53 protein-coding genes and 1 tRNA gene are annotated in these 56,896 nt (G+C 67.6%); 24 read left to right on the top strand and 30 right to left on the bottom strand.

The genetic code is table 11. The features are described from left to right. From E3T33_RS01715 to E3T33_RS01725, 3 genes are all read right to left on the bottom strand, one after another. Positions 1–383 (bottom strand): biotin/lipoyl-containing protein (locus E3T33_RS01715; protein ID WP_347233189.1); only part of this gene is annotated, 383 nt, incomplete at its 3' end. Positions 384–444: 61 nt separating this feature from the next. Further along, positions 445–1,815: a dihydrolipoyl dehydrogenase gene (gene lpdA / locus E3T33_RS01720; protein WP_134574596.1), complete on the bottom strand. Its 1,371-nt coding sequence runs from the start codon at positions 1,813–1,815 to the stop codon at positions 445–447. 108 nt (positions 1,816–1,923) lie between these two features. Next, a complete protein-coding gene (locus tag E3T33_RS01725; protein ID WP_134574597.1) occupies positions 1,924–3,408 on the bottom strand; it encodes a leucyl aminopeptidase in 1,485 nt (494 codons plus the stop codon). Positions 3,409–3,506: 98 nt separating this feature from the next. On the opposite strand from E3T33_RS01725, the gene E3T33_RS01730 reads away from it, so the two are divergent. The 5 genes from E3T33_RS01730 to E3T33_RS01750 all read left to right on the top strand — a co-directional run bounded on the left by E3T33_RS01730 (position 3,507) and on the right by E3T33_RS01750 (position 9,388). Continuing rightward, positions 3,507–4,430 (top strand): PAC2 family protein, encoded by a 924-nt coding sequence (locus E3T33_RS01730; protein WP_092321831.1) that lies wholly within the window; start codon positions 3,507–3,509, stop codon positions 4,428–4,430. Positions 4,431–4,450: 20 nt separating this feature from the next. Continuing rightward, the gene (locus E3T33_RS01735; protein WP_134574598.1) at positions 4,451–5,785 is read left to right on the top strand and encodes an MFS transporter; all 1,335 of its coding nucleotides are present in this window, start codon (positions 4,451–4,453) and stop codon (positions 5,783–5,785) included. A 243-nt stretch (positions 5,786–6,028) separates the two neighbouring features. Beyond that, complete coding sequence (locus E3T33_RS01740) at positions 6,029–7,375, top strand: RNA polymerase sigma factor (protein ID WP_134574599.1); 1,347 nt, start codon at positions 6,029–6,031, stop codon at positions 7,373–7,375. Between the two features lie 46 nt (positions 7,376–7,421). Continuing rightward, positions 7,422–8,648, top strand: a complete 1,227-nt coding sequence (locus tag E3T33_RS01745; protein WP_134574600.1) for a MurT ligase domain-containing protein — start codon at positions 7,422–7,424, stop codon at positions 8,646–8,648. Next, positions 8,645–9,388, top strand: coding sequence for a cobyric acid synthase (locus E3T33_RS01750; protein WP_134574601.1), 744 nt, complete (start codon positions 8,645–8,647; stop codon positions 9,386–9,388). The genes E3T33_RS01745 and E3T33_RS01750 overlap by 4 nt, the downstream gene beginning before the upstream one ends. Positions 9,389–9,417: 29 nt before the next feature. Here E3T33_RS01750 and E3T33_RS01755 read toward each other — a convergent pair whose 3' ends face one another. Continuing rightward, positions 9,418–9,654, bottom strand: a complete 237-nt coding sequence (locus tag E3T33_RS01755) for a hypothetical protein (protein WP_092321837.1) — start codon at positions 9,652–9,654, stop codon at positions 9,418–9,420. A 161-nt stretch (positions 9,655–9,815) separates the two neighbouring features. Here E3T33_RS01755 and E3T33_RS01760 point away from each other — a divergent pair, with 161 nt between their 5' ends. Next, a complete protein-coding gene (locus E3T33_RS01760) occupies positions 9,816–11,894 on the top strand; it encodes a DNA topoisomerase IV subunit B (protein WP_134574602.1) in 2,079 nt (692 codons plus the stop codon). Positions 11,895–11,963: 69 nt separating this feature from the next. Here the strand turns inward: E3T33_RS01760 and E3T33_RS01765 are convergent, their stop codons facing one another. Both E3T33_RS01765 and E3T33_RS01770 read right to left on the bottom strand, forming a co-directional pair. Next, positions 11,964–12,662, bottom strand: coding sequence for an SDR family NAD(P)-dependent oxidoreductase (locus E3T33_RS01765; RefSeq protein WP_134574603.1), 699 nt, complete (start codon positions 12,660–12,662; stop codon positions 11,964–11,966). Between the two features lie 61 nt (positions 12,663–12,723). Then, positions 12,724–15,207, bottom strand: coding sequence for a DNA topoisomerase IV subunit A (locus tag E3T33_RS01770; RefSeq protein WP_134574604.1), 2,484 nt, complete (start codon positions 15,205–15,207; stop codon positions 12,724–12,726). A 91-nt stretch (positions 15,208–15,298) separates the two neighbouring features. Here E3T33_RS01770 and E3T33_RS01775 point away from each other — a divergent pair, with 91 nt between their 5' ends. Continuing rightward, positions 15,299–16,444, top strand: a complete 1,146-nt coding sequence (locus E3T33_RS01775) for a nucleotide pyrophosphatase/phosphodiesterase family protein (protein WP_174843264.1) — start codon at positions 15,299–15,301, stop codon at positions 16,442–16,444. Here the strand turns inward: E3T33_RS01775 and E3T33_RS01780 are convergent. Further along, the gene (locus tag E3T33_RS01780; protein ID WP_241977063.1) at positions 16,441–17,040 is read right to left on the bottom strand and encodes a DUF3043 domain-containing protein; all 600 of its coding nucleotides are present in this window, start codon (positions 17,038–17,040) and stop codon (positions 16,441–16,443) included. The two genes, E3T33_RS01775 and E3T33_RS01780, sit on opposite strands and share 4 nt — an antisense overlap. A 37-nt stretch (positions 17,041–17,077) precedes the next feature. Between E3T33_RS01780 and E3T33_RS01785 the strand changes: the two genes are divergently transcribed. From E3T33_RS01785 to E3T33_RS01805, 5 genes are all read left to right on the top strand, one after another. Beyond that, positions 17,078–18,493 (top strand): dipeptidase, encoded by a 1,416-nt coding sequence (locus tag E3T33_RS01785; RefSeq protein WP_134574606.1) that lies wholly within the window; start codon positions 17,078–17,080, stop codon positions 18,491–18,493. A gap of 103 nt (positions 18,494–18,596) precedes the next feature. After that, the gene (gene erpA, locus E3T33_RS01790) at positions 18,597–18,953 is read left to right on the top strand and encodes an iron-sulfur cluster insertion protein ErpA (RefSeq protein WP_134574607.1); all 357 of its coding nucleotides are present in this window, start codon (positions 18,597–18,599) and stop codon (positions 18,951–18,953) included. A gap of 237 nt (positions 18,954–19,190) precedes the next feature. Next, positions 19,191–20,075, top strand: a complete 885-nt coding sequence (gene coxB, locus E3T33_RS01795; protein ID WP_092321848.1) for a cytochrome c oxidase subunit II — start codon at positions 19,191–19,193, stop codon at positions 20,073–20,075. A 3-nt stretch (positions 20,076–20,078) separates the two neighbouring features. Continuing rightward, on the top strand, positions 20,079–21,806 hold the full coding sequence (gene ctaD / locus E3T33_RS01800; protein WP_092321849.1) for a cytochrome c oxidase subunit I: 1,728 nt from the start codon (positions 20,079–20,081) through the stop codon (positions 21,804–21,806). Continuing rightward, entirely contained in the window at positions 21,807–22,229 is a 423-nt protein-coding gene (locus tag E3T33_RS01805; protein WP_134574608.1) for a cytochrome c oxidase subunit 4, read from the top strand. 103 nt (positions 22,230–22,332) lie between these two features. Here the strand turns inward: E3T33_RS01805 and E3T33_RS01810 are convergent, their stop codons facing one another. Genes E3T33_RS01810 through E3T33_RS01830 form a run of 5 tightly spaced genes read right to left on the bottom strand, consistent with a single transcriptional unit; the run spans position 22,333 to position 27,383 of the window. Further along, complete coding sequence (locus E3T33_RS01810; protein ID WP_134574609.1) at positions 22,333–23,178, bottom strand: methyltransferase domain-containing protein; 846 nt, start codon at positions 23,176–23,178, stop codon at positions 22,333–22,335. 25 nt (positions 23,179–23,203) lie between these two features. After that, a complete protein-coding gene (locus tag E3T33_RS01815) occupies positions 23,204–24,796 on the bottom strand; it encodes a cytochrome bc complex cytochrome b subunit (protein WP_241982792.1) in 1,593 nt (530 codons plus the stop codon). A 35-nt stretch (positions 24,797–24,831) separates the two neighbouring features. Continuing rightward, a complete protein-coding gene (locus tag E3T33_RS01820; protein WP_092321855.1) occupies positions 24,832–25,899 on the bottom strand; it encodes a Rieske 2Fe-2S domain-containing protein in 1,068 nt (355 codons plus the stop codon). Positions 25,900–25,937: 38 nt separating this feature from the next. Continuing rightward, the gene (locus tag E3T33_RS01825; protein WP_134574611.1) at positions 25,938–26,750 is read right to left on the bottom strand and encodes a cytochrome c; all 813 of its coding nucleotides are present in this window, start codon (positions 26,748–26,750) and stop codon (positions 25,938–25,940) included. Positions 26,751–26,768: 18 nt separating this feature from the next. After that, entirely contained in the window at positions 26,769–27,383 is a 615-nt protein-coding gene (locus tag E3T33_RS01830; protein WP_241977067.1) for a heme-copper oxidase subunit III, read from the bottom strand. Between the two features lie 157 nt (positions 27,384–27,540). On the opposite strand from E3T33_RS01830, the gene trpD reads away from it, so the two are divergent. Next, a complete protein-coding gene (gene trpD, locus E3T33_RS01835) occupies positions 27,541–28,593 on the top strand; it encodes an anthranilate phosphoribosyltransferase (protein WP_134574612.1) in 1,053 nt (350 codons plus the stop codon). A gap of 12 nt (positions 28,594–28,605) precedes the next feature. On the opposite strand, the gene E3T33_RS01840 is transcribed toward trpD, so the two are convergent. Beyond that, positions 28,606–29,370 carry an MIP/aquaporin family protein gene (locus tag E3T33_RS01840; protein WP_134574613.1) on the bottom strand — a complete coding sequence of 255 codons (765 nt, stop codon included), beginning with the start codon at positions 29,368–29,370 and terminating at the stop codon, positions 28,606–28,608. A 268-nt stretch (positions 29,371–29,638) separates the two neighbouring features. On the opposite strand from E3T33_RS01840, the gene dhaK reads away from it, so the two are divergent. Genes dhaK through E3T33_RS01860 form a run of 4 tightly spaced genes read left to right on the top strand, consistent with a single transcriptional unit; the run spans position 29,639 to position 32,338 of the window. After that, a complete protein-coding gene (gene dhaK, locus E3T33_RS01845) occupies positions 29,639–30,640 on the top strand; it encodes a dihydroxyacetone kinase subunit DhaK (protein ID WP_134574614.1) in 1,002 nt (333 codons plus the stop codon). 7 nt (positions 30,641–30,647) lie between these two features. Further along, a complete protein-coding gene (dhaL, locus tag E3T33_RS01850) occupies positions 30,648–31,286 on the top strand; it encodes a dihydroxyacetone kinase subunit DhaL (protein WP_134574615.1) in 639 nt (212 codons plus the stop codon). Between the two features lies 1 nt (position 31,287). Beyond that, entirely contained in the window at positions 31,288–31,983 is a 696-nt protein-coding gene (dhaM, locus tag E3T33_RS01855; RefSeq protein WP_241982791.1) for a dihydroxyacetone kinase phosphoryl donor subunit DhaM, read from the top strand. 49 nt (positions 31,984–32,032) lie between these two features. Further along, positions 32,033–32,338, top strand: a complete 306-nt coding sequence (locus E3T33_RS01860; protein ID WP_092321866.1) for a hypothetical protein — start codon at positions 32,033–32,035, stop codon at positions 32,336–32,338. 49 nt (positions 32,339–32,387) lie between these two features. On the opposite strand, the gene E3T33_RS15120 is transcribed toward E3T33_RS01860, so the two are convergent. Next, positions 32,388–32,534, bottom strand: a complete 147-nt coding sequence (locus E3T33_RS15120; protein WP_166784365.1) for a hypothetical protein — start codon at positions 32,532–32,534, stop codon at positions 32,388–32,390. Positions 32,535–33,174: 640 nt separating this feature from the next. Beyond that, entirely contained in the window at positions 33,175–35,562 is a 2,388-nt protein-coding gene (locus tag E3T33_RS01865) for an excinuclease ABC subunit UvrA (RefSeq protein WP_134574616.1), read from the bottom strand. 165 nt (positions 35,563–35,727) lie between these two features. Between E3T33_RS01865 and E3T33_RS15125 the strand changes: the two genes are divergently transcribed. Next, positions 35,728–36,072, top strand: coding sequence for a DUF308 domain-containing protein (locus E3T33_RS15125; RefSeq protein ID WP_166784366.1), 345 nt, complete (start codon positions 35,728–35,730; stop codon positions 36,070–36,072). Positions 36,073–36,094: 22 nt separating this feature from the next. Here the strand turns inward: E3T33_RS15125 and E3T33_RS01875 are convergent, their stop codons facing one another. Both E3T33_RS01875 and E3T33_RS01880 read right to left on the bottom strand, forming a co-directional pair. Continuing rightward, positions 36,095–38,137 carry a S9 family peptidase gene (locus E3T33_RS01875; protein ID WP_134574618.1) on the bottom strand — a complete coding sequence of 681 codons (2,043 nt, stop codon included), beginning with the start codon at positions 38,135–38,137 and terminating at the stop codon, positions 36,095–36,097. A 12-nt stretch (positions 38,138–38,149) separates the two neighbouring features. Further along, positions 38,150–38,947: an SDR family oxidoreductase gene (locus E3T33_RS01880; protein ID WP_134574619.1), complete on the bottom strand. Its 798-nt coding sequence runs from the start codon at positions 38,945–38,947 to the stop codon at positions 38,150–38,152. Between the two features lie 62 nt (positions 38,948–39,009). Here E3T33_RS01880 and E3T33_RS01885 point away from each other — a divergent pair, with 62 nt between their 5' ends. The 4 genes from E3T33_RS01885 (at position 39,010) to E3T33_RS01900 (ending at position 41,650) form a co-directional block, all read left to right on the top strand. After that, on the top strand, positions 39,010–39,483 hold the full coding sequence (locus tag E3T33_RS01885; RefSeq protein ID WP_092321874.1) for an NfeD family protein: 474 nt from the start codon (positions 39,010–39,012) through the stop codon (positions 39,481–39,483). After that, complete coding sequence (locus E3T33_RS01890) at positions 39,483–40,421, top strand: SPFH domain-containing protein (RefSeq protein WP_134574620.1); 939 nt, start codon at positions 39,483–39,485, stop codon at positions 40,419–40,421. Before E3T33_RS01885 ends, E3T33_RS01890 begins: the two co-directional genes overlap by 1 nt. Positions 40,422–40,430: 9 nt before the next feature. Then, positions 40,431–41,198, top strand: a complete 768-nt coding sequence (locus E3T33_RS01895) for a glycerophosphodiester phosphodiesterase (protein ID WP_092321877.1) — start codon at positions 40,431–40,433, stop codon at positions 41,196–41,198. A gap of 86 nt (positions 41,199–41,284) precedes the next feature. Next, positions 41,285–41,650: an RNA polymerase-binding protein RbpA gene (locus tag E3T33_RS01900; protein ID WP_092321878.1), complete on the top strand. Its 366-nt coding sequence runs from the start codon at positions 41,285–41,287 to the stop codon at positions 41,648–41,650. On the opposite strand, the gene lnt is transcribed toward E3T33_RS01900, so the two are convergent. From lnt to E3T33_RS01950, 10 genes are all read right to left on the bottom strand, one after another. Next, positions 41,647–43,227, bottom strand: a complete 1,581-nt coding sequence (gene lnt / locus E3T33_RS01905) for an apolipoprotein N-acyltransferase (protein WP_134574630.1) — start codon at positions 43,225–43,227, stop codon at positions 41,647–41,649. The genes E3T33_RS01900 and lnt overlap by 4 nt on opposite strands. Before the next feature lie 12 nt (positions 43,228–43,239). After that, positions 43,240–45,684 carry a DEAD/DEAH box helicase gene (locus E3T33_RS01910; protein WP_092321881.1) on the bottom strand — a complete coding sequence of 815 codons (2,445 nt, stop codon included), beginning with the start codon at positions 45,682–45,684 and terminating at the stop codon, positions 43,240–43,242. Positions 45,685–45,693: 9 nt separating this feature from the next. Beyond that, positions 45,694–46,446 (bottom strand): twin-arginine translocase subunit TatC, encoded by a 753-nt coding sequence (tatC, locus tag E3T33_RS01915; RefSeq protein ID WP_092321883.1) that lies wholly within the window; start codon positions 46,444–46,446, stop codon positions 45,694–45,696. Between the two features lie 45 nt (positions 46,447–46,491). Continuing rightward, entirely contained in the window at positions 46,492–46,713 is a 222-nt protein-coding gene (tatA, locus tag E3T33_RS01920; RefSeq protein ID WP_092321885.1) for a Sec-independent protein translocase subunit TatA, read from the bottom strand. Continuing rightward, on the bottom strand, positions 46,706–47,047 hold the full coding sequence (locus tag E3T33_RS01925; RefSeq protein WP_134574621.1) for a hypothetical protein: 342 nt from the start codon (positions 47,045–47,047) through the stop codon (positions 46,706–46,708). The genes tatA and E3T33_RS01925 overlap by 8 nt, the downstream gene beginning before the upstream one ends. 3 nt (positions 47,048–47,050) lie before the next feature. Then, a complete protein-coding gene (locus E3T33_RS01930) occupies positions 47,051–48,043 on the bottom strand; it encodes a WYL domain-containing protein (protein ID WP_092321889.1) in 993 nt (330 codons plus the stop codon). Beyond that, positions 48,040–49,110 (bottom strand): WYL domain-containing protein, encoded by a 1,071-nt coding sequence (locus E3T33_RS01935; protein WP_134574622.1) that lies wholly within the window; start codon positions 49,108–49,110, stop codon positions 48,040–48,042. Before E3T33_RS01935 ends, E3T33_RS01930 begins: the two co-directional genes overlap by 4 nt. Before the next feature lie 107 nt (positions 49,111–49,217). Continuing rightward, the gene (locus tag E3T33_RS01940) at positions 49,218–50,183 is read right to left on the bottom strand and encodes an FKBP-type peptidyl-prolyl cis-trans isomerase (RefSeq protein ID WP_166784367.1); all 966 of its coding nucleotides are present in this window, start codon (positions 50,181–50,183) and stop codon (positions 49,218–49,220) included. Positions 50,184–50,285: 102 nt separating this feature from the next. Next, positions 50,286–51,287, bottom strand: coding sequence for a tRNA (adenine-N1)-methyltransferase (locus tag E3T33_RS01945; RefSeq protein WP_092321895.1), 1,002 nt, complete (start codon positions 51,285–51,287; stop codon positions 50,286–50,288). Next, the gene (locus tag E3T33_RS01950) at positions 51,284–52,027 is read right to left on the bottom strand and encodes an HAD family phosphatase (RefSeq protein WP_277870617.1); all 744 of its coding nucleotides are present in this window, start codon (positions 52,025–52,027) and stop codon (positions 51,284–51,286) included. Before E3T33_RS01950 ends, E3T33_RS01945 begins: the two co-directional genes overlap by 4 nt. Positions 52,028–52,115: 88 nt before the next feature. Here E3T33_RS01950 and E3T33_RS01955 point away from each other — a divergent pair, with 88 nt between their 5' ends. Then, the gene (locus E3T33_RS01955; protein ID WP_092321897.1) at positions 52,116–53,057 is read left to right on the top strand and encodes a PAC2 family protein; all 942 of its coding nucleotides are present in this window, start codon (positions 52,116–52,118) and stop codon (positions 53,055–53,057) included. A 91-nt stretch (positions 53,058–53,148) separates the two neighbouring features. On the opposite strand, the gene mshC is transcribed toward E3T33_RS01955, so the two are convergent. Genes mshC through E3T33_RS01970 form a run of 3 tightly spaced genes read right to left on the bottom strand, consistent with a single transcriptional unit; the run spans position 53,149 to position 56,627 of the window. Further along, positions 53,149–54,414, bottom strand: a complete 1,266-nt coding sequence (gene mshC / locus E3T33_RS01960; RefSeq protein ID WP_092321899.1) for a cysteine--1-D-myo-inosityl 2-amino-2-deoxy-alpha-D-glucopyranoside ligase — start codon at positions 54,412–54,414, stop codon at positions 53,149–53,151. A 14-nt stretch (positions 54,415–54,428) separates the two neighbouring features. Then, positions 54,429–55,283, bottom strand: coding sequence for an undecaprenyl-diphosphate phosphatase (locus E3T33_RS01965; protein ID WP_092321901.1), 855 nt, complete (start codon positions 55,281–55,283; stop codon positions 54,429–54,431). A gap of 18 nt (positions 55,284–55,301) precedes the next feature. Next, a complete protein-coding gene (locus tag E3T33_RS01970) occupies positions 55,302–56,627 on the bottom strand; it encodes a M20/M25/M40 family metallo-hydrolase (protein WP_092321903.1) in 1,326 nt (441 codons plus the stop codon). A 108-nt stretch (positions 56,628–56,735) separates the two neighbouring features. Between E3T33_RS01970 and E3T33_RS01975 the strand changes: the two genes are divergently transcribed. Continuing rightward, positions 56,736–56,819 (top strand) — tRNA-Leu (locus E3T33_RS01975). Positions 56,820–56,896: the final 77 nt, after the last annotated feature.

Genomic DNA, 56,896 nt, shown 5'->3' on the forward strand with positions numbered 1-56,896 from the left:
GGAACCTCTGCGGCCGGGGCCGCTGCCTCGGCGGGCGCCTCGGCCGCAGGTGCCTCGGCCGGGGCGGGCGCCTCGGTGGAGGGAACCTCTGCGGCCGGAGCCGCTGCCTCGGCGGGCGCCTCGGCGGCGGGTGCCGCAGCGCCGGAACCGTCACCGATGGTGACCAGCGGGGTGCCGACCTCGACGGTCTCGTCTTCCTGCACCAGGATGGCTTCGATCACACCGGCGATCGGCGACGGGATCTCGGTGTCCACCTTGTCAGTGGAAACCTCGAGTAGGGGCTCGTCGACCTCGACGCGGTCTCCCACGTTCTTCAGCCAGCGGGTTACCGTACCCTCTGTGACACTCTCCCCGAGTGCCGGGAGGTTAACGGATTCGCTCATGCGCTTGTCTCCTTCAAAACCATTTGTCTGAAAATTTCTGAACCGAAAATCTGTGTGCCGCTTAGCCGTGCAGGGGCTTGCCGGCCAGGGCCAGGAAGGCCTCGCCCAGGGCCTCGTTCTGCGTGGGGTGAGCGTGCAGAAGCGGTGCGATGTCCTCCGGGTAGGCCTCCCAGTTCACGATCAACTGGCCCTCCCCGATCAGTTCGCCGACGCGCGCGCCGATCATGTGCACGCCGACGACGGGGCCGTCCTTGACACGCACGACCTTGATCGAACCTGCCGTGCCGAGGATGGAACTCTTGCCGTTGCCGGCGAGGTTGTACTCGTAGCTGGAAACCTGGTCCGCACCGAACTTCTCGGCGGCCTTCGCCTCGGAGTAGCCGACCGATGCGACTTCGGGGTCACAGTAGGTGACCTTGGGGATGTTGATGTCCTCGACGACGATCGGGTTCAGGCCCGCGATCTCCTCGGCGACGAAGATGCCCTGCTGGAAGCCGCGGTGTGCGAGCTGCAGGCCGGGGACGATGTCGCCGACCGCGTAGAGGTTCGGGATGTTGGTGGCGAGGCGCTCGTTCGTGATGACGAAGCCGCGGTCCATGGTGACGCCGACCTCCTCGAAACCGAATCCGGCCGTGAAGGCGCCGCGGCCGACGGCGACGAGGAGGATCTCGGCCTCGATCGTGTCGCCGTTCTCGAGCGTGACAACAACGCCGTTCTCGTCCTGGGTGACGCTCTGGAAGCGGATGCCGAGCTTGTAGGCGATTCCGCGCTTGCGGAAGGCGCGCTCGAGCGACTTGGAGATCGACTCTTCCTCGTTGGGCACGAGGTGCGGGAGCGCCTCGATGATGGTGACGTCGGCGCCGAAGGACTTCCAGACGCTGGCGAATTCGACGCCGATCACGCCGCCGCCGAGCACGGCGACCTTCTTGGGAACGTAGTCGAGCGCGAGCGCCTGCTCGCTGGTGATGACGCGGCCGCCGATTTCGAGGCCAGGAAGCGAGCGGGAGTAAGACCCGGTGGCGAGGATGACGTTGGTGCCGACGATCGTGTCTTCGCCGACCTGCACGGTCGTGGGAGAGACCAGGCGGCCTTCACCCTCGATGACCGTGATGCCCTTGGCGCGGATCATTCCGTCGAGGCCCTTGTACTTCTTGGCCACGATGCCCTCACGGAAAGCGGTGACCGCCGCCATGTCGATGCCGCTGAACGTGGTCGTGACGCCGTACTTGGCCGCCTCGCGGCTGACGTCGGCAACCTCGGCGGAGTGCAGGAGCGCCTTGGTCGGGATGCAACCGGTGTGGAGACAGGTCCCCCCGAGCTTGCCCTTCTCGATCAGACCGACGGTGAGGCCCAGCTGGATTGCGCGCAAGGCCGCCGCGTATCCACCGCTTCCTCCACCGAGAACGACAAGGTCAAATTTCTGCTCCGACACCCAGTTACTCCCTCGTGCATCACAAACTCTCGTGCGTTCCGCCCGGCGGAATGGTGATGGGCCGGGGCAGCCGCAGGACGGCAAGTTTTCTCGCCGTCTACGACTGTACTACGGGCGTGAAAAGTCCTCGGCCAGCCGGAGCAGCGCCCGCACGGAAACTCCGGTCGGTCCGGCGCCCGTGAACCCCCACGCGGACGCGTTCTCGGACGGCCCGGCGATGTCGAGGTGGGCCCAGGGGATGGTCACCGCGTCCTCCCCGGCGCCGCGCTTGCCGACGAATTCGCGCAGGAACACGCCGGCGAGGATCATCCCGCCGGCCGTGTTGCCGATCTTGGCGTTGGCGATGTCGGCAACGTCGGAGTTGAGGAGGCTGCGCAGGTCATCGGGCAGGGGCATCGGCCAGCCGGTTTCGCCGGTGGCCTTGCTCGCGTCGAGCACCTGCCGCACGAGGTCGTCGTCGCCCATGGCGGCGAAGTACCGGTGGCCGAGGGCGACGACCTGGGCCCCGGTGAGGGTGGCGACGTCGATGATCGCGTCGGGCCCTTCCTCGCCGGCGGCCACGATGCCGTCGGCAAGTACGAGGCGACCCTCCGCATCCGTGTTCAGCACCTCGACCGTGCGGCCGCCGCGCATGTGCAGCACGTCGTTCGGGCGGATCGCCGTGCCGGATGGCATGTTCTCGGCGATGCACAGCCACGCGGTGATGCGTAACGGCAGGGCGAGCCGGGCTGCGGCCAGGGTGACGGCCAGCACCGTGGCGGCACCGGTCATGTCGTATTTCATGCCCACCATGGATGCCGGCAGCTTGAGCGAGAGTCCGCCGGTGTCGAACGTGATGCCCTTGCCGACCAGGGCGAGGTGCCGGGTTGCTCCCTCAGGGGAGTAGCTGACCTTGACCAGGCGCGGCGGTCGGCTGGATCCCTGCCCGACGCCGGCGATGCCGCCGAAGCCGTCGGCGACGAGTTCCGTCTCGTCCCAGACCCTGACTGTCACGGGCAGGCCGGCGGCCGCCGCGACGGACTTGTCGGCCAGGGACTTCGGGTACAGGTGGGACGGGGGAGTGTTGACGAGGTCCTTGACGAGGCTGACCGCCTCGGCCACGATGCCAACGCGCTCGAGGGCGTCGCCGGCAGCCAGCGCCGTGTGCACGGTGATCCGGCCGGCCGGGAGCTTCGTGCTGGCGAGCGAGTTCTTGCGATACTCGGTGAAGGAGTAGGCGCCGAGGGCCGCGCCCTCGAGAACGGCGTGCACCTCGTCCTCGGTGGTCAGCGGGAACGCGAAGGCCACGGAGTCGACACCGGTGAGCTGGCGGACGGCGGACCCGGCCGCGTCGCGCAGCCCGTCGACGGTGATCTCCTTGCCGAGGCCGACGACGGCGATGCCGCGGGCGGCGCCGACCGTCGGCGCGAGGCGCACGACCTGGTCCCGGGCGCCGGTAACGCCGACGGAGGCGAGGAGCTCCGTCAGGCCGGAGAAGGCGGGGTCGGCGTAGAGCACCGGCGCGGCATCCGTTAGGCGGGCTCCGACGATGAGAACGTCCACGTTCGAATCGAGGGCAGGCTGTGCGGACAGGGACAGGGTGGGAACGGTCATTCCTTGATGCTATCGACGAGCCGCCGTGTTCGCTCTGGGCATGAAGGCGCCCGGCACATTCCAGCGGCGTGGCCGACGGGGCGGATTAGAGTGTGAATATGCGCGATCCTGGTGACCTCTACGAGCTGACCGCGGACGCCGACAGCGTCCCGGAGGGTTTGCATCTGGTCGCGGGCCTGACCGGGTTCGCGGATGCCGGTGGCGCGGTTTCGCAGTTCACCGAGTACCTCCTCGGCACGCTCGACCAGAGGGTCGTCGCGAACTTCGACGCCGACCTGCTCCTCGACTACCGGGCCCGGCGCCCGATCATCTACTTCGACCAGGACCACCTGACCGACTATCAGCCGCCCGCGCTGCGCCTCTATCTGGCCCACGACGAACTGGGCCAGCCCTTCCTGCTCCTGGCCGGGTTCGAACCCGATTTCCGCTGGGAGCAGTTCACCGCGGCGGTGCTGGCGCTCGTGCACCGGTTCAAGGTGGCGTCGACGACCTGGGTGCACGCGATCCCGATGCCTGTGCCGCACACGAGGCCGATCGGCGTGACCGTCAGCGGCAACCGGTCCGACCTCATCGAGAGCATGTCCGTCTGGCGCCCGCACACCCAGGTTCCCGCCAACGCCCTGCACCTGGTTGAGTTCCGGCTCCAGGAGAGTGGGGCGTCGACGGTGGGTTATGTCCTGCTCATTCCCCACTACCTGGCCGACACCGAGTTCCCGTCCGCGGCGCTGTCCGCGCTGGAAAGCACGAGCGCTTCGACGGGGCTGATCTTCCCCACCGATCGCCTCCGCGAACAGAACCGCGAATTCGTCGCGAAAATCGACGAGCAGGTCGGTGACAACCCCGAACTGGCCAAGCTCGTCGGCACGCTGGAGCAGCGATACGACACCTACATGGAGGGCAACACGCTGCGTTCGCCGCTGACCGACGAAGACGGCGAACTGCCGACCGCGGACGAGATAGCGGCGGAGCTGGAGAAGTTCCTCGCCATCCGCCGCAACAAGGATGACGGGCCGTCCAACTAGTTCCCGGTAAGTTGGGAGGGGTGAACTCCCGTCGATCCTGGTTGATCTTCTCCCTTGGATCGTTCGCCTACCTTTCCGCCGTCCTGCAGCGCACCTCGCTCGGAGTCGCGGGCGTAGCCGCCACGGAACGATTCGGCGGATCGGCCGCCGTGCTCTCGAGCCTGGCCGTCGTGCAGCTCCTCGTCTATGCCTCCGCGCAGATCCCGGTGGGAATCCTGATCGACCGCTACGGCCCCCGGATCCTCATGCTCAGCGGCACGGCGCTGATGGTCTGCGGCCAGCTCACCCTCGCGTTCGCCCCGACGATCTCGGTCGCCGTGCTGGGCCGAATCCTGGTGGGCGCCGGGGACGCGACGATCTTCATCTCCGTCATCCGCCTGATCAGCTCGTGGTTCACCGGCAGGATCGTCCCGCAGCTGTCCCAATACATGGGCAACATCGGCCAACTCGGCCAGGTGCTGTCCGCTGTGCCGCTGGCCTGGGTGCTGCATGTCTGGGGCTGGACGCCTGCGTTCCTGTCGGCGGCATCCGTGGCGCTTGTGTCCCTGATCGTCATTTGGCTGGCGATCAAGGACCGTCCGGATCGGCTGGGCGACCACGCGCTGGCGCACACGTGGGGGAGCGCCCTCACCCAGCTTCGGCACAGCTTCCGACGTCCCGGCACCCAACTCGGATTCTGGTCGCATTACGTGACCCAGTCCTCGGGAACCGTGTTCAGCCTGCTCTGGGGTTTCCCCTTCATGGTTTACGCCCTCGGCTACGAACCGTCCTTCGCGGCCGGGATGCTCACGATCCTCGTCGGCGCAGGCCTGGTCTTCGGCCCGATCCTCGGCCTGCTGACGGCGCGGTATCCCCTGCGCCGCAGCAACATCGTGCTCGGGATCGTCGCGGCCATGGGCGCGGCCTGGGCGGTCGTGCTGCTCTGGCCGGCGCAGCCGCCGGTGTGGCTGATCGCCGTACTGATCGTGGTGATCGGAATCGGCGGGCCCGGTTCGTTGATCGGTTTTGATTTCGCCCGCACGTTCAATCCGCAGCGGGCGCTCGGCTCGGCCAACGGCGTCGTGAATGTCGGCGGCTTCACCGCGAGCTTCGTGACCATGTTCCTGATCGGCGTGCTCCTGGACGTGCAGGACACCTGGCGGGTCGCCGGGGGAGCGGAGAGCGACCTGTACGCGCTCGACTCGTTCCGCGTCGCCTTCGCGGTGCAATTCATCGTGGTCGGCGTCGGCGTGATGTTCCTCGTGCACGCCAGGCGGCGCACCCGGCGGCAGCTCTCCCGCGACGAGGGAATAGAAGTGGCTCCCTTGTGGGTTGCACTCTCACGTACATGGCGGCGGCGACGCGGGCGAGACTAGCCCCTCGGTGGATTGATGTCCATGCAAACCGTGTCATAATTATCTCTAGGACCCGTTCTGGTCCTGGGAGTGCCGGTAGCAATGCCGCGCACACGCTGGTTCGTTGCAGCCCCGGGACTTGACATGGGTCCAAATACTGCCCAAATCCACAGCTGTCCTGGTTCAACCGGGTCAGATTCAACTCGGCCACGAGTGGTTTGGGAGCGCCGCACGCGCGCAAACCATGGCATGAGAGGTGTTCGAATGGCAACCCGCCCAAAGACCGAGGCATCCGCCACGTCCGCCGCGAACGAGGCAGAGGCGACCACGCCGGCCCCGGCCGCGAAGACGACGGCCGCCAAGAGCCCGGCCGCCAAGGCTCCCACGAAGGCCGCCCTGGCGAAGGCGGCGAAGGCCGCGGCCGCTGCTGCCGCCGAGGCCGCCGCCCCGGCGACCGAGGCGCCCGCCGCGACGAAGCCCGTACGCAAGCGCGCCGCCGCCAAACCCAAGGTGAAGGCCGGCGATGCTGCCGCCGAGGCCGCCACCGGCGCTCACGACGACGCGGATCACGACGATGACGACGAAGAGGGTGCCAAGCGTCCGGCTCCGACCGTCCCGCTCCCGAGTGGCGCGCTCGTGCTCTCCCTGGTCGACGACGAGGACGAGGTGCCCGTCTACTCGAGCGCCATCACCGGCGCGACCGCCGACCCGGTCAAGGACTACCTGAAACAGATCGGCAAGGTCGCCCTGCTGAACGCGGCCGAAGAGGTCGAACTGGCCATGCGCATTGAGGCCGGCCTGTTCGCTGAGGACCAGCTCGCCCAGATGACCGACGCGGAGAAGAAGACCGCGCTCGGCCGCGAACTCCAGTGGGTCGCCAAGGACGGTGCCCGCGCGAAGAGCCACCTCCTCGGCGCCAACCTGCGCCTGGTCGTGTCGCTGGCCAAGCGCTACACCGGCCGCGGGATGCAGTTCCTGGACCTGATCCAGGAAGGCAACCTGGGCCTGATTCGTGCCGTCGAGAAGTTCGACTACACCAAGGGCTTCAAGTTCTCGACCTACGCCACCTGGTGGATCCGCCAGGCGATCACTCGCGCGATGGCCGACCAGGCCCGCACGATCCGCATTCCGGTGCACATGGTCGAGGTCATCAACAAGCTCGCGCGCGTACAGCGCCAGATGCTCCAGGACCTGGGCCGCGAGCCCACGCCCGAAGAGCTCAGCCGCGAACTCGACATGACGCCCGAGAAGGTCGTCGAGGTGCAGAAGTATGGCCGCGAACCCATCTCCCTGCACACCCCCCTGGGTGAAGACGGCGACAGCGAGTTCGGCGACCTGATCGAGGACACCGAGGCCGTCGTCCCCGCGGACGCGGTCGGGTTCACGATGCTGCAGAAGCAGCTGGAAAGCCTGCTGGACTCTCTCTCCGAGCGCGAAGCCGGCGTCATCCGGATGCGTTTCGGCCTTGGCGACGGCATGCCGAAGACCCTGGACCAGATCGGCGACACGTTCGGTGTGACCCGCGAGCGCATCCGCCAGATCGAATCGAAGACGATGGCGAAGCTCCGCCACCCGTCGCGGTCGCAGTCGCTGCGCGACTACCTCGAGTAAACCGGTGCGCTATGCCCCCGCGATCCTCATCGGACGGATCGTTCGGATGCTTGCACGATGGAGGAAGCCGGGCGGCGGTTCGGCCGTCCCCGGCCTCGTAGTCAATAAGATCGCCCCCGGCTTTCTGGCGCGCACGCTGAACGGATTCCCCGAGGGTCTCGTCATCGTCACCGGGTCGAGCGGCAAGTCGACGATCACCAAGATGCTCGTTGCCGTGCTGCGAGCCCATGGAAAGACGGTGTTCACGAACCCGTCGACGGCCAACATCAGCCAGGGCCTCACCTCGGCGCTGCTGGAGCAAGCCAGTCTGACCGGGCACGTCGATGGCGACATCGCCGTGCTCGAAATGGATGAAGGCCACGGGGCCTACATCGCCGGGTCGCTCACCCCCCGCGTGGTCACGCTCACTAACGTCATGGTCGACCAGATCGACCGGTTCCACGACTCCGAGATGGTCCAGGCCATGCTCGCGAAGGTCGCGGCACGCGCGACCGAGGCCGTGGTGCTGAACGCCGACGACCAGTACCTGCAGGACCTGGCAGGCGGTGTCCCGTCGCCGGTGCGGGTGGACCGGTTCGGAGTCACGGCCGAGGTCCTCGAGGCCAACCCCCGAGGACTCGGCTATGCCCAGACGGCGGCGGACAGGCTGCCGAGGGGCGAGGGCATCCTGGTCACGCGCGTCAGCGGACGGCAAGCCGAGATCTCCCTGCCGGAAGGCGACTACACGGTCGGCCTGCCGGCACGCGGCACACACTATGCGGTGGATGCCGCTACGGCGCTCAGCGCCGCGCGGGCTGCGCTCGGCGAAGCCTTCCGGCCCGACCTGGCGGTCGCCGCGGTGTCCACCATCCCCGCCGTCTTCGGGCGGGGCGAGGTCGTGAGCGTGCGAGGCCGGCAGGTTGAATTCGTGCTGGTGCAGAACCCGGCCAGCTTCCAGCTCAACGTGGACAGCATCGAGCCGAGCACCGACCAGATCCTGATTGCGATCGGTTCGGACGTGCGCGACCCGTCGTACTTCTGGCCCGTCACCACGTCCGGCCTCGGCCGGGTGCTGATCGCCTCCGGTTCCAAGGCCCACGAGATCGCGCTCCAGCTCGCCTACGACGACGTCGAGGTCGACCGCGTCGAACCCGATCTCGGCCGGGCCCTGGACGACTTCCTGGCCCTTCCCGAGCCGGCCGTCGGCCTCAAGACGATCATCTTTTCGGCCGACGGGATGCGGCGAACGCGCGCGCACCTCGGGCTGGCAACCAACAGCGAGGAGCAGGCATGACGGCGCAGGGCGACCCACGACCGCTCGCCATCGTCTGCCTGCTGCCCGAGACGCTCGGAGGTAACGGCGACGCCGCGAACGCCCGCGTCCTCGTGCAGCGGGCGCGGTGGGCTGGCATGCAGGCCGACATCATCCCGGTCCGGACCCGGGCCGACCTTCCGCCGCAAGTCGACGCCGTCATCGTCGGGTCCGGCACGGACGCCGACCTTGTTCCGGTCCGGGACACGCTGTTGACCGTGGCAGACGACCTCCGCACCTGGGCCACCGCCGGCATCCCGATCCTCGCGGTCGGCACCGGGCTGGAGCTGCTGAGCTGGGGGATCGAACTGCCGGGCGGCTCGGTCGTCGAGGGCCTGGGCCTTGTCGCCGGACGCGCGGTTCCCCGGCTCGCACGCGCGACCGGTGACCTGGTGGTCACGTCGAGGTACGGACGCCTGGTCGGTTTCGAGAATCACGCCCGTGACTTCGTCGGGGCCGAGGGTTCGCCGCTCGGCCGGGTGGCCTTCGGCGTTGGCAACGGCGCCGGCTCAGAGGGTGTCGTCATGGGCAACGTGATCGGCACACACCTGCACGGTCCGGTCCTGGCCAAGAACCCCGGGCTCGCCGACCACCTGCTGCGAGCCATCTTCGCCGCCCACGGGGCCGAGTACGCCCCGGCCGGACGCGCCACCGAGGTCGATGGCATAGCGAAAGCCGCACGCAATCAGATTGCCGTGCGGCTTGGTCTCGCTCCGGAATAGCCGGTGTCCCGGCTATTCCACGCTGCGCCCTAAGAGCGCTGGTCCTCGAAGAGTCGATTCGACTCGTCGTGCCAGCTCTCGGCAATGGCGGCAAGCTTTTCCTGGTGCTTGCGGCCGTGGTGCGCGCAGAAGAGCAATTCACTGTTTTTGACGACGACACGAATGTAGGCCTGAGCACCACAAGCGTCGCAGCGGTCGGCTGCGGTGAGCTGGTGGGGGGTGCCCTCCTGGTCGACGGCACCGTTCTCGGTGGCGATCTGGGACATGTTCTCCTCCTCAGGCTGGAATCATAAAACCCTGACACTCCATGTAAACACGGCGGGGGCTGGTATTCGACCCGGCGACATGGTATTTCGCTCTACGCGTAGCCGGGGGCGCTGAGTGTCGGGCACGGCGGCCGCCCGCCGGGCCGGTATTCTTGACCGTTGTGAGTTCTGACTATTCCGCCCGCCACCTTTCGGTGCTCGAGGGCCTCGAAGCCGTCCGCAAGCGTCCGGGGATGTACATCGGTTCCACGGATTCGCGCGGGCTCATGCATTGCCTGTGGGAGATCATCGACAACTCGGTCGACGAGGCCCTCGGCGGCCACGGCAGCACCATCGACATCGTGCTGCACCCGGACGAGAGTGTCGAAGTTCGCGACACCGCCCGCGGCATCCCGGTGGACATCGAACCCAAGACCGGTCTCTCCGGTGTCGAGGTGGTCTTCACCAAGCTTCACGCCGGCGGCAAGTTCGGCAGCGGTTCCTACGCGGCATCGGGCGGGCTGCACGGCGTAGGGGCATCCGTCGTGAACGCGCTCTCCGAACGTCTCGACGTCGAGGTCGACCGGGACGGCAAGACCTGGGCGATGTCCTTCCACCGCGGCGAGCCCGGCACGTTTGCGGACACGGGCGAGAAAAGCCCGGATGCGCCGTTCACGCCGTTCGAGAAGAAGAGCGAATTGCGCGTGGTCGGCAAGGTCGCCCGGGGCAAGACCGGCACCCGGATCCGCTACTGGGCCGACCGCCAGATCTTCACCAGGGGCGCGGCCTTCCAGACCGAGGAACTGATGGGGCGCGCGCGGCAGACCGCGTTCCTGGTGCCGGGTCTGTCGATCGAGGTCGACGACCGCCGCGGCGCGGAGCCGGTTTTCGAATCCTTCACCTTTGACGGCGGCATTTCCGAGTTCGTCGAGCACCTCGCCACCGACACGCCGATCACCGACACGTGGCGGCTGACCGGCAACGGCACCTTCACCGAGACGGTGCCGGTGCTCACCGAGAAGGGCGCCATGGTGCCGACCGAGCTGGTCCGCGACTGCCAGGTCGACATTGCGCTGCGCTGGGGCACCGGCTACGAGACCGTCGTGAAGAGCTTCGTCAACATCATCGCCACGCCCAAGGGCGGCACGCACCAGGCCGGCTTCGACGCGGCCCTGCTCAAGTTCCTGCGCGGCCAGGTCGAGCAGAACGCCCGACGGCTCAAGGCAGGTTCGGACAAGCTCGAGAAGGACGACGTGATGGCCGGCCTCACCGCGGTGCTCACCGTGCGTCTGCCCGAACCGCAGTTCGAGGGCCAGACCAAGGAGGTGCTCGGGACCCCGGCCGTGCGCGCCATCGTGGCGAGTGTCGTCGCCAAAGCCATGGGCGAGCGCTTCGCGTCCCCCAAACGTGACGACAAGGCGCAGTCCGCGGTGGTGCTCGACAAGATCGTCGCCGAAATGAAGTCGCGCATCTCGGCCCGGGCGCACAAGGAGACGCAGCGCCGCAAGAACGCACTGGAAAGCTCGTCCCTGCCGGCGAAGCTCGTCGACTGCCGCAGCAACGACGTCGCCACCAGCGAGCTGTTCATCGTGGAGGGTGACTCCGCGCTGGGCACGGCGAAGCTGGCGCGGGACAGCGAACACCAGGCGCTGCTGCCCATCCGAGGCAAGATCCTCAACGTGCAGAAGGCATCCGTCTCTGACATGCTCTCGAACGCCGAATGCGCCTCGATCATCCAGGTGATCGGAGCGGGCTCCGGCCGCAGCTTCGACCTGTCGGCGGCGCGGTACGGCAAGGTCATCATCATGAGCGACGCCGACGTCGACGGCGCGCACATCCGCACGCTGTTGCTGACCCTGTTCTTCCGCTACATGCGCCCGATGATCGAGGAGGGCCGCGTCTTCGCCGCCGTCCCGCCGCTGCACAGGGTCGTCGTGATGAACCCGGGCACCAAGCCCAACGAGACCCTCTATACCTATTCGGAGGCCGAGCTGCAGGGCGTGCTCGCCGGCCTCAAACGCGCCGGCAAGCGCTACCAGGATCCGATCCAGCGCTACAAGGGCCTCGGGGAGATGGATGCCGACCAGCTCGCGACCACGACGATGGAGCGTGCTCACCGCACCCTCCGCAGGGTCCGGGTCGACGACGCCGAAGTGGCCGGCAAGGTGTTCGAGCTCCTGATGGGCAACGATGTCGCGCCGCGCAAGGAGTTCATCATCGACAGCTCCGACAAGCTCAGCCGCGATCGCATCGACGTCTAAATCCCGCGAAACCGCAGTTGTGCGCGCTAAAACGCGTTCATAACGCGCACGACTGCGGTTTCGCGGGGGTTAGGCGCTGAAGGCGGTGCTGGGCAGGTCCAGTTCACCGTTGACGATGGCGTCGACGATGCGGCGGGCGACGAGATCGGGCTGGTAGCCGACGGCCAGGCGTGGCGCGGTGCCCGCAATCGGATGCGAGGAGAGGCCGGTTTCGGTGTGCCCGGGCCGTGCGTCCAGAATCCGGATGCCGTCCCGCCGCAGCTCCCGTGCCGCGGCCCGCCCGAACGCCGTGATCGCCGACTTTGACGCGGAGTAGGCCGCGAGATTGGCTGTGGGGTTCTCGCTCACAACCCCGCTGATCGTGACCACGAAGGGCTCGCGTCCCGCGGCGGCCGATGCCGCGAGTGCATTGTGCGCCGAGCGAATGAGCCGGATCGGCGCGAAGGCGTTCACGGCGAAGAGCTTCTCCAGGGTGTCGTCACGCAGGGTGGCCGCCGGGCCGAACGCCACGATTCCGGCGGCGATGACGATCCCGTCGATCCGACCGTTGACCCTGGTCGCGGCGGCCACGAGCTCGTCGACCTCGGCCGGCTTCGCCAGGTCCGCCGTGATCACGGTGCCCGGGATCCGCAGCGCCTCGACTGCCGACGCGTAGCGCGCGCTCAGGATCAACCGGGCGCCTGCAGCCGCGAGGAGCCGGGCTATTTCGCTGCCGAGTCCTCCGGAGGCGCCGAGCACCAGAATTGAAGCACCGGCGAGAGTGGTCACGCGACCAGAATATCCGAGTGCCCCGCGCCGCGGAAGAGCGTCGCGGTCCTGGGTTCGGGCGTCAGCCGATGCGAGCGCCGATGGCGCCGACGACGGCGTCGAGCATCGTTCCGGACGCGTCCCGCCGCGACCCGGATTCGGGCAGTGTGCGCGGCGAGCCGTCGGCACCCACGGCGCGGGCGGGAGACGGTCCGACCCAGGCGACGGAGAGCGTGTCTTCGCCCTTGAGGAAACGCTGCGAGCGGACTCCGCCGGTCCCGCGCCCCTTGGCCGGGTACTCGGCGAACTCGGAGACCTTCGCGCTGCCGGGATCCGTGCCCGGGAGGGTCTGGCTGCTCGTGGCAACCGTGATGACCACGGCCGTGCCCGCGATGTGGGCCGGCACGCTGGTGAAGAAGAGAACGTGGGCTCCGTCGGTGAGCTTGATCCCGGCCATGCCTCCGGCGGTGCGGCCCTGTGGGCGCACTGCGCCGGCCGGGAAGCGCAGGAGCTGGGAATCGGTGGCGACGAAGACGAGCTCGTCATCGTCGGCCCCCTGCACCGCGCCGACCACTCCGTCCTTGGGCTTGAGGGCGATGATCTCGAAATCGGGCTTGTTCGCCCAGTCGCCGGGTGTGACCCGCTTGACGATGCCCTGGCGGGTGCCGAGGGCGATGGCCCTCGGTGAGTCCAGCGACACGATCGCGAGCACCTTCTCGTCCTTGTTCGGCAGTGCCAGGTAGTCGCCGACCTTCACGCCGGCCGCGAGCTGGATCGAGGTGGGCGGCATGACCGGGAGGTCGACGGGGGAGAAGCGGATGAGCCGGCCCCGGCTCGTGACGGCGCCGATTTCGGCACGGCTCGTGGTGTCCAGGGTCGACCGAACGGCGTCGTGCTTGCTCCGGCGCTGCGCCGGGGTGACGCGCTCGGGCATGTCGTCGCTGACCGGGAGCAGGTCGACGCGGGCGATCCTGCCGGTGGCGCTCAGGTACACGCGCGTCGGCGTGTCCGTGACCTCGAGTACGGCGGCGTTGCGCCGGGCCGCCGCGGCGCTGACGCCGGCGATGCTCGGCTTCGCCTCGGTCAGCAGGGTGCGGCGCGGCGTGCCGAATCGTTCGGCCACCTGGGCGAGTTCGTCGGAGACCAGCGTGCGGATCGCCTGCTTGCTGCCGAGCAGTTTCTCGAGTTTGGCGATCTCGGCGAGCAGCTGGTCGCGCTCGGCCTCCAGCTCGATCCGGGAAAAGCGGGTGAGTCGGCGCAGCCGCAGCTCGAGGATGTACTCGGCCTGGATCTGGCTGAGGTCGAAAACATCGATCAGCCGGGCACGGGCCTGCTCGCTGTCGTCGCTGGCCCGGATGACCTGGATCACCTCGTCGATGTCGACGATGGCGACCAGCAGCCCCTCGACCAGGTGCAGGCGTTCCTTGCGCCGGGCCAGGCGGTAGGCCGAGCGTCGGGTGACCACCTCGATCCGGTGGCCGACGTAGACGAGCAGGAGCTGGCGCAGTCCGAGCGTCTGCGGTCCGCCGTCGACAAGGGCGACGGCGTTGATGTTGAAGGAGTCCTCGAGCGGGGTCACCCGGTACAACTGCTCCAGCACGGCCTCCGGGCTGAACCCGGTCTTGATGCCGATGACCAGGCGAAGACCCTTGGTGCGGTCGGTGAGGTCGGTGACGTCCGAGATGCCGCTGAGCTTCTTGGAGTTGACGCCGTCCTTGATCTTCTCGATGACCTTCTCGGGGCCGACGAGGTAGGGGAGTTCCGTGACCACGAGCCCCGCCTTTCGGGCGGTGATCGCCTCCACCGATACGCGGGCCCGGGTCTTGAAGCTGCCGCGCCCGGTGGCATAGGCGTCCTTGATGCCCGCCAGCCCGACGATCGTTCCGCCGGTCGGCAGGTCGGGGCCCGGAATGAACTCCATCAGGTCGTCGAGGGTCGCGTCCGGGTGGGCCAGGAGGTGCCTGGCCGCGCCGACCACCTCGATCAGGTTGTGCGGGGCCATGTTCGTGGCCATGCCGACGGCGATGCCGCTGGCGCCGTTCACGAGCAGGTTCGGGTACGCGGCGGGCAACACGTCCGGCTGGGTGAGCTGGTTGTCGTAGTTGGGAACGAAGTCGACGACGTCCTCGTCCAGGTTCTCGGTCATCGCGAGGGCCGCGGCCGCCAGCCGGGCCTCGGTGTACCGGGGGGCGGCGGGGCCGTCATCGAGCGAGCCGAAGTTACCATGCCCGTCGATGAGGGGCACGCGCAGCGTGAACGCCTGGGCCATGCGCACGAGAGCGTCGTAGATGGCCGTGTCGCCATGCGGGTGCAGCTTGCCCATGACCTCGCCCACCACGCGGGCCGATTTCACGTGACCGCGGTCCGGACGCAGGCCCATTTCGTTCATTTGGTACAGGATGCGCCGCTGGACCGGCTTGAGCCCGTCCCTGGCGTCGGGGAGGGCCCGGGAGTAGATCACGGAGTACGCGTACTCGAGGAACGACCCCTGCATCTCGACCGACACGTCGACGTCTTCAATGCGTTCGGTTCCTGCGGCGGGCTGGGTACTGTCTGAGCGGCTCATTCGTGAATTCTGTGTGGGGTGCGTCGTGGGCGACGGACGTGTGCGTGGCTCTGGAGCGTCCGGGCCGGGTCCGTATGTCAGACTTGGCCCGATGCCCCCCATGCTACCGGCCCGCCAATTCAGCGTCCTGCGCCTTGCCGACGTTCTGGCAAGTTCCCTCGCCGCGATCCTCGGCCAATCGAACGCCCTGGCTCTTCCCCCGGCGTCCAGGTCGGTCGTCGTGCTCGCCGACGGGCTCGGGGTGAGCTCCCTCCGCGCCCGGGCCGGCCACGCGCGCTTCCTGTCCTCGCTTCTCACGAAGGCGAGCGTCATCGACGGGGTGTTCCCCGCGACGACGGCAGCGGGAATCGCGACCCTGACCACCGGTGTTGCGCCGGGGCAGCACGGCCTCGTCGGCTACCGGGTGCTTGACGCCGCACGCGACCGGGTCGTGAACCAGCTCACCGGCTGGGATGACGACATGCGGCCCGCCACCTGGCAGCGGGCGAGAACAATCTTCGAGCAGGCCGGCGACGGGGGGGTCCCCAGCTTTGCCATCGGGCCCAGGAAGTTCACCGGATCCGGGTTCACCCAGGCTGTCCTGCGCGGCGCCACCTACGTTCCCGCCGAGAAGATCGCCGACCGCTTCGCCGCGGCCCGACGCATCCTCGACGTCGAACCACGCGCCCTGGTCTACCTCTACGTCGCCGAACTCGACATGGCGGCCCACGCCCACGGATGGGAGTCCGGCCGGTGGCTCGCCGAACTGGAGATCCTCGACGGCGAACTCGCTCGTTTCGCCGCCGGCCTGCGCTCCGACGAGGGCCTGCTCGTCACCGCGGACCACGGCGTGATCGACGTGCCCCCGACGAAGCACGTCCTCTTCGACACCGTGCCGGAGCTCGTCGCCGGAGTGCGCCACATCGGCGGCGACCCGCGCTGCCTGCACCTGTACCTGGAGCCCGGCCAGTCCGAGGTGACCGCGGATTCACTCGCCGAGGCCTGGCGCGGCGTCGAAGGCGAGCGGGCCTGGGTGTTCACCCGCGACGAAGCCGTGGCGGCCGGGCTCTTCGGTGCCGTCGATCCCGAGGTTCTCCCTCGGATCGGGGACGTGATGGTTGCCGCCCGCCGGCTGGTGGCCTACTACGACTCGAGAGAGCCTAACCAGGCGGCACGGTCGATGATCGGGCAGCACGGCTCGCTCACCGACGAGGAGCTGCGCGTGCCCCTGGTCAGGGCAGGCGCCTTCGGCCGTTAGGACGGGTACTGGCCGCGCTTCACCTGCGGCTTGGGCAGGCGCATGGGACGCAGCTGCAGGGCGCGCATGGCCGCGTACCAGCGCACGCGTTCCACCCTGCCCGTGCCGAATTTGGCTTCCATCTTGCGGGTGAGGAGGAATCCGAGCACCACGGCGTCGACGACGGCCACGAGGAAGAACGCCCAGAGTGCGAGGATCCCGTAGGTCTGCACGGCCGGGTCGGGGAAGAAGGTCAGCAGGATCACGAGGAACATGACCGGAATCATGAACTCCCCGACGTTGAACCGGGCGTCGACGTAGTCGCGCGCAAAGCGCTTCTGCGGTCCGCGTTCGCGCAGGGGCAGGTACTTCTCCTCGCCCGCCGCCATGCCGAGCCGTGCACGGTCACGTGCCTGCATGGATTTCGCGCGGGCCTGCTTGGCGGCCAGCTTGCGGTCGTCGGGAACCAGGGGGCGCTTGTTGGCCGCTTCCTGCTCCCGGCGGCGCGGCGTGGCCTGGCCCTTGCCGGCGGGGGTGCCGCCAGTGAGACGGGCCGTCGTCTGCTCGAGACTTTCGGTCGACGAGTTGGAGTCCGGGTTTACGGGTTGGTTAGCCACATCAGTTCCTCGCATTGGTTGACTTAAGATTACCTGCATGACGGATACCTCGGAAACTGACACAACGACCACCAGCGACGCGGACCTTCGGGCGGCCGTGGAACGGGGGATACCGGCGACGATCGCGGAGTTGTGCGCCCTGGTGAAGATCCCCTCTGTGGCCTGGGCCGCGTTCGATCCCAGCCACGTGCAGGCCAGCGCGGAGGCCGTCGCCGCCCTCGCCCGGGGCCTCGACGTTTTCGAGTTGGTGGAGATCAAGCAGGCGGGGATTCCCGGCAGTTCCGACCTCGGCCAGCCGGCCGTGCTGGCCACGCGACGGGCCCGCAACGGACGCCCCACCGTGTTGCTGTACGCGCACCACGACGTTCAGCCCCCCGGCAAGGACGAGGAGTGGGAGTCCAGCCCCTTCGAGGCGACCGTTCGCGGCGACCGACTGTACGGACGGGGCGCGGCCGACGACAAGGCGGGCGTGATGGCGCACATCGCGTCCATTCGCGCGCTCGTCGAGGCGGAGGGCCCCGACTTCGACCTCGGGCTGGCCCTGTTCATCGAGGGGGAAGAGGAGTTCGGGAGCCGCTCCTTCGCGACCTTCCTCGAGGAGAACCGGGAGGCGCTGCGCGCCGACGCGATCGTGGTCGCCGATTCCAACAACTGGGACCTCGACACTCCGGCGCTCACCATCGGCCTGCGCGGCAACGTGACCTTCCGACTGACCGTTCGCACCCTCGACCATGCTTCCCACTCCGGCATGTTCGGGGGAGCGGTGCCGGATGCCATGCTGGCCACGATCGCCCTGCTGGCCACCCTGCACGACGCCGACGGCTCGGTCGCCGTAACCGGCCTCACCAGCCACGAACAGGCGACCCCCGACTACTCCGAGCAGCAGCTGCGCCTCGAGACCGGCCTGATCGACGGGGTCGCGACGATCGGCCGCGGCACGATCCTCAGCCGGATTTGGTCGCAGCCCTCGATCACCGTCACCGGGATCGACGCGCCCTCCGTCGCGAACGCCTCCAACACGCTTTCGCCCTCGATCTCCGTGCGGGTCAGCACCCGCATCGCCCCGGGGCAGGTCGCGGCAGACGCCTACGTCGCGCTGGAGAAGCACCTGGTCGAGCATGCCCCGTTCGGCGCGAAGGTCGAAATCGACGACGTCGACATGGGGGAGCCGTTCCTCGTCGACACCAGCGGCTGGGCCGTCGCGGAGGCCAGGCAGGCCATGTCCGACGCGTGGGGGACGGAGCCGGTCGACATCGGCGTCGGGGGGTCGATCCCCTTCATCGCCGATCTCGTGCGCGTGTTCCCGGAGGCCCAAATCCTCGTCACCGGGGTGGAAGACCCGGACTCTCGTGCGCACAGCCCGAATGAATCGCTGCACCTGGGCGTTTTCAAGCGGGCGGTGCTCAGCGAAGCGCTCCTGCTGGGTCGGCTCAACCAGCGCACAGGGCACTGAGCATCCCGTCCATCTGCCCAGGCGGGAATGTCCACGGCCTCTTCCCGGTTGTCTCGGATAGAATCTGTCTCAATTCCCGCCCAGGCGAACACCGAGGAGCATCATGACCGACACCATCGCCACCAGAACCGAGGCCCATGGCGTTGGCCTCACCGACGTCGCCGCCCAGAAGGTACGCAGCCTGCTCGCCCAGGAAGGCCGGGAGGATCTGCGCCTGCGGGTCGCCGTCCAGCCCGGCGGCTGCTCTGGCCTGATCTACCAGTTGTACTTCGACGAGCGGATGCTCGACGGCGACGCCGTCCGGGACTTCGACGGCGTCGAGGTCATCGTGGACAAGATGAGCGTCCCTTACCTGGTCGGAGCGTCGATCGACTTCGAGGACACGATCCAGAAGCAGGGTTTCACCATCGACAACCCCAACGCCGGCGGCAGCTGCGCCTGTGGAGATTCCTTCAGCTAGGTCGCTCTGTGCATGCTTTGCTGGGAGATCATCCGTCTGGATGGTCTCCCCGCGGCGTTTACGGGCACCTCGGTGTGTCTTCCCGAGGCATCGATGGGCACCTTATTGTCCTCGGTATGGGCTTTTTTGGCCGACGAGGCCGCGTTCGTGCACTCTGGTCGGCGTGTCTCGGAGTAGGCTAGGAATCGGTCAAAGCACTTCCTGAGAAGTGCCCTCGAGTCTCCCGAAAGGTGCCCGGTGCGCAATAATCGCCGTCTCCGATGGGCTGCAATTCCGGTCGCAGCGACGTTATCTATGGTTCTCGCCGGGTGCACAACTGCCCAGCTCAACGGCTTCATGCCTGGTTTTGAGGAGGGGCAACCAAACGTCACGAACCAGACCGGCCGCATCGGCGGGCTCTGGACAACGTCCTGGATCGTCCTCCTCGTCGTCGGGCTGATCACCTGGGGCCTCACGCTCTGGGCTGTCGTGGTCTACCGACGGCGCAAGGGGCAGACCGGGCTTCCGGTGCAGCTTCGCTACAACATGCCGATCGAGATCTTCTACACGGTCGTGCCGTTGATCCTCGTGATCGGCTTCTTCGCCTTCACGGCTCGCGACCAGACCGCCATCGAAGCCCGCTTCGATGAGCCGGACGTGAAGATCGGGGCCATTGCCAAGCAGTGGGCCTGGGACTTCAACTACGTCAACGAGGACGTCTACACGGCGGGCGTCCAGGGCCAGCCCGACCCGGCCGGCGACCCCGGTTCCCTCGTGGAGACCGAGATACCCACGCTGGTTCTCCCGGTCGGCAAGAAGATCGAGTTCGCACTCGACGCCCGCGATGTCATCCACTCCTTCTGGGTCATCGACTTCCTGTACAAGAAAGACATGATCCCCGGCAAGACCAACTACATGTCGGTCATTCCGGAACGGATCGGCACCTACCAGGGCAAGTGCGCGGAGCTCTGCGGCGAGTACCACTCCCTCATGCTCTTCAACGTCGAGGTCGTTTCGCAGGATGACTACGACGCGTATATTGAGTCCCTCCGGGCGGCCGGTAATGAGGGTCAGCTCGACATCGACTACAACCGCAACCAGAATCTTCCGGGCACCAACGCCCCGAAGGCGCAGGAGGATTAGGCCATGAGCACCACGACCGCACCCGCCCCGCGGCGCACGACGCCCCTGTCGCCCTCGGCCAACCGCAAGGGAAACATCCTCGTCAAGTGGATGACCTCGACTGACCACAAGGTCATCGGGTACATGTACCTGATCACCTCGTTCGTCTACTTCTGCATCGGCGGGGTGATGGCGCTCATCATGCGCGCCCAGCTCTTCGAGCCCGGACTGGAGATCGTCGCAACGAAGGAACAGTACAACCAGCTGTTCACGATGCACGGCACGATCATGCTCCTCATGTTCGCGACTCCGCTCTTCTTCGGCTTCGCAAACGCGCTGATGCCGCTGCAGATCGGCGCCCCTGACGTGGCGTTCCCGCGGCTGAACGCACTGTCGTTCTGGTTCTTCAACTTCGGCAGCCTGATCGCCGTCGCCGGGTTCCTGACACCGCAGGGCGCCGCATCCTTCGGCTGGTTCGCCTACCAGCCCCTGGCGAGCACCACCTTCTCGCCGGGCGTCGGTGGAAACCTGTGGATGGTGGGCCTGGGCCTGTCCGGCTTCGGGACGATCCTCGGTGGCGTGAACTTCATCACGACGATCATCACGATGCGCGCGCCGGGCATGACCATGTTCCGGATGCCCATCTTCACCTGGAACACCCTGGTCACCTCGATCCTGATCCTGATGGCGTTCCCCGTGCTGGCCGCGGCGATGCTCGCAGCCGCCGCCGACCGCATCTTCGGCGCCCACATCTACGACCCGGCAAACGGCGGCGCCATCCTGTGGCAGCACCTGTTCTGGTTCTTCGGGCACCCCGAGGTCTACATCATCGCCCTGCCGTTCTTCGGCATCGTGTCCGAGGTGTTCCCGGTCTTCAGCCGCAAGCCGATCTTCGGCTACAAGACACTGATCTACGCGACCGTCTCCATCGCGGCCCTCTCCGTTGCCGTCTGGGCCCACCACATGTACGTCACCGGCTCGGTGCTGCTGCCGTTCTTCTCCCTGATGACCATGCTCATCGCGGTGCCGACGGGCGTGAAGATCTTCAACTGGATCGGCACCATGTGGCGGGGGTCGCTCACCTTTGAGGCGCCCATGCTCTGGGCCCTCGGCTTCCTGATCACGTTCACGTTCGGTGGGCTGACCGGCGTCATCCTCGCATCGCCGCCGCTCGACTTCCACGTTTCCGACACCTACTTCGTGGTGGCTCACTTCCACTACGTCGTCTTCGGCACCGTCGTCTTCGCCATGTTCAGCGGCTTCTACTTCTGGTGGCCGAAGTGGACCGGCAAGATGCTCAACGAGCGTCTCGGCCGCTGGCACTTCTGGTTGCTGTTCATCGGCTTCCACACCACCTTCCTCGTGCAGCACTGGCTCGGTGTCGTCGGAATGCCCAGGCGCTACGCCACCTACTCGCCCGACGATGGCTTCACCTGGATGAACCAGCTCTCCACCGTCGGGTCGATGATCCTTGCCCTGTCCATGATCCCGTTCTTCCTCAACGTGTACCTGACCACCCGCAATGCGGCCAAGGTCACCGTCAACGACCCGTGGGGGTACGGGGCATCGCTCGAGTGGGCGACATCCTGCCCGCCGCCCCGGCACAACTTCACCTCCATTCCGCGGATCCGGTCCGAACGTCCCGCGTTCGACCTGAACCACCCGGAGGCGGGGATTCCGGTCGGCATCGGCCCAGGCAAAGATGCTCCGGATGCCCCTACCTACGACGCATCGTCAGAAACGGTCAAGTAAATGAGAGCGAACGTCAATCTCTTCTGGATCCTGACGGCGTTCTTCGCCATCGTGACTGTCGTGTACACCGTGTGGGGTCTCCTCGACACGAGCCAGGGCCGGATCGAGTGGGCCGGCACCTTCGCGCTGGGGCTCTGCTCCCTCCTGTCCCTGCTCATCGGCTTCTACCTGAGCCGCGTGCGCGGCGCCCAGGGCGGCGACCTGCCGGAGGACCGCCTCGACGCCAACGTCGACGACGGCGACCCCGAGGCGGGCTTCTTCAGCCCGTGGAGCTGGTGGCCGATCATGCTCGCTGCCAGCACCGCGTTACTGTTCCTGGGCCTGGCCGTGGGGTTCTGGATTTCCTTCATTGCCCTGGCAATCGGCCTCATCAGCCTGGTCGGCTGGGTCTACGAGTACTACCGCGGCCTGTTCGCTCGGTAGACCAGCAATCGGAATGCCGCCTACGCGTCTTGACGCGTAGGCGGCATTCTCTTTGGGCGTAGGACCCTGGCCTGCGGATGTGTCCCGCCGGGGTCGTACGCGGTCAGTTCGTTCGGCGGCGGAATCCGAGTACCTCGAAGGCGGTCGTCACCGGCCACGGCACGTCGTCAGCGTCCTCGGCCGGCTCCGTGTCCCTCTGGTGCGCGTCCCTGTGATGCGCGGATGGCCCCATCCCGATCAGGGCATGGACGTCTGTCGTGGACAGGTTGAGCGTGCGGGAGAGGGCCTCCCTGGACTCGAGTTCGAACCAGGGCGCCAGGCTTGCCCGGAGCTGCTCCGCCTTGTCTGCCTGCACGTCGAGGGTGAGGCCGGCCTCCCGGAGTTCCCGGAGATGGTCAGCCTGGGGGATGACAACGGCCAGCAGGCCCCGCGGCCTGAGCACCCGGTGGAACTCGACGGGGTTCCGCGGCGCGAACACCGTGAGGATGACGTCCGCCGCCCCATCCCGTACCGGCAAGGGGGACCAGACATCGGCGACCAGGCCGTCGACGCGGTCGTCGTCCCGTGCGGTGCGTGCCACGGCGGCGGGGGAGAGGTCCACGCCCAGGGCGCGCGCGTCGGGGCAGGAAGCCAGCACGCCACGGAGGTAATAGCCCGTTCCGCAGCCGATATCGAGCACGCGAGAGGGGGCCTCGGCGGAGACCAGGACCGCAAGGGCATTGCGGAGGGGTTCGAACCAGCCGGCGTTCAGGAAGGCGTCCCTGGCATCGAGCATGGCGGCGCTGTCGCCGATCAGCCCCCGGGAACCGCCGAGGGCGGAGAGGAAACCGCGCTTGTTGACGTCGAAGGAATGCCCGGCCGGACAGACCAGAACGAGCGGGCCGCCGGGGGACAGGGGCTGGATACAGTTCGGGCACCGAAGCCACTCCGCCAGGGTCTGGAGGGACATCGATGCCCGTTCTGGTTGCGGTTCCCTAGTGGTGATCGCCGTGCGCCTGCTCGATTTCGGTGGTGCTCACCGGCGAGATGCGGTCTTCGAAGAACCAGCGGGAGAGCCCGGCGCGCATTCTCTGGCCGACCGTGATCCTGCCCCGGTCATCGGGGCGAATCATGAGCGGCTTGTAATCGGAGTAGTCCACCAGCTTCCAGCGCTCGTACTCGTCGACGGGCTGGTGCACCTCGATGTACTCACCGCCCGGAAGTCGGACGATGCGCCCGGACTCGTACCCGTGCAGCACGATCTCGCGGTCCTTCTTCTGCAGGGCCAGGCAGGTGCGCTTGGCAATGAAGTACGCCGCGAACGGGCCGAGGATCGTGAGCGCCTGCATGGTGTGGATGACACCCTCCATCGTCACCTGGAAGTGCGTCGCGATGATGTCGGAGCTTGCAGCGGCCCAGAGGGCTGCATAGAACGTGACGCCGGCCGCACCGATGGCGGTGCGGGTCGGGGCGTTGCGCGGGCGGTCCAGGATGTGGTGCTCGCGCTTGTCGCCCGTGATCCAGGCCTCGATGAAGGGGTAGATCATCACGAGGACGATGAACAAACCGAGTCCGACCAGCGGAATCAGGATGTTGAACGACCAGGTGCCCCCGAGCCCCACGAACTCCAGTCCCGGCGGGACCAGCCGCAGCGCGCCATCGGCGAAGCCGATGTACCAGTCGGGCTGGGTGCCGGCGGAAACCGGCGAGGGGTCGTACGGCCCGTAGTTCCAGATCGGGTTGATCGTGAAGAACGTTGCCATCAGCATGATTACACCGAAGACCAGGAAGAAGAACCCACCGCCCTTGGCTGCGAACAGCGGCAGAATCGGGGCTCCGGCCACGTTCTGGTTCGTGCGTCCGGCGCCCGGGTACTGGGTGTGCTTGTGCACGACGACGAAGACGAGGTGCATCGCGATGAGCGCGACGATGATCGCCGGAAGCAGCAGGATGTGCAGCGAGTAGAGGCGACCCACGATATCGGTGCCGGGGAACTCGCCGCCGAAGAGCAGGAAGGTGATCCACGTCCCGACCAGCGGGATTCCCTTGACCATTCCGTCGATGATGCGAAGTCCGTTGCCGGAGAGCAGGTCGTCAGGAAGGGAATAGCCGGTGAATCCTTCGGCCATCGCCAGGATGAACAGGATGAAGCCGATGACCCAGTTCAGCTCGCGCGGCTTCCGGAATGCGCCGGTGAAGTAGACGCGGAGCATGTGCAGTCCGATGGCGGCAACGAACAACAGGGCGGCCCAGTGGTGGACCTGACGCATCAGCAGTCCGCCGCGGACATCGAAGGAGATGTCCAGGGTGGATGCCATGGCGGCCGACATCTCGATGCCCTTCAACGGCACGAACGAGCCGTCGTAGTGCACCTCCGACATCGAAGCCTGGAAGAAGAACGTCAGGAAGGAACCGGACAGCAGGATGACGACGAAGCTGTACAGGGCCACCTCGCCCAGCATGAATGACCAGTGGTCCGGGAAGACCTTGCGGCCGAGTGCCTTGACCGCGCCGGAGATGCTGGTGCGCTCATCGATGTAGTTCGACGCGGCGGCGGTCAGGCCGCCGGACTTCTTCGTTGCGGCCAGCGCGGTGGATGGTGCCGCGGATGATTCAGTCGTAGTCACGATCGCTCCCAGAAGCTCGGCCCGACGGGCTCAGTGAAGTCGCTCTGCGCGATGAGGTAGCCCTCGGCGTCAACGGCGATGGGCAACTGCGGGAGGGGCCGTTTGGCCGGTCCGAAGATGACCTCGCAATGGTTGCTGACGTCGAACTGCGACTGGTGGCACGGGCAGAGGAGGTGGTGGGTCTGCTGTTCGTACAGAGCGACGGGGCAGCCGACGTGGGTGCAGATCTTGGAGTAGGCGACGATGCCGTCGTAGGACCAGTCCTTGCGCTCCGGCAGCTCGTTGAGGTCTTCCGGCTTCAGGCGCATGAGCAGAACCGCGGCCTTCGCCTTCTCCTCGAGCTTGCCGTATTCGAGGTCCTGGAGGCCCTCGGGGATGACGTGGAACGCCGACCCGAGGGTGACGTCGACGGCCCTGATCGGGGTGCCGCTCGGGTCCATGGCAAGCCGCGTCCCCTTCTTCCACATCGTCTGGCTGAGCAGCTCGATGGGGTCGGTATCCGGGCCGAGGCCACGGAAGAGAACGACGGCCGGGAGCGGAAACGCGATCAGTGCAGCGAACAGGCTGTTGCGGATGAGGGTACGACGGCCGAAGCCGGACTCTTCGTTGGCGATCTCGAAGATCTCCACCGCGCGAGCCCGGGTTTCTTCCGAGCCGCGCACCGGGTGGCGCTCGTCGATGACCTCGTGGTTGGACATGAGGGCCTTGCCCCAGTGGACGATGCCGATGCCGAGGGCGAGCAGGGCCAGCGAGAGCCCCAGGCCGATGAACAGGTTGTTCTCGCGCACCGAACCGGGATCTTCGGGGTTGATCGGGAAGGCCATGTACGCGGCGATCGCGAAAACACTGCCGACGACCGACACGTAGAAGAGCGTGTAGACCGTGCGTTCGGCACGGCGCTCGGCCTTCGGGTCGACGTCGGTCACCCGCAAATCGTGGGGCGGGAATCCGGGGTTCGCAATGGCATCCCGGGTGACCACGGCTGTGCCGACGGGCACGTCCGGACCGCCGTGCGACGAGTCGGCGGCGGCCAGTTCCTTCCCGCCGTTATCGTCCTTGGCCATTGTTCTCCTTCTTAGCGTGTGTCATGTCCGGATGCCGGTCAGTTCGACTTCGCGGTGATCCATACGGTTGTCGCGACGACGGCTCCCAGCCCGAAGATCCAGAGGAAGAGTCCCTCTGAAACCGGGCCGAGCGAGCCAAGCGCGAAACCGCCGGGGGACGGGTTGTTCTCGAGGTACTTGAGGTAGGTGATGATGTCGCGCTTGCCCTCTGGCGTGATGTTGACGTCATTGAACACCGGCATGTTCTGTGGTCCGGTGACCATGGCCTCGAAGATGTGGGCCTCGGTGACACCGGTCAGGGCTGGTGCGAACTTGCCCTCGGTGAGGGCTCCGCCGGCGCCGGCCACGTTGTGGCACATGGCGCAGTTGACGCGGAAGAGTTCCCCGCCGGCGGCGGCGTCACCCTGGGCGTCGAGCAGCGAGGCATCCGGAAGGCCCGGTCCGGGAGCAAGGGAGGCGACATAGGCGACGAGGGCCCTGGTCTGCTCTGCGGTGAACTGCACCGGCTTCTTCCGTGCCTGCGGGCCGTTCATCTGCATCGGCATACGCCCGGTGCCGACCTGGAAGTCGACCGAAGCGGCGCCGACACCGATGAGGCTCGGGCCGGTGCCGCTGCCCTGGGCGCTCAGGCCGTGGCAGGTCGCGCAGTTCGCGGCGAAAAGCTTCTCGCCTTCGTCGATCGTCTGCTGGGAGGACAGGTCCGACTCGGCGCGTGCCGTGCTGGTACTGAACATGGCGTACGCGCCGCCGGTGAACATCAGGCCGATGGCGATGAGCGCGACGCTGGCCAGCGGATGGCGTCGGCCGGCCTTCCGGCCGGTGCGGGGCTTGCTTGTCTTGGTCTCAGGCATGCTGAAGATGTCCGCTTCCTATTTGAGAACGTAGATGACCAGGAACAGGCCGATCCAGACGACGTCGACGAAGTGCCAGTAGTAGGACACGACGATGGCGCTGGTTGCCTCTTTGTGGCCGAAGTGCTTGACCGCGAAGGCGCGACCAATGATGAGAAGGAAGGCGATCAGGCCGCCGGTGACGTGCAGGCCGTGGAATCCGGTCGTGATGTAGAACGCCGAGCCGTAGGAATTCGACGAGAGCGACACGCCTTCGGAGACGAGCGTTGCATACTCCAGGACCTGCCCGGCGACGAAGATCGCGCCTAGTGCGTAGGTGAGGAAGAACCACTCGACCATGCCCCACTGGCTGGGCTTCCAGCCGGTCGAGCGCGACTGCAGCCGCTCGGCGGCAAACACGCCGAACTGGCAGGTCACAGAGGAGAACACCAGGATCAGCGTGTTCACCAGCGCGAAGGTGAAGTTGTGCTTGTCCGTTTCGAACTGCCACAACTCCGGCGCCGTGGAGCGCAGCGTGAAGTAGATCGCAAACAGCCCGGCGAAGAACATGACTTCGCTTCCCAGCCAGACAATGGTGCCCACTGCCACGCTGTTGGGCCTGTTCACTACAGGCGTACTTGCCGTATGGGATATCGAGGTGCTCGTCACCCCTCCATTATGGCCGATATCCGCACAGGTTTTTCTCAACCTGGCGTGCCAGTTGCCCGAAAGTGCGGATTCGCGTGCCCGTGTCCGGTGTCACGTGACCAGAAAAGATGGGGCTCGGTCGCGAGCGGATTAAGCTGAATTCATGCTCGAATCGCAATCCTGGCCGAATGTCCTCAGTGCCCTCCTTGGCGGGGAGGACCTGAGCGTTGCCGACGCAGCCTGGAGCATGGAGCAGATCATGCGGGGGGAGGCGTCCTCGGCCCAGATTGCGGCGTTCCTGGTCGCGCTGCGGGCCAAGGGGGAGACCGTCGACGAGATCGTTGGATTCCGGGACGCGATCCTCGATCACGCCGTGCCGCTGGACGTCGACCCGATGGGGCTGGACATCGTCGGCACCGGGGGAGATCGGTTCGGCACCGTGAACGTGTCGACCATGGCGTCCATCGTGTGTGCTGCGGCCGGCATCCCGGTCATCAAACACGGCAACCGGGCCGCGAGTTCCGCGTCGGGCTCGTCGGATGTCCTCGCGGAGCTGGGCATCGACCTCACCCTCTCGGCCGAGAAAGTCGCTGAGATCCTCAGCGCCACCGGCGTCACGTTCGCCTATGCGGCCGCTTTCCACCCCGGTTTCCGCCATGTGGCCGCCACCCGCAAGGAACTGGGCATTCCGACGGTGTTCAACTACCTCGGTCCCTTGTGCAACCCGGCGCGGCCGGAGGCCTCCGCGGTGGGCGTCGCGAGCCTTGACCGGGTACCGCTGTTCGTCGGCGTGTTCCAGACCCGCGGCGCGACGGCTCTCGTCTTCCGGGGTGACGACGGGCTGGATGAGTTGAGCACGACCGGCCACAGCCACATCTGGGAGGTTTCCCGCGGGCTCGTGACCGAACACGACATCGACCCGCGCGACCTCGGCATCACCCGGGCGAAGATGAGCGACCTCGTCGGGGGAGACGCCGCGCACAACGCGGCCGTGGTGCATGCCGTGCTCGCCGGAGACAAGGGACCCGTGCGCGACATCGTGCTGCTCAACGCGGCCGCGGGACTGGTGGCGTATGACCTGGCCAACGACCCGGGACAGGTGCAGACGGCGATCCTCGACCGTTTCCGCAGCAAGTTGGCCGTGGCCGCGGAGACGATCGACTCCGGCGCGGCCACAGCCAAGCTGGCGCAGTGGGTACAGGCCAGCCGGGCCTGAACCGCGCGGTGATTAGGTCAGGATCGGCAGCAGCACGACGGATGCCCAGCCGGCTAGAAGCCCGCCGATGACCGGTCCGACGACCGGCACCCAGGAGTAGGCCCAGTCTGAGCCGCCCTTGCCCTTGATCGGCAGCAGGAAGTGCGCGATCCGCGGCCCGAGGTCACGGGCCGGGTTGATGGCGTAGCCGGTCGGGCCGCCGAGCGAGGTGCCGATCACGATCACGAGCAGGGCCACCGGCAGGGCGCCGAGGGCGGCGAGGCCGCCGGCTTCGCCCTGGCGTCCGCCGCCGAAGGCGATGACGACGAAGACGAGCACGAAGGTGCCGATGATCTCGGTGGCCAGGTTCCAGCCGTAGGACCGGATCGCCGGGCCGGTCGAGAACGCGGCGAGTTTGCTGCCCGCATCCGGTTCGGCGTCGAAGTGCTGCTTGTAGGCCAGCCAGACGACCACGGCGCCGAAAATCGCGCCGAGCATCTCGGCGGCGATGTAGACGAGCACCGACAGGAAGGTGACCGGCACGCCCGAGCCGAACTCGGTGGCGCCGGAGGCCACGAGGCCGAGCGTCACCGCCGGGTTCAGGTGCGCGCCCGAGTTGTAGGCGACGATCACACCGGCGTAGACGCCGAGGCCCCAGCCGATCGCAACCATGAGGAAGCCCCCGCCGAAGCCCTTGTTCTTCGCGAGCGCGACGTTGGCGACAACGCCGCAGCCGAGGAGCACGAGGATGCCCGTCCCAACGACCTCCGACAGGAAAACCACACCGATGTTGTCCACGTCAACCTTCCACACTCAGTCTGGGGATGGGGTATCCGGCCCTTCGTGTTGACAGGTTGCGGCCCAGACTAGCGCGCGCCGCGCTGGGCTGTAATGGCAGGGCTGCATGGCGTCTCCGGGCCCTTTCGGGTCGTGCGCTCCTCGCGTAGGTTGAGCGGTGCGCCACGGACTGCAAGAATCCCGTAGCGGAAGAAACCCGGAGCGGAAGCAACCCGGCGCGCAGGGCGTCGCCCAGCACCTCCGGTGCCAACAGATCCGAAGGACGGTCATGAAGAAGCTCATCAACGATCCGAAGAACGTCGTCAATGAGGCCGTCGCCGGCTTCGGCGCCGCCCACCCGGACCTTGTCCGGGTGTCGCACGATCCCAACGTCATTGTGCGCACAGATGCACCGGTCGCCGGCAAAGTCGGCATCGTCAGCGGTGGCGGCAGCGGCCACGAACCACTCCATGGAGGCTTTGTCGGTCCGGGGATGCTGAGCGCGGCTGTGCCGGGAGCGGTCTTCACCTCGCCTACGCCGGACCCCATCGTCGACGCGACGAAGGCGGTCGACGGGGGAGCGGGTGTGCTGCATATCGTCAAGAACTACACCGGAGATGTGCTCAATTTCGAAACCGCGGCAGACCTCGTCGCGGCTGAAGGCATCGAGGTGCGGTCGGTGCTCGTCAACGACGACGTCGCCGTGAAAGACTCCCTCTTTACCGCCGGGAGACGAGGGGTGGCCGGCACGGTCCTGGTCGAAAAGATCGCGGGTGCCGCCGCAGAGCGGGGAGACAACCTCGCCGCGGTCGTCGCGGTCGCCGAGAAGGTGATCTCCCGGGTTCGCACCATGGGCGTTGCCCTGACCCCCTGCGTCGTGCCGCACGCGGGAGAGCCCAGCTTCAGCCTCGCCGATGACGAGATCGAGATCGGCATCGGCATCCACGGCGAACCGGGCCGGGAACGAATCAGGCTCGAACCTGCAGACGCCATCGTGGACCGCCTCCTCGAGCCCATCCTCGAAGACCTTCCCTTCGTCAACGGCGACAACGTGCTCCTGATGGTGAACGGGATGGGCGGAACCCCGCAGGTCGAGCTGTATATTGTCTTTCGACGAGCCGCCGAGGTCCTCGCCGAAAAGGGGATCACGATCGCACGTTCGCTCGTCGGCAACTACACGACATCACTCGAAATGCAGGGGGCGTCCATCACGGTGCTGAAGCTCGATGACGAGCTGACCGGACTCTGGGACGCACCCGTGCACACCGCAGCGCTGCGATGGGGCAGGTAGAGGCCGCGTGGGTCTGGGCGTGGGGTGGGCGGAAGCCTGGATCAGGCACGGTGCGGATGTCATAGCCGAGCACCGGCTGGAGCTGATCATCCTCGACCGCGACATCGGTGACGGGGATCACGGCGAGAACATGGACCGCGGGTTCCAGGCGGTTCTGCTCGAGCTGGACGGCCTGCCGCCCGAGGCCAATCCGGGGGACGTGTTCAAGCTCGTCGCCACCACTCTCATCTCCACGGTCGGCGGGGCTGCCGGACCCCTGTACGGGACGGCCTTCCTCAAGGGTGCCCTCGCGGTCGCCGGCGCATCGACGCTGGACGGGGCGGCTCTGGTTGCGCTGTTGACGGCGGCACGGGACGGAATCGTGCTGCGGGGCAAGGCGGAATCGGGCGACAAGACCATGGTCGACGCCTGGACCCCGGCCGTGGACGCCGCGGCCGCCGCTGCGGCGGACGGCGCGGACGAGAGGGCCATTCTTCTGGCAGCGGCCTCCGCGGCCGAGGCCGGAGCCGTGGCCACGGAGCCGCTCGTTGCGCGGAAGGGTCGGGCAAGTTACCTCGGCGAGCGTTCGGCCGGTCACCGCGACCCGGGGGCCCAATCCTCCGCGCTGCTCCTGCGGGCGGCAGCCGACGCCGCGGCACGGGGGTAGCGTGACGGGAACACCCGGGAAAGTGGGACTCGTCTTCGTCTCGCACAGCGTGAAGATTGCCGAGGGGCTCGTCGATCTCGCCCGCCAGATGGCTGCCACGACGAGGCTGGTTCCCGCCGGCGGGACCGATGACGGGGGGATCGGCACGAGTTTCACCAAGGTCATCGCGGCGATCACGGCGGCAGATTCCGGGGCGGGCGTCGCGATTCTGTGCGACCTCGGCTCGGCCATCCTGACCGCCGAGACCGCGCGCGATTTTCTCGACGATGAGGTGCGTTCCCGGGTGCACATCGTCGATGCCCCGCTGGTGGAAGGGGGAGTTGCCGCCGCGGTGGCCGCCGAAACCGGGGGAGACCTCCCCGCCGTCGTACGGGCGGCCCACTCCGCACGCGCCCTCGCGGAGGAAGCGGGTGCGGTCCCGGCCGCCGCCGGCACCGCGATCACGCGCACGGTCATCCTGCGCAACAAGGACGGGTTGCACGCGCGGCCGGCAGCCGAATTCGTCACGCTGGCCAGCTCCTTCGATTCCGAGGTGACAGTGAACGGCAAAGACGCCAAGAGCCTGCTCGGCATCCTGTCCCTGGGGTTGAACTGCGGGGCAGCGGTTGAGATATCCTCCTCCGGAGCAGAGGCGGAGGCTGCGGTGACGGCCCTGGTGCGGCTCATCGAATCGGGTTTCGACGAGTCAGGATCGTGAGCGCTTATCACAGCTGGGCCCGGGAGTCCAATCGGCGTATTGTGGAGCCATGGTCCAGCACAAGAAAACTCAGGGGAGCGGTTCGCGCACACACCTCTTCGAATGGGTGGAAGGCAAGCTGCGCCCCATCTTCGACTCTCCGCCCGTCGGCAGCTACGAGGCCGAGCACGCCGTGAACCTGCAGGAGTGCCCGATCTGCGGCCATTCCATGCGCGAGCACACGATTGACCATTCGGTGGCGAACACGATCCTGGTCTGTCCGGTCCCGCACCCCGGGGCCTGGGACCGCGACGCCTTTGAGCCGGTCAACGAGTTCGGCATGGTGCGCCGCGGCAGGTCGCCCGCACCGGAGTAACGACTTCTCGCCGGATTCGGGATGAGCCCCGGGGGAGTAGATCGAGGAACTACGGGAGCAGGTTGTCCAGGACACGCGCCGCGTATTCCTGGGCGAGCACCGCGGCGAAGAACGTGATCGTGGGGATGATCAACGATCCCACCGCATGGCTCAGCGCCTGTCTCCGTTTCGGACTGGTGGGGGAGTCGCGGATCATGTCGTGCAGTTGGATCAGCTGCCGGACCCGCTTCAGCGCTATCGGAGGCAGCTCTCGCCGGAATAGTAGAGGATCATCACGAGGAGCGACGTGCTTCCGATCGGAAGCCGGCTGAGGGTGACCGGGGCGACCAGGCCGGCCAACAGGACGATGAAGAGCGTCAGTGCGCGACGTATTCGAAGAACAGGCGTTCGAAGGACTCGGCTCTCCTCTCGGGTCGCTGGTCGATCACGAAACCCCACCTCTTCAGCACCGCCTGACCTGGCGTGGCGTGGCGTCACAATAAAGCCGCGTTTCGGTGCTGAATAGGGGTGAGGCAGGGCAGGGAGGGGACGGGCATTGGGCACACCCAAATCTTGACTTGACATAATGTGCATTATCGGACACATAATGACGAGAAGGAGTTCGGACTCCCGGGGCGTGGTGATTGGGACGTTGCGCAGCATGTGCCGGTTCAGAAATTCGTGTGCGCCCTCGCGAATGTGTGATCCAGTCACAGCGAATGCGACGGAGGCTCGACACCGACCAGCGGCGTGCCGGGGCTCCAGGTATCCACCGTGGACAAACCCCCGGCAGGTCCCATGTTCTTGACATAATGTGCGGAAGGCGCCGGCCCGCCGCACGAGCCTCCGCAGCCCGGTCAGGCGCCGACGTAGGCCGCGAGGTGCGCGCCGGTGAGGGTGGAGCGGTCGGCGACGAGGTCGGCGGGCGTGCCCTCGAAGACGATCCGGCCGCCGTCGTGGCCGGCGCCGGGGCCGAGGTCGATGATCCAGTCGGCGTGCGCCATGACGGCCTGGTGGTGGGCGATGACGATGACCGACTTGCCGGAGTCGACGAGCCGGTCGAGCAGGCCGAGCAACAGCTCGACGTCGGCGAGGTGGAGGCCGGCGGTCGGCTCGTCGAGCACGTAGACGCCGCCCTTTTCGGCCAGGTGGGTGGCCAGCTTGAGCCGTTGCCGCTCGCCGCCGGACAGCGTCGGGAGCGGCTGGCCGAGGCTGAGGTAGCCGAGCCCGACGTCGGCGAGCCGGTCGAGGATGGCGTGCGCGGCCGGCGTGCGGGCCTCCCCCGCGCCGAAGAATTCCAGGGCCTCGGTGACCGACATGGCGAGCACCTCGCTGATGTCGCGGCCTCCGAGGTGGTATTCCAGCACCGATGCCTGGAATCGCTTCCCCTCGCACACCTCGCAGATGGTGGCGACGCCGGCCATCACGCCCAGGTCGGTGTAGATGACGCCGGCACCGTTACAGGTGGGGCAGGCGCCCTCGGAGTTGGAGCTGAACAGCGCCGGCTTCACGCCGTTGGCCTGACCGAACGCCTTGCGGATCGGGTCGAGCAGTCCGGTGTACGTCGCCGGGTTGCTCCGCCTCGATCCGCGGATCGCACCCTGGTCGATCGACACCACACCGGCGCCGCCGGGGACCGACCCGTGCACGAGCGAGCTCTTACCGGAGCCGGCGACGCCGGTGACGACGACAAGCACCCCGAGCGGGATGTCGACGTCGACGTCCTTCAGGTTGTGCGCGCTCGCGCCCCGGATCTCCACCTTCCCGGTGGGGGTGCGCACGGTGTCTTTGAGGGTGGCACGGTCTTCGAGATGGCGGCCGGTGAGGGTGCCGCTGGCCCGCAGCCCCTCGACGGTGCCCTCGAAGCAGACGGTGCCGCCCGCCGTGCCGGCTCCGGGGCCGAGGTCGACGACGTGGTCGGCGATCTGGATGGTCTCCGGCTTGTGCTCCACGACGAGCACGGTGTTGCCCTTGTCGCGCAGCTTCAGCAGCAGCTCGTTCATCCGCTGGATGTCGTGCGGGTGCAGCCCGATGGTCGGCTCGTCGAAGACATAGGTGATGTCGGTGAGCGAGGACCCGAGGTGGCGGATCATCTTGACGCGCTGCGACTCGCCGCCCGAGAGCGTGCCCGACGGTCGGTCGAGGCTGAGATAGCCGAGCCCGATCTCGACAAACGAATCAAGGGTCCGCAGGAGCGCTCCCAGCAGTGGCGCCACCGACGGCTCGTCGAGACCGCGCACCCACGCGGCCAGGTCGCTGATCTGCATCGCACAGGCGTCGGCGATGTTGAGTCCTGCGATCCGCGACGACCGTGCGCCCTCGTTGAGTCGGGTGCCACCGCACTCGGGGCAGGTCGCGAAGGTGACCGCGCGTTCCACGAAGGCGCGGATGTGCGGCTGCATCGCGTCGACGTCCTTGGAGAGGAAGGACTTCTGGATCTGCGGGATCAGGCCCAGGTACGTCAGGTTGATCCCGTCGACCTTGATCTTCGTCGTCTCCTTGTAGAGCAGGTCGTGCAGTTCCTTCCTGGTGTACTCGCGGATCGGCTTGTCCGGGTCGAACCAGCCGCAGCCGCGGAAGATGCGGCCGTACCAGCCGTCCATCGAGTAGCCCGGGATCGTGAGCGCGCCCTCATCAAGCGACTTCGAGTCGTCGTACAGCGCAGACAGGTCGATGTCGCTCACACTGCCCATGCCCTCGCAGCGCGGACACATGCCTCCGGTGATGGAGAAGCTCTGCCTCACCGCTTTGCTGGACCCACGCTCGACGGTGACCGCCCCGGCGCCGTGGGCCGAGGCTACGTTGAAGGAGAACGCCTGGGGCGAGCCGATGTGCGGCCGACCGAGCCGGCTGAAGAGGATCCGCAGCATCGCGTTGGCGTCGGTGGCGGTGCCGACGGTGGAGCGGACATTGGCGCCCATCCGCTCCTGGTCGACGAGGATGGCCGTGGTCAGTCCGTCGAGCACGTCGACGTCCGGCCGGGCCAGCGTCGGCATGAAGCCCTGCACGAAGGCGCTGTAGGTCTCGTTGATCATCCGCTGCGACTCCGCGGCGATCGTACCGAACACCAGCGAGCTCTTGCCCGAGCCGGAGACGCCGGTGAACACCGTCAGCCGGCGCTTCGGGATCTCGATGCTGACGTCCTTGAGGTTGTTCACGCGGGCGCCCTGCACGCGGATCAGATCGTGGCTGTCGGCAACGTGCGGCGCAGGTGACTGCGTGTCGGTTCTCGTGGCCATGCTCATCGTCTCTCCCCTTGTTGTGCGGGCCGCTTCGTGGTTTCGCCGGCGGCGCCTGGCTCGATCCAACCAGCTTCGAGCAGTACATCAGATTCTCCTGCGTCGGCGCGGTCGCGGCAACGGGCCCTGTCACGGGGAATCTTCACGGGCGGAGCGGGTGTCGGCGGCCGCGTGCTCAGCATCCTGCTCGGAGTTTTCCTGGCCATCGCCGGCATCATCGCGATCAGGAACCCACTCAGCTCGCTCGCCCTGCTCACGATGGTGATCGGGATCTCCTGGATCATCGAGGGCGTTGTCGGCCTCGTCGAGACGTCCCACGACTCCAGCAGATGGTTCGGCTGGCTCTTCGGAATTGTCGCCATCGTGGCCGGCACCGTCCTGCTCCTGACGCCGATCGAGTCGCTGGGCGTGCTGGTCTGGATCGGCGGAACCTTCCTGGTCGGCTCCGGCGTCATCCAGCTGGTCCAGGCCTTCACCTTCGGCAAGCGCGCCCGCACGCACGGCGACTCGCGCTGAACCGAGGGCCGGAGGGGCCCGTTCAGCTCACGGCCCCCGGGTTCTCCGCGGTGGGCAGGTGGCGGGCCCACCAGTCGAGGATGATGTCGAACCGGTGAAGGCGGTGCCGAGGGCTGCCCCCGCGGCTGAGCTCGTGATTCTCGCCGGGGAAGATGACGAGTTCGGCGGGCACTCCCCCGCGTTTGAGCCCGGAATAGTACCGTTCGGCCTGGGACAGCGGGCACCGCAGGTCCAGCGCCGAGTGCATGACCAGGGTGGGCGTCCTGACCGCTCCCACGCAGGCCTGGGGGCTCTGCGCACGCACGAGGTCCGGATCGGTGCCCACGTACTCATCGGTGAACGAATCCCCGATGTCCGATGTCCCCACGAATGCCTCGGGGTCGAGGTAGCCGCGCTCGACGATCGCGGCGGCGAAACGGTGATCGTGCGCGATGGTCCATGCGGTCAGGTACCCGCCGTAGGAGCCGCCCATGATGCCGAGTCGGTCCGGGTCCAGCGACGGGTCCTCGGCCAGGGCGCCGTCCAGGAAGTCGAGCACATCGGCCTGGTCGAGGACTCCCATGCTCTGCCGGATGGCCCGGCCGTGTGCGTGGCCGTACCCGGATGAGCCGCGAGGGTTGCACATCACGACCGCGTAGCCGGCATCCGCGCAGACCTGGGCCTCGTCGAGGAGCGCGACCGTGTACTGGGCGAAAGGGCCGCCGTGGATGGTGAGCAGCACCGGGTGCGGGCCGGGCCCGGAAGGCGCGACCACCCATCCGTGCACGGGATAACCGTCCCGGCCGGTGACGGTGAGTTCCCGCGCGGACGTCATTCCCGTCTCGCGCAGGGGCACGGAAAAATCGGTGAGCCGCCGAAGCCGCGGGGTCTCGGCCAGGGCGAGGTCGCCGGCGGTGAGCGCGTCCTGGAAGGCGAAGACGGTGTTCTCCCCCACGGTGTCGACCCCGGACACGACCACGGCGCTGTCCGTCACCTGCAGGACCACGCCGTCGGCCGATACGCTGACCAGTTGCACGCGGCCGCGCGATTTGCTGTGCGCGAGCACCAGCCCGTCGGTCGTGATGCCCAGCTCCACCTGGTTGTCGAGGTCAATCTCTTCCGGCTCGGTGAGCCGGACCGGTCCCTCCTCCCCGCGAATGCGATAGAGCCCGGTGGTGCGGGCAACGAAGTCCCGCCCGCTCTCTCCCACGGCCTCGGCCAGCGCGTAAATGGTGCCGTCGACCGCCCAGGCGACCTGGCCGATGTGAAGGCCGGCCTCCGCCCCGACGGCGATCCGCTCCGGCACGCGGGGCGACGCGCCCGCCGGGTCGAGCAGGAGTTCGACCAGCTCGGTAGCGAGGTCGCGGTCCCGGCCCTCGTGGCGGGCGGAAATGGTGAGAAGCTTCGTGCCGTCGGGGGCGAAGGCCAGGCCGGAATGGTCGAAATCACCGGCCGTGACCTGGCGCGCCTGCGGCAAACCGAGCGGCACGCCGTCGCCCCCGGCCAGGCCGGCCGGTTCGTCGCCCGGCGAGGGCGCCGGGGCCGCCGGCGGCTCGGCCCAGACGTCAGGCACGTCGACCAGGAACAGGTGGGCGCGCTGGTCGACCGTGAAACCGACACCGTTCGACTGGTAGCGCAGGGTCGTGATCCGGCGCGGGGGTTCGGAACCAGGATCGATCCCGGGCACGGTGCCGTAGCGGCCGGGTTCAGGCACGCGGGCGACGAAACCCAGGACCCGGGAATCGGGGCGCCAGCGGTAGTCGGTGACGCCGAGGGGCGCGTTTGTCACCTGGACGGGCTCTCCCCCGGCGGCGTCAACAACGTGCAGTTGAGCGGGACCGTCGGGGGAAGCGCGGAGGAAGCCGAGGAGGCGTCCATCCGGTGAGAAGCGCGGGGCTGTGTCGCGGTGGCCCCGCGTTACTCGGCGCGGAGAGGGCTTGCCGGTCAGGGCGACCGTCCAGAGCTGGCCGAGGTAGTCGTCGGCAGTGAAATCAGGGCGCACCAGCGAGAAGACTGCCCGGCTGCCGTCGGGGTGGATGGTGGGCCGTGAAACCGTCGACACAAGAGGGAGGTCGGGCGCCTTCATCCATCGCTCCTTTTAGCCGCCGTTGAAGTCGGTGGTGTCGCCAACGTAGCGCGTATTGTTCTCCGGTACCGGCTCGACCGCGGCCAGGGCGATCTCCGCGGCGAATTCGCTCACGTTGTACAACCGGCCGGCGGCGTCCTTCCGGGCGCTGATCGCACCCGGGTTGGCTCGTTCGAGCAGGGTGGCCGTGATCGTGCCCTCGATCATGTCCCCGGACACCACGACGAATCCGATGCCGGCTGCCTGCAGTTCCGGGATGAGGGCGCGCAGGGCGTCCTCGCCGGCGCGCTTGCTGCGGGCCACCGGTTCGTACTCGGGCATCGTCGCCGTCGTCTCGATGAAGTGGGCCTGGTGGCTGGTCACGAACACCACGCGGGAGCCCGGCCCGAGCAGTGGGATGGCTCGGCGCAGCAGGTCGACCTGCGCGTCCCGGTTGAGCTGCATGGCGTAGTCGGCGGCCATGCCGCTTTCCATGCCACCGGAGGCGTTCATCACGAGAATGTCCAGGCCGCCGAGTTCCGCGCGGATCGAATCGAACATGGCGGCGACGGAATCCGGGTCGGTCAGGTCGGCGCCAACGGTCATGGCCGTGCCGCCGGCCGCGCGGATGGCGTCGGCGAGCTTCTTCGCCCGTGCCTCCTTGTTGCGGAAGTTGATCACGACGTCGGCGCCGGCCTCCGCGAAGTATCCGACGGTGTCAGCTCCGATTCCGCGGGAGGAACCGGTGACGAGGACGCGCTTGCCGGTGAGGGAACCGGGTGCGAGGGGATTGTTCGAAGGGATGCTCACGAAAAACAACCCTAGCAACATGACTCGGCGCCCGGACCCGGGATGATAGCTTCTGAGATGTACCGACACGCGAGGGGGGCGGGATGCCCGATCTGACGCAATACCTGTGGATTATCTGGCTGGTCTTCATCCTGATCTGCGTGATCATCGAGCTGCTGTCCCTCGAGTTCACCTTCCTGATGATCGCCGCCGGCAGCCTCGCCGGCCTCGGCGCGAACCTGCTCGGTGCCGTCTGGTGGCTTCAGATCCTGGTCGCCGCAGTGCTCTCGGTCCTGCTGCTGCTGACCATTCGCCCGCTGCTCCTGCGCGTGATGGCGAAGGGGGCCGATCCCACCCCGACCAACGTCGCCGCGCTGATCGGACTGAGCGGCCGGGTGGTGTCCACCGTCGGCGGGGATACCGGCGGGCTGGTGAAGCTGGCCAACGGTGAGACCTGGACCGCACGACTCTCCCCCGGCACCGGTCACGGGGCACTCGAACCCGGCGACGAGGTCCACGTCGCCGCGATCGAAGGCTCCACCGCCGTCGTCACCCCCTCGGAAAGGAACACCGCGTAATGCTCAATCCTGGAGAATTCATCGGGCAGATCTTCGTCATCGCCCTCCTGGTCGTGATCGGGGTGTTCGTCATCGTGGTGCTCGCGCGGGCCATCAAGATCATTCCGCAGGCCAACGCCGGAGTCGTCGAGCGCCTCGGGAAGTACCACAAGACCCTCCTCCCCGGGCTGAACATCCTCGTGCCGTTCATCGACCGCGTGCGGCCGCTCCTCGACATGCGCGAACAGGTCGTCTCCTTTCCTCCGCAGCCCGTGATCACGGAGGACAATCTGGTCGTGTCGATCGACACGGTCGTCTATTTCCAGGTAACGGATGCCCGGGCCGCAACCTATGAGATCGCCAACTACCTCGGTGCCGTTGAGCAGCTCACCACGACCACCCTGCGCAACGTGGTCGGCGGACTCAACCTCGAAGAGGCGCTGACCAGCCGGGACAACATCAACGGCCAGCTGCGCATCGTGCTCGACGAGGCAACCGGCAAGTGGGGCATCCGGGTCGGCCGCGTCGAGCTCAAGGCCATCGACCCGCCCCACTCGATCCAGGACTCGATGGAGAAGCAGATGCGCGCCGAGCGCGACCGCCGCGCGCTGATCCTCACCGCCGAGGGCACAAAGCAGTCGGCGATCCTGACCGCCGAGGGCGCGCGCCAGGCCGCGATCCTCCAGGCCGAGGGCCAGGCCCAGGCCGCGGTGCTCCGCGCCCAGGGCGAGGCCGAAGCCATCCAGATCGTGTTCAAGGCCATCCACGACGGCGATCCGGACCCGAAGCTCCTGGCCTACCAGTACCTCCAGACCCTCCCCAAGCTGGCCGAGGGCAGCGCGAACAAGCTGTGGATCGTACCGAGCGAACTCACCGAGGCCATGAAGGGCATCGGCCGCGCGTTCGGCCAGAACGCCGTTCCCGGTTCGCACGGCGGGCCTGCCCACACGTCGGAGTAGCGAAGCGCCATGCCGGCCGAGCAAGCGTCGCAGTTCCTCCTGCCGCCGGTGCCTCGCGTCTTCGCGCACCGGGGGCTGAGCCTGGAGGCGCCGGAGAACACGCTGCTGGCCTTCCTCAAGGCCCTCTCCAGCGGCGCCACGCACCTGGAGACGGATGTGCACGTGTCGCTCGACGGGGTCGCCGTGCTCAGCCATGACCCCGACCTGGCCCGTGTGGCCGGGAGCACGGCGCGCGTCGACCAGCTGACGATGGCGGAGCTCAGTCGGGTCGACCTGGGCGCCGGCCAGTCGTTCGTGTCGCTGTCCGAAGCGCTCAGCGCATTCCCCGAGGCCCGATTCAACATTGATGTGAAGGTGGCGGGAGCGGTGGAGCCCACCGCGGGGGCGATCCGGGATGCCCGCGCGAGCGCCCGGGTGCTGATCACGTCGTTTTCCGAGTCCCGTCGCCGGAGCGTCGTGGGGCTTCTCCCCGGCGTGGCGACATCCGCGTCACCCTCCGTGCTGATCAAGGCCCTGCTGTCTTCCCGGATCGGCCTCACCTGGTCCGCCCGGCGGGTGTTGCGGGGGTTCGCAGCGGTCCAGGTCCCCGAGCGCTACGGCCGCGTGCGGGTGGTCACGCCGCGCTTCATCCGAGTCATGCACGCCGCCGATGTCGAGGTGCACGTCTGGACCGTGAACGATCCCGCCGCGATGAGCCGGCTGCTCGATCTGGGCGTGGACGGCATCGTCACCGACCGGTGTGACCTGGCGGTCGCCGTCATCGCCGCCCGAGCCTGAGAAATGACCGTGAGAACGCGCATAACGGAAAGATAACGTTCAGCTTCATGGTTTATACCTGAGAGTGCATCGAGAGGAGAAACACGATGGCGGATCGCAGTTTGCGTGGTATGAGGTTGGGCGCCCAAAGTCTTCAGAGCGAAGAGGGTGTCACGTTTTCACCCCGAGTCAGTCACACGTACCGGTGTGCAACGTGCGATCGCGAAACGGTGATGGTTTTTTCGGCCGACGCAGAGGCTCCCGACGAGTGGGAGTGCCGGTTCTGCTCGCAGACGGCGACCCGGCTGGTGGATTCCAAGCCTGTTGTCGTCGACCACTCTGATGAGAAGGTCGCTCGTACCCACTGGGACATGCTCCTGGAACGGCGCACCCGTCCCGAACTCGAAGAACTCCTCGAGGAACGACTCACGGTTCTTCGTGAGCGCCGCGGCTCGCACAAGATCGGTGCCTAAGGCACGGTAGTCATCTGACGCTTGCTCCCAACAGACCGTCCGCGAGCGGGTGAGGGACGGCTCGTCACCACTCCCCCGAAGCACATCATCAGGCCGATAAGGCCGAGTCCGGTGACGAACCATTCGATCTGGCGTCCGAACGCCATGGCCGGCGTGATGGTGTCGCTGAGCGGCACGGTCTGCACCATCGACCCTGGCTGCCAGGTCGGAATGCTGTCGATCGTCTGCCCGTCCGGGGCGATGATGGCACTGGACCCGACCGTGGAAATGTTCACGACCGTCCGGCCGGCCTCGATCGCCCGGAGCCGGGCGATTGCCAGTTGCTGAACGCTTTCATCGGTGCGGCCGAAGTCGGCGTTGTTCGTCTGCGCCAGGATGATCTGGGCATCCTGGTCGATCATCTCGTGCACAAGCTGGTCGTCCGCGATGTCGAAGCAGATCGCGATGCCGGCCTGAAGGCCGTCGATATCGAACACGTTGCTCTGGGTGCCGATGCCGTAGTCGCGAGAGACCAGGTCGATCAGTTCCGGGGCGAACGGGCGCCAGAAGTCCCGATCCGGCATGTACTCGGCGAAGGGCACCGGGTGCACCTTGTCATAGACGGCGACGGCGCCTTCGCCGGCCTTCCAGAGCAGGGAACTGTTGTAGTAGGTACCGTCATCGCGGCGGGTGATGGTGCCGGTGATGAGCGGGGCGTCCATCTCTCGGCTGATGGCGTCGGCGACCCGGGCGGCGTCATCCGATCGGGTCGGATCGATGTCGCTGGCGTTCTCGGGCCAGACCACGAAGTCGACCTCCTCGCCGATCAACGGCAGGGTCTCCGCGACGTGGTCGTCCAGGATCTGGCCCGGCGAGAACCTCGCGAACAGTCCAGCGTCCGACGCGCCCTGGACCGCGGCAAGCCGGGTCGTCCCGGTCTCCACCGAGGGCCAGGCCGGAATCGCGAGCAGGAGGGCAACCGCGCCGACGGCGATGCCCGAGCGGAAGCCCCGGCCCACCTCCGCCTCGCGCAGCAGCTGCACGCACAGCGCGCTGAGCCAGACGAGCAGGAAGCTCAGGCCCGACAGGCCGACCCAGGCGGCCAGGGAATTGAATGGGCTCTCCGACTGGGAGAGGGCCACCCGCCCCCAGGCGAAACCACCGTACGGCCACACGGCCGAGAGCGCTTCCTGCGCCGTCCAGATCCCCGCCACGACCACGGGGACCATGCCCAAACGGCCCAGCGGTGTCGGCCAGACCACGGGGCCGACGCGCAGGACGAAGGCGATCAGCGCCAGGCCGACTCCGAAGAACAGCGCCTGCAGGACGGCGAGGGCGAGCCACGGCACCGGTCCGAGGTAGAGAGTGAGCCAGGAAATGTGGATCAGCCAGAAGGACAGCCCCGCAACCATGCCGACCAGGAGGCCCGTCCATGGTCCGCGCCCGAGCAGGGCGACGAGCATCAGACCAACGGCGAGCGGAGCGAGGAACCACCAGCCACGATCGGGGAAGGCGGAGTCGAGGATGGCGCCGGCGCCCGCGGCCACGATGAGGGACGCCCACAGCGGCAGGCGCAATGAACGTTCGGTGCCCTCCATCACGTCACCAGCCTAAGCGACGGACGAGTAGGCCACGATGCCGCGGCGCACGGCGTCCATGGCCTGGCGGGCGGTGCGGCCGACCGGGTCGTCGGCGACGACCGAGAGCTGGTCGAGCAGATCGATGGTCTGTTTGGTCCAGCGCACGAAGTCCCCCGCCGCCATCTCCGCCTCGGCGAGGACGTCGGTCAGGGCACCGCCCCGAGCCCATTTCCACATGGCCAGGCTGAGGCCGAGTGCCAGGGGGTTGCTGCCGGGCAGCTTGTTGTCGCGTTCGAGATCGTCCAGGCGGCTCCACAGCTCGTGAGTGCGGTCCAGGGCCGGCATGAAGGTTCCCCTGGGGAGATAGCGCTCATTGATCAGGCCCTCCTCGCGTCTTGGTTCGAACACCAGCGCGCAGGCCATCGCGGCCAGGCCGGCCGGGTCGAGCTCGGACCAGATACCCTGGCGCAGGGCCTCGGCGACGAGCAGGTCACGGTCCGCGTAGATGCGCCGCAGGATGCGCCCGCTCTCGCTGAGCCGCACGGCCCCAGCCTCGTCGTTCTCCAGGTAGCCGTAGCCGAGCAGCACATCGGTGACCCGGTCGAAGATCCTGGCGATGGCGCCGGTCCGCGATGAGATCTGCCGGCTGAGGACATCCGTTTCTCGCGTGAGTTTCCACCACCGTTCGGCCCAGCGGGCGTGCTGTTCGCGCTCGGGGCAGTTGTGGCAGGAATGCGCCTTCAGGCGCTTACGCAGGCTCTGGAGCTCGCGCTGGCGGCGTTCGCGTTCCCCGCGCGACGCATGCTCGACCCCGTCGCCCCCGCGCTCCAGCGCGGTCAGGCTGCGGCGAATGGACGAGTAGTCCGCGAAATCGCCGAGGTGGCAGGTCATCGACGTGGCGAAGCCGGCGAGAGACTCCTCCTGCTGCCGCACCTTGCGGGCCAGGTCGACGACCGCCCGGTCGGCCTGGAACTGGGCGAAGGAGGATTCGAGCACCTCGCGGGTGCGCTCCCGCCCGAACTGGTCGATCAGGTTGACGGCCATGTTGTAGGTCGGTTTGAAGCTGGAGTTGAGCGGATATGTGCGCCGGGAGGCGAGCGAGGCGACCGCCTGCGGGTCGAGCCCCTGCGCCCACTGGATCACGGAATGCCCCTCGACGTCGATTCCCCGGCGGCCGGCCCGTCCGGTGAGCTGCGTGTACTCCCCCGGCGTGATCGGCACCCTCGCCTCGCCGTTGAACTTCTCGAGTTTGTCGAGCACGACGGTCCTGGCCGGCATGTTGATGCCGAGGGCCAGGGTCTCTGTGGCGAACACGGCCTTCACGAGCTTCTTCTGGAACAGCTCCTCGACGACCTCCTTGAACGCGGGCAGGAGGCCGGCGTGGTGCGCCGCGACGCCCCGTTCGAGGCCGTCGAGCCACTCGAAATAGCCGAGGACGCCGAGGTCCTCGTCGAGCAGGGTGCGACAGCGTTCGTCGACGATCCGGCGGATCTCCTCACGCTCGCGGGCGTCGGTAAGGCGTACACCCGCGCGCAGGACCTGGCGCACGGCCTGGTCGCAGCCGACCCGGCTGAAGATGAAGAAGATGGCGGGAAGCAGGTGCTTGCCGTCGAGCATCCGCACGATTTCCGAGCGGTCCATCCTCCCCGCGTCTGCCTGTGCCCGGTCGAGGTAACTCCCCCGGTCCGAGCCGCGCCGCCGGGACGAGGAGCGATCGCCGAGTGACCGCTGGCCCGACCGTGCCAGCTGCACGAGTTCCGGGTTGACCCTGTGGTCCTGGCCGAGTCCCGAGCTGTCGAAAAGGTCGATCATCTTGCTCTTGACCAGCACGTGCTGCTCGAGTGGGACCGGACGCTCCTCCGAGACGATGACATCCGTTCCGCCGCGCACGGCCTGCAGCCAGTCGCCGAATTCCTCGGCGTTGGAGACGGTCGCGCTCAGCGCGATCATCCGCACACTCTGCGGGAGGTGGATGATGACCTCCTCCCAGACGGCGCCGCGGAATCGGTCGGCGAGGTAGTGCACCTCGTCCATGATGACGAAGGCGAGGTTGGTCAGCAGGTCCGAGTCGGCGTAGAGCATATTGCGCAGCACCTCGGTGGTCATCACCACGATCCGGGCCTGCGCGTTGACGTTCGTGTCTCCGGTGAGCAGGCCCACGGATTCGGGGCCGTACTCGGCGACGAGCTCCTGGAACTTCTGGTTACTGAGGGCCTTCATCGGGGCGGTGTAGAACACCTTCGCCCGGGGCTCTTGCATCGCCAGGAACACCGCGAACTCGGCCACGATCGTCTTGCCCGCGCCGGTCGGTGCGGCGACGAGCACGCTGTTTCCCTCCTCGAGGGACGCGCAGGACGCGAGCTGGAACGGGTCGAGGTCAAAGCGCAGGCCGGACCGGAAGGCCTGCAGCCGCGGATGACTCGTCCGCGACCGGGAGGCCGCGTACTGCTCGGCCGGTGAGGGAATGGTTGTCATGCGGTGAGCCTAAAGTCCCAATTCCTGCTCGAAAGCCAACGTGCGCCGGGCGACGCGGCGGTCGTGCAGGTAGGCGATGCCGTAGGCGGCGAAATACAGCACCACCATCGGGATGGCGAGGAGGAACATCGACACGACATCGGCGGCCGGGGTGGCGATAGCGGTGAACAGCACGATGACCAGGATGGCCACGCGCCAGGACTTGATGATCGACTCGGCGGTGATCACGCCGGCCAGGTTGAGCAGCACGAGGAAGACGGGAAGTACGAACGCCACCCCGATGGCGATCATGAGCTTGAGCACGAAGTCGAGGTAGTTCTGCGCGTTGATGAACGCCGCATCCTCGGACGGCGCGAAGCTCGTCATCAGCCCGACCACATTCGGGAGCACATACCAGCCCGCGGCGCAGCCGGCCAGGAACAGCGGGACCGCCGAGAAGAAGAAACCGAAGGTGTACTGCTTCTCCTTGCGCGTCAGGCCGGGCACGAGGAAGGCGAAGATCTGGTACAGCCAGACCGGGCTGGAAACGATCAGGCCGACGTAGAACGAGATCTTGAGCTTCAGGTCGAAGGCCGAGGTGATGTCGGGGTAGTTGATCTGGGCGTTCCGATGTTGCGCCTGGATGATCGCGTAGATCGGCTCGCGCAGGGCGTCCCAGACGTAGTCGGACAGGATCCAGCCAATGACCGCACCGACAAGGATGCCGGCGGCCGCCAGGAAGAGACGCTTGCGGAGTTCCAGCAGATGTTGCCCGAGCGACATCTTCCCTTCGCTGCCCGCACGCCGCGAGGTGCGCACGGCCAAGGGTTACGACTTCGTCGTGGGATCGGCCGATCCGGCGGCCTTCGACGTCTCGTCGCCGGACTTGCCGGCCTCGTCATCGACAGCGTCGCTTTTGATCTCGCTCTTGAAGATCTTCATCGACTGGCCGAGGCTGCGGGCCAGACCCGGCAGCTTGGGCGCGCCGAACAGGAGCAGAACGACGACGAGGATGATCAGGAAATGCCATCCGGTCAGGTTGTTAAGCATGAGGGTCAGTCCTCTGGGTCAGGGCGGTTTGTGTCACTAGTTTACTCCGCTGAACCAACCGATCCCGACGCAGCTGCCGGCGGCGTTCCGCGGCGGCGCGCTGGAGCTGGGCCGCGTCGGACAACTCCTGGTGGCTGCGGAAGACGGCCGGGGTGAACCTCACGGCGTCCGATTCGACGGGGCCGGAATCCAGGTCGACCATCCCGCCGAGGTCCTCGAGGGCGCGGAGGGTTCTCATCAGCTTCCGGAACAGCGTGAAACCGAACCAGGCCAGCATGCCGAGCAGGGCCAGACCGAGCCCGGTCCAGATGAGCACCCACGACCACCAGGGCATGGGCTAGGCCCGGCCGGTGGGCTCGTCGTAGCGGGCCGCGCCGGCCGCGGCCCACTCGGCGACGACCTGCCGCGCCTCGGCCGGTTCGACCACGGTGACGAGTCCGGCAAGGCCCCCGACGAGTCGTTTCAGGCCGTGATAGTGGGCAACGCGAAGCGTCGTCCGCACGCGATCGCCGCCAACGGGAGTCGTCGCCCGATCCGGCGCGTAGTCGGCCAGGAGGGCCAGGGCCGACGAAGGCAGTTCGATGACGACCGAGAGGTCCTCGTCCGAAGCCTGGAAGAGCGTGTCCGAGAGCACGAGGCCGGCGTCGTGCGAGCCGACCGGTTCCGTCGTTGCCCGCAGGTCGCTCATCCGGTCGAGCCGGAAGGTGCGGGGAGCCTGCCGGAGGTGGCACCAGCCGCGCAGGTACCAGTCGCTGTCCACGGACTCCAGGCGCAAGGGATCGACGAACCGGTGTTCGTTCTCGCCGCGGGCGTTGAGATAGTCGAATTCGACCTGGACGCCGTCCCGCCCGGACGCCTGGATCACAGTCATCGCGGCATCCGAATCGGGGCTCGACACCGCGAGCTGGGTCGGGGTGGCGGATGCGCCGCGGGTGAGCTTGGCCATGAGCGACGCGACGGCGTCCCGGTCGGCGTTCTCGGGCAGTGAGGAGAGGTACTGGAGCCCGGCGATGAGGGCGGCCGCCTCCCGTGCGGAGAAGCGGGGGGAATCGTCGATGGCGACGAGGTGGGTGAGCGCGATCCTGTCGTTGTCCTCGAACTCGTCCCAGTGGATGTCGAAGAGGTCCCCGTCGAGGTACTGGTGCGTCTCGCCGGGAATGCCGGACACCGCGATGAGCCGGACGGCGTCGCGCACGCGCTCCGGCGGAACACCGAAGTGCCCGGCGGCCTCGGTGACGGTGACGTTGTCGTGGTCCATCAGGTACGGGATGAGCGAGAGCAGGAAAGTGAGCTTGTCCGACGCCCCGAGGACCGGCGTGCGTGCGGTCATGCTGCGCTCCCCCGGGTCGTGCCGGTGTGCGCGTCGCGCACCCCGACGAGGCGTGTGCGGACGGCCTGGCGGAGCGCGAGCGGTGAGCGCACAAGCACCTCCGGACCGTAACCGGCCAGTTCGTCGGCGAGGATGTCGATATCCGTGTAATGCAGGGTCACGGCGTGCAGGGTCCCCGCGTCGGGGGTCACGGCGTCCGGGGCTGCCATCGTCCCCGGGCCGGTCCCGCCGGTGTGGCGTTTGCTGAGTCGCACGGCGGCGTCGCTGCCGGGTTCGACCACCAGCTCGGCGACGTTGGCCTCCCAGAGGGCGTCGAGTTCGTCCAGCGCCTGCCGACCGGAGCCCTCCCCGTCGGGAATGAAGGTCTCACCGGGAACGGTCACGACGGGCCCGACGATGCGCGAGAGCAGGAAGGTGCGGGGGGCCCGAGCCTCCTGGTCGGTGCCGTAGAGGTGCCACCGCCCGCCGTGCAGCACGATGGCGCGCGGGGCGACCCTTCGCCGACGCGGGGAACTCTCCCCCGGCTTGAGGTAGAGGAAGGCGACGACCTGGCCGTGATCCAGGGCCTTGCTGAGCGGCGCGAACGACGCGTCGCGGGCGCGCAGGTGCGGGGCGTAGCCGAGCACGGGATCGCTCGAGTCCACGCCGAGTGAATTGAGTTTTGTCAGCGCCCGCCGGGACTCGGCCGACAGGGAGCCCTCGCGCCAGACGGTGGCGGCGAGCTTGAGGAGCATCAACTCGTCCGGGGAGAACGACACGTCGGCGGGCAGGTTGTAGAGGCCCTTGGGGATCCGGTACCGCAGCAGATGGTTGTTGCCGGGGTCATCCTGCGGCTCGACGGTCTCGAGCGGGATGCCCAGCTCGCGGATGTCGTCCTTGTCGCGTTCGAACTGGCGCTCGAGGTTGGCGGTGTCGCCCCCGCTCAGATAGCGCTGGCGGTAGCCCTGCACCGTGGACAGGATATCGGACTTGGTCAGGCCGATCTCGGTCGCGATGAGCGCCAGGACGAGGCTGAACAGTCGTTCCTCAACGGTGATGCGGGGAGTCTGCTCTGGGGTGGACGGCACGCTGCGATTCTAACCGTGTCACTCGCCCGCGCCACGCAAAACCGCAGTTGTGCCGCCTAAAACGAGCTTAGGAACGGCACAACTGCGGTTTTGCGGGTGGGACCGGGTTACTTGATGCCGAGGATGTCGACGACGAAGACGAGCGTCGATCCGGCCGGGATGGTGTCAGACGCCTGGTCGCCGTAGCCCTGGTCGGGCGGGATGACCGCGATGACCTGCGAGCCGACCGTTTGGCCGACAAGTGCCTTGGCGAACCCGGGAATGACGCCGCCCTGGGTCGTGGAGCCGTCGGCGGCAGCGAACTCGGCGGGTTCGCCGGTCTTCCAGCTGGAGTCGAAGACCTTCTTGGTGTCCCAGAGCACGCCCGTGTAGTGCACGGTGACCGGGTCGCCCTCCTTGACCTTCTTGCCGTCGCCCTTCTTCAGCACGTTGATCTCGAGCTTGGTCGGGGCCTTCGAGGCGGGAATGGTGATGCCGGGCGCGCCGTTGTCGGCGAGTACGACGGCGGGCATCCCTGCCTTGGCTGGCTGGGCGTCACCGTCGGCGCGGGTCTTGTAGGCCTTGACGACATCGAGGACGAAGACGAGAGTGTCGTTCTTCTTGACGCCGATCTGCTCGTTTCCGCCCTGGGGGCCGAAGGCGTCCTTGGGGGCGACGGCGAGCGTCAGGCGCGACCCCTCCTGGGCACACTTCAGGCCCTGGGAGAGACCCTTGATGGTCTTGTCGTTGAGCACGAAGCCGGCCAGCGTCGTTCCGTCGTACTTGCTTTCCTCGATGACCTTGCCGGTGGTGCCGTTGTAGACACTGAGGTCGATCTTGACCTTCTGGCCCGTGGCGAGTCCCTTGCCCTCGCCGGCGATGACCTCGCTGCGCTCGGTGGTCTTCGCCTTGAGTGGTGTCGGGAAGTCGACCTTGGGCTTCGAGCCGAACTTGCCGTCGACCTCGACCAGCTTGGAGGCCGCACCCTCCTTGACGGGCGCTTCACAGCCCGCTTCGTTCGTGCCGGGGGCGCACGCGGTCAGCGCGACAATCAGTAGTCCGGCGGTGGCAATCGATGCGAATGCTTTGCGCACAAGTCCTCTTCTCGGTATTGCGGGGGGCACGGCGGCATGGGCCGCTGCGCAGTGCTTGGGGTGGTTGGTGGTTGCCGCTTGGGTTGAGGGCAAGGGCCCATCCTAACCGGCGTCGAGGTCGCGAGCCTTGGAAAGTGCTGCACCCGTGCCGGCAGCCCGCACGCGCTTGCGCAGGACCTTCGGGCTGACACTGCGTTCGCCCAGGGCCCCGGGGGTCCAGGCCTCGACGTCCGCGTCGGCGAAATCGGTCTTGGACGGGCGGCGCTTGAGCTCGGGCAGGACGGTGTCCGGCGCCAGTCGACGGGCCGTGATCAGGAAGCCGGTGTGGCCGATCATCCGGTGGTCGGGCCGCACGGCCAGGCCCTCGACATGCCAGCCCCTGATCATCGTCTCGTTGGAGTCCGGATTCGTGTACAGCCCGGAGCCGCGGATGGCTTCGGCCACCCTGGACAGCTGGGTCACGGTGGCGACGTAGCAAAGCAGAACTCCGCCGGGCTTGAGGGCGTCCGAGACGGCGCCCAGGCATTCCCACGGGGCGAGCATGTCCAGCACGACCCGGTCGACGGACTGCGGCTCCACGGTGGTCGGCAGCGCCTCGGCGAGGTCGCCCAGGGTGATCGTCCAGTTCGCGGGGTCCGAGCCGAGGAAGGTGGCGATGTTGGCGCGGGCGACATCCGCGAACTCGCCTCGCCGTTCGAAGGATGCGAGCCGGCCGGCCGGCCCGATCGCCCGGAGCAGCCAGAGGGACAGCGCGCCGGATCCGACGCCGGCCTCGACCACGGTCGCGCCGGGGAAGATATCCGCCTGGGCGAGGATCTGCGCGGCGTCCTTCGGATAGATGATGGCGGCGCCGCGCGGCATCGACATGACGAAGTCGCTCAGCAGCGGGCGCAGGGCCAGGTGCTCGACGCCGACGTTGTTGGTCACGACCGAGCCGTCCGGCAGGCCGATGATGTCGTCGTGCGACAGGATGCCGCGGTGGGTGTGGAAGACCTCGCCCGGAACCAGGGTGATCGTGTTCATCCTGCCCTTGGGCCCGGTCAGCTGAACTCGGTCCCCGGCCCGGAACGGTCCGCTGTTCTGGATGACCTGACTATCGTTCATGCGGTGGCTGCGCCCTCGTTGGTGGTGGTCCCGGTCTGCACCGGTATGTGGATTCGATCGAAGGCCCTCCGCCGTTCGCCGAAGAGTTCGGTGAGGCCGGCCACGGTGCGCCCGGCCAGGCTCGGCCAGAGCGTGTAGTGCACGCTTTCCGGCAGGTCGATCTGGTGCGGCACGCCGATGACGACGGCCCCGGCTGCGACGGCGGCAGTGACGCCCGGTATGGAGTCCTCGACGGCGACACAGTGCTCGGGGTTCACACCGAGGTAGGCGGCTGCGGCAAGGTAGGCCTCCGGGTGGGGCTTGCCGTGGGTGACCATGTCGCCGGCGATGATGGTGTCGAAGGCAGCGAAGTCGATGAGGTCCGCGACCTGGCGCGCCATCCGTTCCACCGACATCGTCACCAGCGCCATCGGAATGCCGGCGTCCTTCAACTCCGCGAGGAGCTCCCGCGCTCCCGGACGCCAGGGCACGCCGTGCTCGGTGAGCTGGGCCTGCACCCGGTCGGTCAGCCAGTGCACGATCGCGTCGGCGTCCATGTCGACGCCGCGGTCCTGCAGGATGGCGGCCGAGGCCCAGAGCCCCGACCCGATGATGAGCATGCAGTCGGCGTGCGTCCACTCCCCCCCGAAGGACGCGACCAGTTCCGTTTCGGCCACCATCCAATAGGGTTCGGTGTCGACGAGGGTTCCGTCCATGTCCCAGAGGACCGCTGCCGGGATGTGGGGAATTACGGGGATCAGGTTCACGGGGTTCAAGTGTAGAGGGCACTGACTATCCTTGAGTGAGGTTCTCCGAGTGGAGCATCCGTAATGATCGGGGTCTCACGCAGTGACAGACGGCAAGGGGCTTCTCAGCGCTCGACTTCTGGTCGTGGCGTTCGAGGGCTGGAATGACGCGGGCGAGGCGGCCACCGGTGCCGTGCGCGCGCTGAAAGAGTTGCTCGACGTTGCCGAAATCGCCCAGGTCGATCCGGAGGTGTACTTCGACTACCAGTTCAATCGGCCGACCATCGCCACGAACGAAGATGGCCGACGCCTGATCGAATGGCCGAGCGCGATCATGTTCGGCCCGACAACCCCCGGGGCCGCCGGCGCCCCGCTCGCCGAGGACGCGCAGCTGCGGGTCAGCGGCACGAACGCGGGCAACATCTACCTGCTGCTGGGCACGGAGCCGTCCCGGAGCTGGAAGGGCTTCGCGGCGGAAATCCTCGACGCCGCCCTCGCCGCCGATGTGAGCGCCATCGTGTTTCTCGGGGCGATGCTCGCCGATGTCCCGCACACCCGGCCGATCTCGATCTTCGTGTCCAGCGACAACCCCGAGGTGCGGGCCGAGCTGGAGATCGAACGCAGCAACTACGAGGGCCCGGTCGGGATCCTGAGCGTTCTCGCGGAGGCCGCCGAGAAAGTCGGCATCCCGACGTTGTCGATCTGGGCGTCCGTCCCGCACTACGTGCACAACGCCCCCTCCCCCAAGGCGATGCTGGCCCTCATCGACAAGCTCGAGGAGATCATCGACGTCGTCATCCCCCGCGGGCACCTGGTCGCCGAGGCGGCCGAGTGGGAAAGCGGCATCGACGCGCTCGCCGCGGAGGACGAGGAGATGGCGGCGTACATCGCGCAGCTCGAGCAGGCCCGCGACACCGTGGACTCGCCGGAGGCCAGCGGCGAGGCGATCGCCCAGGAGTTCGAACGCTACCTGCGCAAACGCGGGGACGGCCAGGGCGGCTGGGCCGACGGCCGCCCGGGCCCGGACGCGCCGCGCGCGCCCTGACCCCCGACTTCCCCCTCTTAGTCCCCGCGAAACCGCACTTGTGCGCGTTATTCGGGCGTCATAACGCGCACAACGGCGGTTTCGCGGGGGTTCAGAGGGCGACGCCGAGCAGCGCGTCGATCGCGCGCACGAGCAGCGCCGGGTCGTCCAGCGGATGCTCGGCCGCGGCGTCCACGACGGCGAGTGCCCGGGGCGTGTCCAGGTCGTCGGTCAGGGCTGCCCGCAGCCGGGCGACCACCGCGGCGGCGCTCCCCGGCGCCGACGCGGCCGGGGCTCCGAATGCGGCCTGCCAGCGCGCGAGGCGCCGTTCGGCGTCGCCCACCTGGGCGTCGGTCCACTCCCAGTCCGCGCGGTAGTGGTGGGCCAGGAGGGCCAGGCGGATGGCACGCGGGTCCACGCCCGCTCGGCGGAGGCTGGACACGAGCACGAGGTTGCCGAGCGATTTGCTCATCTTCTCGCCCTGGTAGGCGACCATTCCGGTGTGGCTGTATACCCCGGCGAGCGGGTGCCCGGAGAGCGCGGCCGCGTGGCCGGCGCTCATGTCGTGGTGCGGGAAGATGAGGTCGGAGCCGCCGCCCTGCACGGTGAAGTCTGTGCCGAGCTCCTTCAGCGCGATGACGGAACACTCGATGTGCCAGCCCGGACGGCCCGCCCCGGCCTTTGACGGCCAGGCCGGTTCCCCGGCGCGGGCCGCGCGCCAGAGCAGCGGATCCAGCGGGTCGCGCTTGCCGGCACGGTCCGGGTCTCCCCCGCGCTCTGCGAACAACGCGAGCATCGTGGCCGGGTCGAGGTTGCTTTCCTCGCCCAGCTTCCAGGGTGCCTGCCGCTCGGCCTGCCGGATGTCGAAGTAGATGTCCGCCGTGGGTTCACCCGACGCACCCGGCAGGGCGTCGCTCGTGTCCACCGGATAGGCCAGGCCGGCGTCCCAGAGCTGGTCGACCGCGGCGGCGATTTCGTCGATGACCTCGGTGACGGCGACGTAGTCGTCGGGCGGGATGATGCCGAGCGCTTCCATGTCGGTTCGGAAGAGCTCGACCTGGGATTCGGCCAGTTCGCGCCAGTTGACGCCGGTGGCTGTGGCTCGCTCGAGGAGCGGATCATCCACATCGGTGATGTTCTGCGCGTAGTGCACGCGGTAGCCGGCATCCAGCCAGGCCCGCTGCAGCGTGTCGAAGGCGAGGTACGTGGCGGCGTGGCCGATGTGCGTCGCGTCGTACGGAGTGATCCCGCAGACGTAGAGTCGGGCGATATCCGTCGGTCGGGCCTCGACGATCTTTCCGGTGGCGGTGTCGTGCAGTCTCGGTGCGTCGGAGTGACCCGGGACGGAAGGGACGACGGGTCGTTTCCATGCACGCATGGTTCCCAGCCTAACTAGGCGCTGATCGTGTTCGTGGCCAGCAGCACGAACAGAGCGGAGCCGAGCAGGATGCGGTAGATCACGAACGGCAGGAAGCTGTGCCTGGAGATGTAGTTCATGAAGAAGGCGATGACGGCCAGTGCCACGCCGAATGCGACGACGGTGGCGACCAGGGTCTCCAGCGGGCCGAAGAGTTCCGGCGTGCAGTTGCCGGCGGACTCGACGCACGGCTTCGCGACCGACTTGTACATCTGGTAGAAGCCGCTGCCGAGAACGGCCGGGATGGCCAGCAGGAAGGCGTAGCGAGCGGCTGCAGCGCGCTCGTAACCCATGAAGAGCCCGGCGGTGATCGTGCCGCCGGAGCGCGACACGCCGGGGATGAGGGCCAGCGCCTGCGCGAATCCGTAGACCACGCCGTGGCCGACGGTGAGGTCGTTCAGGCGCCGTTTCTTCGCGCCCACATAGTCGGCGATGCCGAGCAGGATGCCGAAGACGATCAGCACGGTGGCGGTGATCCACAGGTTCCGCAGCGAGGTCTCGATCTGGTCCTGGAAGAGCAGCCCGAGCACGATGATCGGCAGCGAACCGAGGATGATCAGCCAGCCCATACGGGCGTCCGGGTCGCTGCGCGGCACCTTTCCGACGAGCGACCGGCCCCACTGCCCGATGATGCGCACGATGTCGCGCCAGAAGAACAGCACGACAGCGGCCTCGGTGCCGATCTGGGTGATCGCCGTGAAGCGTGCGCCCGGGTCGGCGCCGGTGCCCAGGAACTCGCCGACGATGCGGATGTGGGCGCTGGATGACACCGGGAGGAACTCGGTGAGACCCTGGACGAGTCCCAGGATGACGGCGTTGAGGAAGTCCAAGTGGCTGGTGCTCCGGTGCTAGTAGGTCGACAGCAGGTCGGTCAGAACCCGCCTGCCAAACACTAATGCGTCCAGCGGCACCCGTTCGTCAACCCCGTGGAACATCGCCGGGAAGTCCAGCTCCGGCGGCAGCTTCAGCGGGGCGAACCCGTAACCCTTGATTCCGAGTTTGCTCAGCGCCTTGTTGTCGGTCCCCCCGGACAAAAGGTACGGCAGGACGGGTGCCCCGGGGTCGTGCTGTCCCAGCGTGGCGACGACCGCGTCGACGAGGGGTCCGCTGAACTCGGTTTCGAGGCCGATGTCCCGGTGGATGATGACGATCTCGATGTCGGGGCCGACCAGCTCGGCCACCTCGGCGAGCACCGCATCCTCTTCGCCGGGCAGCGAGCGGATGTCGATGAAGGCCTCGGCCAGGTCGGGGATCACGTTGTGCTTGTAGCCGGCCCGCAGCAGCGTGGGGTTCGTCGTGGTGCGCAGGCTCGCCTGGATGAACCCGGAGGCGGTTCCCGTGGCGAGGGCCAGTTCGTCCGGGCCGACCCGTTGTGGGTCGACGTCGAGGATGCGGGCGAGTTCCCCGAGGAGCTGGGTGGTCGTGTTCGTGAGCCGGATCGGCCATTCGCGCCGGCCGACCTTCGCCACGGCCTCGGCCAGGCGGGTGATCGCGTTGTCATGGATGAGGCGCGAGCCGTGCGCGGCCTGGCCTCGCGCGACCAGTTTGATCCAGATCAGGGCCTTCTCGCCCGTCTGCAGCAGGTAGGCCCGCTTGCCGCCGAGGGTGATTGAGTAGCCGCCGACCTCGCTGATCGCCTCGGTGGCGCCGGCGAAGAGTTCCGGGTGCGTGTCGACCAGGTAGTGCGAGCCGAACACTCCCCCGGCCTCCTCGTCGGCGAAGAACGCGACGACGAGGTCCCGGGCGGGTTCCTTGCCGGCGCCGAGGATGTCCTGGAGCGACGCCAGTATCATGGCGTCCATGTTCTTCATGTCGACGGCGCCGCGTCCCCAGAGAAGTCCGTCCTTGATCACGCCCCCGAACGGATCCACGCTCCAGTTCGCCGGATCGGCCGGGACCACGTCGAGGTGGCCGTGCACCACCAGGGCCCCCTTGCTGCTGTCGCGGCCCTTGACCCTGGCCACGACGCTCGTGCGGCCGGGCGCCGAATCGAACACCTGCGGTTCCAGCCCGAGGCCCAGCAGCCGGGCTTCGACGTATTCGGCGGCATCCGTCTCGCCGTTCGAGCGCCCCTCCCCGTAGTTCGTGGTGTCGAGACGGATGAGATCGCGTGCGATCTCCGCCGTCAGATCCAGTCGGTTGTCGGCCACGGTGCTATCAACTGAGGGTGCCATGGCCCTCACGCTACCGGCATCCGATGGGTGCCGGGTGAATCAGGAGGGGTGGGAATCCGTGCTAAGTTATTCCTCGGCAGTCGATGCGAATCAGCTGCCGAAACACCTGCCCGGGTGGCGGAAATGGCAGACGCGCTAGCTTGAGGTGCTAGTGCCCGTAAGGGCGTGGGGGTTCAAGTCCCCCCTCGGGCACGGAGATTGACAACACTGAGAAGTGCGGGCAATCAACGGGAACTGGTTGAGACAGTTCAGAAGGGCCGGATCGAGAG

This window comes from Cryobacterium sp. TMT1-2-1 (assembly GCF_004403955.1).
Lineage (GTDB): Bacteria > Actinomycetota > Actinomycetes > Actinomycetales > Microbacteriaceae > Cryobacterium > Cryobacterium psychrotolerans.

Excerpts from the sequence above, each read along its gene's own strand:
- E3T33_RS01725 (WP_134574597.1), bottom strand. The coding sequence starts at position 3,408 with ATGACCGTTCCCACCCTGTCCCTGTCCGCACAGCCTGCCCTCGATTCG.
- E3T33_RS01730 (WP_092321831.1), top strand. The coding sequence starts at position 3,507 with ATGCGCGATCCTGGTGACCTCTACGAGCTGACCGCGGACGCCGACAGC.
- E3T33_RS01740 (WP_134574599.1), top strand. The coding sequence starts at position 6,029 with ATGGCAACCCGCCCAAAGACCGAGGCATCCGCCACGTCCGCCGCGAAC.
- E3T33_RS01745 (WP_134574600.1), top strand. The coding sequence starts at position 7,422 with ATGCTTGCACGATGGAGGAAGCCGGGCGGCGGTTCGGCCGTCCCCGGC.
- E3T33_RS01750 (WP_134574601.1), top strand. The coding sequence starts at position 8,645 with ATGACGGCGCAGGGCGACCCACGACCGCTCGCCATCGTCTGCCTGCTG.
- E3T33_RS01755 (WP_092321837.1), bottom strand. The coding sequence starts at position 9,654 with ATGTCCCAGATCGCCACCGAGAACGGTGCCGTCGACCAGGAGGGCACC.
- E3T33_RS01770 (WP_134574604.1), bottom strand. The coding sequence starts at position 15,207 with ATGAGCCGCTCAGACAGTACCCAGCCCGCCGCAGGAACCGAACGCATT.
- E3T33_RS01775 (WP_174843264.1), top strand. The coding sequence starts at position 15,299 with ATGCCCCCCATGCTACCGGCCCGCCAATTCAGCGTCCTGCGCCTTGCC.
- E3T33_RS01785 (WP_134574606.1), top strand. The coding sequence starts at position 17,078 with ATGACGGATACCTCGGAAACTGACACAACGACCACCAGCGACGCGGAC.
- erpA (WP_134574607.1), top strand. The coding sequence starts at position 18,597 with ATGACCGACACCATCGCCACCAGAACCGAGGCCCATGGCGTTGGCCTC.
- ctaD (WP_092321849.1), top strand. The coding sequence starts at position 20,079 with ATGAGCACCACGACCGCACCCGCCCCGCGGCGCACGACGCCCCTGTCG.
- E3T33_RS01805 (WP_134574608.1), top strand. The coding sequence starts at position 21,807 with ATGAGAGCGAACGTCAATCTCTTCTGGATCCTGACGGCGTTCTTCGCC.
- E3T33_RS01810 (WP_134574609.1), bottom strand. The coding sequence starts at position 23,178 with ATGTCCCTCCAGACCCTGGCGGAGTGGCTTCGGTGCCCGAACTGTATC.
- E3T33_RS01820 (WP_092321855.1), bottom strand. The coding sequence starts at position 25,899 with ATGGCCAAGGACGATAACGGCGGGAAGGAACTGGCCGCCGCCGACTCG.
- E3T33_RS01825 (WP_134574611.1), bottom strand. The coding sequence starts at position 26,750 with ATGCCTGAGACCAAGACAAGCAAGCCCCGCACCGGCCGGAAGGCCGGC.
- trpD (WP_134574612.1), top strand. The coding sequence starts at position 27,541 with ATGCTCGAATCGCAATCCTGGCCGAATGTCCTCAGTGCCCTCCTTGGC.
- dhaK (WP_134574614.1), top strand. The coding sequence starts at position 29,639 with ATGAAGAAGCTCATCAACGATCCGAAGAACGTCGTCAATGAGGCCGTC.
- E3T33_RS01860 (WP_092321866.1), top strand. The coding sequence starts at position 32,033 with ATGGTCCAGCACAAGAAAACTCAGGGGAGCGGTTCGCGCACACACCTC.
- E3T33_RS15120 (WP_166784365.1), bottom strand. The coding sequence starts at position 32,534 with ATGATCCGCGACTCCCCCACCAGTCCGAAACGGAGACAGGCGCTGAGC.
- E3T33_RS01865 (WP_134574616.1), bottom strand. The coding sequence starts at position 35,562 with ATGAGCATGGCCACGAGAACCGACACGCAGTCACCTGCGCCGCACGTT.
- E3T33_RS01875 (WP_134574618.1), bottom strand. The coding sequence starts at position 38,137 with ATGAAGGCGCCCGACCTCCCTCTTGTGTCGACGGTTTCACGGCCCACC.
- E3T33_RS01880 (WP_134574619.1), bottom strand. The coding sequence starts at position 38,947 with ATGTTGCTAGGGTTGTTTTTCGTGAGCATCCCTTCGAACAATCCCCTC.
- E3T33_RS01885 (WP_092321874.1), top strand. The coding sequence starts at position 39,010 with ATGCCCGATCTGACGCAATACCTGTGGATTATCTGGCTGGTCTTCATC.
- E3T33_RS01890 (WP_134574620.1), top strand. The coding sequence starts at position 39,483 with ATGCTCAATCCTGGAGAATTCATCGGGCAGATCTTCGTCATCGCCCTC.
- E3T33_RS01895 (WP_092321877.1), top strand. The coding sequence starts at position 40,431 with ATGCCGGCCGAGCAAGCGTCGCAGTTCCTCCTGCCGCCGGTGCCTCGC.
- E3T33_RS01900 (WP_092321878.1), top strand. The coding sequence starts at position 41,285 with ATGGCGGATCGCAGTTTGCGTGGTATGAGGTTGGGCGCCCAAAGTCTT.
- lnt (WP_134574630.1), bottom strand. The coding sequence starts at position 43,227 with ATGGAGGGCACCGAACGTTCATTGCGCCTGCCGCTGTGGGCGTCCCTC.
- E3T33_RS01910 (WP_092321881.1), bottom strand. The coding sequence starts at position 45,684 with ATGACAACCATTCCCTCACCGGCCGAGCAGTACGCGGCCTCCCGGTCG.
- tatC (WP_092321883.1), bottom strand. The coding sequence starts at position 46,446 with ATGTCGCTCGGGCAACATCTGCTGGAACTCCGCAAGCGTCTCTTCCTG.
- tatA (WP_092321885.1), bottom strand. The coding sequence starts at position 46,713 with ATGCTTAACAACCTGACCGGATGGCATTTCCTGATCATCCTCGTCGTC.
- E3T33_RS01925 (WP_134574621.1), bottom strand. The coding sequence starts at position 47,047 with ATGCCCTGGTGGTCGTGGGTGCTCATCTGGACCGGGCTCGGTCTGGCC.
- E3T33_RS01930 (WP_092321889.1), bottom strand. The coding sequence starts at position 48,043 with ATGACCGCACGCACGCCGGTCCTCGGGGCGTCGGACAAGCTCACTTTC.
- E3T33_RS01945 (WP_092321895.1), bottom strand. The coding sequence starts at position 51,287 with ATGAACGATAGTCAGGTCATCCAGAACAGCGGACCGTTCCGGGCCGGG.
- mshC (WP_092321899.1), bottom strand. The coding sequence starts at position 54,414 with ATGCGTGCATGGAAACGACCCGTCGTCCCTTCCGTCCCGGGTCACTCC.
- E3T33_RS01970 (WP_092321903.1), bottom strand. The coding sequence starts at position 56,627 with ATGGCACCCTCAGTTGATAGCACCGTGGCCGACAACCGACTGGATCTG.